The sequence below is a fragment of the Kribbella alba genome, assembly GCF_039529635.1.
Taxonomy (GTDB): Bacteria; Actinomycetota; Actinomycetes; order Propionibacteriales; family Kribbellaceae; genus Kribbella; species Kribbella alba.
Map to the genome: position 1 here is coordinate 113,640 of NZ_BAAANE010000007.1, position 56,683 is coordinate 170,322.

The 56,683-nt window shown below is 68.4% G+C and carries 52 protein-coding genes (2 of these 52 only partly in view); 37 read left to right on the plus strand and 15 right to left on the minus strand.

What is annotated here, in order from left to right:
* A protein-coding gene (locus ABD210_RS18575) for a hypothetical protein (protein WP_344112911.1) crosses the window boundary here: on the minus strand, positions 1–302 show its 5' portion. It extends 271 nt beyond the left edge of the window; the window shows 302 of its 573 coding nt (coding positions 1–302); the start codon lies at positions 300–302; its stop codon lies off the left edge, out of view.
* Between the two features lie 197 nt (positions 303–499).
* On the opposite strand from ABD210_RS18575, the gene ABD210_RS18580 reads away from it, so the two are divergent.
* Positions 500–859 (plus strand): MmcQ/YjbR family DNA-binding protein, encoded by a 360-nt coding sequence (locus tag ABD210_RS18580; protein ID WP_344112912.1) that lies wholly within the window; start codon positions 500–502, stop codon positions 857–859.
* A gap of 23 nt (positions 860–882) precedes the next feature.
* Here ABD210_RS18580 and ABD210_RS18585 read toward each other — a convergent pair whose 3' ends face one another.
* Complete coding sequence (locus ABD210_RS18585; RefSeq protein WP_344112913.1) at positions 883–1,896, minus strand: hypothetical protein; 1,014 nt, start codon at positions 1,894–1,896, stop codon at positions 883–885.
* Between the two features lie 145 nt (positions 1,897–2,041).
* On the opposite strand from ABD210_RS18585, the gene ABD210_RS18590 reads away from it, so the two are divergent.
* Positions 2,042–3,526, plus strand: coding sequence for a fused MFS/spermidine synthase (locus ABD210_RS18590; RefSeq protein ID WP_344112914.1), 1,485 nt, complete (start codon positions 2,042–2,044; stop codon positions 3,524–3,526).
* Positions 3,527–3,589: 63 nt separating this feature from the next.
* A complete protein-coding gene (gene pgm, locus ABD210_RS18595) occupies positions 3,590–5,215 on the plus strand; it encodes a phosphoglucomutase (alpha-D-glucose-1,6-bisphosphate-dependent) (RefSeq protein WP_344112915.1) in 1,626 nt (541 codons plus the stop codon).
* On the opposite strand, the gene ABD210_RS18600 is transcribed toward pgm, so the two are convergent.
* Together ABD210_RS18600 and ABD210_RS18605 are read right to left on the minus strand one after the other, a co-directional pair.
* The gene (locus ABD210_RS18600; protein ID WP_344112916.1) at positions 5,212–5,592 is read right to left on the minus strand and encodes a DUF3037 domain-containing protein; all 381 of its coding nucleotides are present in this window, start codon (positions 5,590–5,592) and stop codon (positions 5,212–5,214) included. The two genes, pgm and ABD210_RS18600, sit on opposite strands and share 4 nt — an antisense overlap.
* Complete coding sequence (locus tag ABD210_RS18605; protein WP_344112918.1) at positions 5,589–6,326, minus strand: HipA family kinase; 738 nt, start codon at positions 6,324–6,326, stop codon at positions 5,589–5,591. The genes ABD210_RS18600 and ABD210_RS18605 overlap by 4 nt, the downstream gene beginning before the upstream one ends.
* Positions 6,327–6,415: 89 nt before the next feature.
* On the opposite strand from ABD210_RS18605, the gene ABD210_RS18610 reads away from it, so the two are divergent.
* Positions 6,416–7,468 (plus strand): carboxylate-amine ligase, encoded by a 1,053-nt coding sequence (locus ABD210_RS18610; protein WP_344112920.1) that lies wholly within the window; start codon positions 6,416–6,418, stop codon positions 7,466–7,468.
* Between the two features lie 61 nt (positions 7,469–7,529).
* On the opposite strand, the gene ABD210_RS18615 is transcribed toward ABD210_RS18610, so the two are convergent.
* The 3 genes from ABD210_RS18615 to ABD210_RS18625 all read right to left on the minus strand — a co-directional run bounded on the left by ABD210_RS18615 (position 7,530) and on the right by ABD210_RS18625 (position 12,123).
* Positions 7,530–10,310, minus strand: coding sequence for an ABC transporter permease (locus tag ABD210_RS18615; RefSeq protein WP_344112922.1), 2,781 nt, complete (start codon positions 10,308–10,310; stop codon positions 7,530–7,532).
* The gene (locus ABD210_RS18620; RefSeq protein WP_344112923.1) at positions 10,307–11,086 is read right to left on the minus strand and encodes an ABC transporter ATP-binding protein; all 780 of its coding nucleotides are present in this window, start codon (positions 11,084–11,086) and stop codon (positions 10,307–10,309) included. The genes ABD210_RS18615 and ABD210_RS18620 overlap by 4 nt, the downstream gene beginning before the upstream one ends.
* Before the next feature lie 431 nt (positions 11,087–11,517).
* Complete coding sequence (locus tag ABD210_RS18625; protein WP_344112924.1) at positions 11,518–12,123, minus strand: hypothetical protein; 606 nt, start codon at positions 12,121–12,123, stop codon at positions 11,518–11,520.
* 67 nt (positions 12,124–12,190) lie between these two features.
* Here ABD210_RS18625 and ABD210_RS18630 point away from each other — a divergent pair, with 67 nt between their 5' ends.
* From ABD210_RS18630 to ABD210_RS18640, 3 genes are all read left to right on the plus strand, one after another.
* Complete coding sequence (locus ABD210_RS18630) at positions 12,191–12,583, plus strand: hypothetical protein (protein ID WP_344112925.1); 393 nt, start codon at positions 12,191–12,193, stop codon at positions 12,581–12,583.
* Positions 12,584–12,665: 82 nt separating this feature from the next.
* Positions 12,666–13,784, plus strand: a complete 1,119-nt coding sequence (locus ABD210_RS18635) for a GNAT family N-acetyltransferase (protein ID WP_344112927.1) — start codon at positions 12,666–12,668, stop codon at positions 13,782–13,784.
* Positions 13,756–14,706 (plus strand): potassium channel family protein, encoded by a 951-nt coding sequence (locus ABD210_RS18640; RefSeq protein WP_344114120.1) that lies wholly within the window; start codon positions 13,756–13,758, stop codon positions 14,704–14,706. Before ABD210_RS18635 ends, ABD210_RS18640 begins: the two co-directional genes overlap by 29 nt.
* Positions 14,707–14,714: 8 nt before the next feature.
* Here ABD210_RS18640 and ABD210_RS18645 read toward each other — a convergent pair whose 3' ends face one another.
* Positions 14,715–15,854 carry an LLM class flavin-dependent oxidoreductase gene (locus ABD210_RS18645; protein ID WP_344112928.1) on the minus strand — a complete coding sequence of 380 codons (1,140 nt, stop codon included), beginning with the start codon at positions 15,852–15,854 and terminating at the stop codon, positions 14,715–14,717.
* Positions 15,855–16,040: 186 nt separating this feature from the next.
* On the opposite strand from ABD210_RS18645, the gene ABD210_RS18650 reads away from it, so the two are divergent.
* From ABD210_RS18650 to ABD210_RS18705, 12 genes are read left to right on the plus strand one after another with little or no spacing between them, the layout of a single operon-like run.
* Positions 16,041–17,030 carry a LacI family DNA-binding transcriptional regulator gene (locus tag ABD210_RS18650; RefSeq protein ID WP_344112930.1) on the plus strand — a complete coding sequence of 330 codons (990 nt, stop codon included), beginning with the start codon at positions 16,041–16,043 and terminating at the stop codon, positions 17,028–17,030.
* A complete protein-coding gene (locus ABD210_RS18655) occupies positions 17,027–17,941 on the plus strand; it encodes a carbohydrate ABC transporter permease (RefSeq protein ID WP_344112931.1) in 915 nt (304 codons plus the stop codon). Before ABD210_RS18650 ends, ABD210_RS18655 begins: the two co-directional genes overlap by 4 nt.
* Positions 17,938–18,771 (plus strand): carbohydrate ABC transporter permease, encoded by an 834-nt coding sequence (locus ABD210_RS18660; RefSeq protein ID WP_344112933.1) that lies wholly within the window; start codon positions 17,938–17,940, stop codon positions 18,769–18,771. The genes ABD210_RS18655 and ABD210_RS18660 overlap by 4 nt, the downstream gene beginning before the upstream one ends.
* A 25-nt stretch (positions 18,772–18,796) precedes the next feature.
* On the plus strand, positions 18,797–20,080 hold the full coding sequence (locus tag ABD210_RS18665; protein ID WP_344112935.1) for an ABC transporter substrate-binding protein: 1,284 nt from the start codon (positions 18,797–18,799) through the stop codon (positions 20,078–20,080).
* Positions 20,080–21,228: an ADP-ribosylglycohydrolase family protein gene (locus ABD210_RS18670; RefSeq protein WP_344112937.1), complete on the plus strand. Its 1,149-nt coding sequence runs from the start codon at positions 20,080–20,082 to the stop codon at positions 21,226–21,228. The genes ABD210_RS18665 and ABD210_RS18670 overlap by 1 nt, the downstream gene beginning before the upstream one ends.
* Positions 21,225–22,541, plus strand: coding sequence for an ADP-ribosylglycohydrolase family protein (locus ABD210_RS18675; RefSeq protein WP_344112939.1), 1,317 nt, complete (start codon positions 21,225–21,227; stop codon positions 22,539–22,541). The genes ABD210_RS18670 and ABD210_RS18675 overlap by 4 nt, the downstream gene beginning before the upstream one ends.
* Positions 22,534–23,406 carry a ribokinase gene (locus ABD210_RS18680; protein WP_344112941.1) on the plus strand — a complete coding sequence of 291 codons (873 nt, stop codon included), beginning with the start codon at positions 22,534–22,536 and terminating at the stop codon, positions 23,404–23,406. Before ABD210_RS18675 ends, ABD210_RS18680 begins: the two co-directional genes overlap by 8 nt.
* Entirely contained in the window at positions 23,403–25,391 is a 1,989-nt protein-coding gene (locus ABD210_RS18685; protein ID WP_344112944.1) for an SUMF1/EgtB/PvdO family nonheme iron enzyme, read from the plus strand. Before ABD210_RS18680 ends, ABD210_RS18685 begins: the two co-directional genes overlap by 4 nt.
* Complete coding sequence (locus ABD210_RS18690; RefSeq protein ID WP_344112945.1) at positions 25,388–26,581, plus strand: CaiB/BaiF CoA transferase family protein; 1,194 nt, start codon at positions 25,388–25,390, stop codon at positions 26,579–26,581. Before ABD210_RS18685 ends, ABD210_RS18690 begins: the two co-directional genes overlap by 4 nt.
* Positions 26,582–26,622: 41 nt before the next feature.
* The gene (locus ABD210_RS18695) at positions 26,623–27,450 is read left to right on the plus strand and encodes an HpcH/HpaI aldolase/citrate lyase family protein (protein WP_344112947.1); all 828 of its coding nucleotides are present in this window, start codon (positions 26,623–26,625) and stop codon (positions 27,448–27,450) included.
* A gap of 9 nt (positions 27,451–27,459) precedes the next feature.
* Positions 27,460–29,046 (plus strand): phytoene desaturase family protein, encoded by a 1,587-nt coding sequence (locus ABD210_RS18700; RefSeq protein WP_344112948.1) that lies wholly within the window; start codon positions 27,460–27,462, stop codon positions 29,044–29,046.
* Positions 29,046–30,320 (plus strand): RNA polymerase sigma factor, encoded by a 1,275-nt coding sequence (locus ABD210_RS18705; protein WP_425552685.1) that lies wholly within the window; start codon positions 29,046–29,048, stop codon positions 30,318–30,320. The genes ABD210_RS18700 and ABD210_RS18705 overlap by 1 nt, the downstream gene beginning before the upstream one ends.
* 197 nt (positions 30,321–30,517) lie before the next feature.
* On the opposite strand, the gene ABD210_RS18710 is transcribed toward ABD210_RS18705, so the two are convergent.
* On the minus strand, positions 30,518–32,359 hold the full coding sequence (locus ABD210_RS18710; protein ID WP_344112951.1) for a hypothetical protein: 1,842 nt from the start codon (positions 32,357–32,359) through the stop codon (positions 30,518–30,520).
* Between the two features lie 358 nt (positions 32,360–32,717).
* Here ABD210_RS18710 and ABD210_RS18715 point away from each other — a divergent pair, with 358 nt between their 5' ends.
* Both ABD210_RS18715 and ABD210_RS18720 read left to right on the plus strand, forming a co-directional pair.
* Positions 32,718–34,031: an acyl-CoA dehydrogenase family protein gene (locus tag ABD210_RS18715; RefSeq protein ID WP_344112953.1), complete on the plus strand. Its 1,314-nt coding sequence runs from the start codon at positions 32,718–32,720 to the stop codon at positions 34,029–34,031.
* Positions 34,031–35,248 (plus strand): acyl-CoA dehydrogenase family protein, encoded by a 1,218-nt coding sequence (locus ABD210_RS18720; protein ID WP_344112954.1) that lies wholly within the window; start codon positions 34,031–34,033, stop codon positions 35,246–35,248. Before ABD210_RS18715 ends, ABD210_RS18720 begins: the two co-directional genes overlap by 1 nt.
* 42 nt (positions 35,249–35,290) lie before the next feature.
* Here the strand turns inward: ABD210_RS18720 and ABD210_RS18725 are convergent, their stop codons facing one another.
* Positions 35,291–36,091 (minus strand): PaaI family thioesterase, encoded by an 801-nt coding sequence (locus ABD210_RS18725; RefSeq protein ID WP_344112956.1) that lies wholly within the window; start codon positions 36,089–36,091, stop codon positions 35,291–35,293.
* A gap of 65 nt (positions 36,092–36,156) precedes the next feature.
* On the opposite strand from ABD210_RS18725, the gene ABD210_RS18730 reads away from it, so the two are divergent.
* The gene (locus ABD210_RS18730) at positions 36,157–37,857 is read left to right on the plus strand and encodes an AMP-binding protein (protein ID WP_344112958.1); all 1,701 of its coding nucleotides are present in this window, start codon (positions 36,157–36,159) and stop codon (positions 37,855–37,857) included.
* A gap of 32 nt (positions 37,858–37,889) precedes the next feature.
* On the opposite strand, the gene ABD210_RS18735 is transcribed toward ABD210_RS18730, so the two are convergent.
* Together ABD210_RS18735 and ABD210_RS18740 are read right to left on the minus strand one after the other, a co-directional pair.
* Positions 37,890–38,330, minus strand: coding sequence for a MaoC family dehydratase (locus tag ABD210_RS18735; RefSeq protein ID WP_344112959.1), 441 nt, complete (start codon positions 38,328–38,330; stop codon positions 37,890–37,892).
* Positions 38,327–38,746 (minus strand): FAS1-like dehydratase domain-containing protein, encoded by a 420-nt coding sequence (locus tag ABD210_RS18740; protein WP_344112960.1) that lies wholly within the window; start codon positions 38,744–38,746, stop codon positions 38,327–38,329. The genes ABD210_RS18735 and ABD210_RS18740 overlap by 4 nt, the downstream gene beginning before the upstream one ends.
* 77 nt (positions 38,747–38,823) lie before the next feature.
* On the opposite strand from ABD210_RS18740, the gene ABD210_RS18745 reads away from it, so the two are divergent.
* Positions 38,824–40,011 (plus strand): acyl-CoA dehydrogenase family protein, encoded by a 1,188-nt coding sequence (locus tag ABD210_RS18745; protein WP_344112963.1) that lies wholly within the window; start codon positions 38,824–38,826, stop codon positions 40,009–40,011.
* Positions 40,008–41,936, plus strand: a complete 1,929-nt coding sequence (locus ABD210_RS18750; RefSeq protein ID WP_344112964.1) for an AMP-binding protein — start codon at positions 40,008–40,010, stop codon at positions 41,934–41,936. Before ABD210_RS18745 ends, ABD210_RS18750 begins: the two co-directional genes overlap by 4 nt.
* A gap of 5 nt (positions 41,937–41,941) precedes the next feature.
* Here ABD210_RS18750 and ABD210_RS18755 read toward each other — a convergent pair whose 3' ends face one another.
* Positions 41,942–42,718, minus strand: a complete 777-nt coding sequence (locus ABD210_RS18755; protein WP_344112966.1) for a FadR/GntR family transcriptional regulator — start codon at positions 42,716–42,718, stop codon at positions 41,942–41,944.
* Between the two features lie 89 nt (positions 42,719–42,807).
* Here ABD210_RS18755 and ABD210_RS18760 point away from each other — a divergent pair, with 89 nt between their 5' ends.
* The 12 genes from ABD210_RS18760 (at position 42,808) to ABD210_RS18815 (ending at position 54,538) form a co-directional block, all read left to right on the plus strand.
* Positions 42,808–43,881, plus strand: coding sequence for an acyl-CoA dehydrogenase family protein (locus ABD210_RS18760; protein WP_344112967.1), 1,074 nt, complete (start codon positions 42,808–42,810; stop codon positions 43,879–43,881).
* Between the two features lie 92 nt (positions 43,882–43,973).
* Entirely contained in the window at positions 43,974–45,140 is a 1,167-nt protein-coding gene (locus ABD210_RS18765) for an acyl-CoA dehydrogenase family protein (RefSeq protein WP_344112969.1), read from the plus strand.
* A complete protein-coding gene (locus tag ABD210_RS18770) occupies positions 45,140–45,889 on the plus strand; it encodes an SDR family NAD(P)-dependent oxidoreductase (protein ID WP_344112970.1) in 750 nt (249 codons plus the stop codon). Before ABD210_RS18765 ends, ABD210_RS18770 begins: the two co-directional genes overlap by 1 nt.
* Positions 45,889–47,079: a thiolase family protein gene (locus tag ABD210_RS18775; RefSeq protein WP_344112971.1), complete on the plus strand. Its 1,191-nt coding sequence runs from the start codon at positions 45,889–45,891 to the stop codon at positions 47,077–47,079. The genes ABD210_RS18770 and ABD210_RS18775 overlap by 1 nt, the downstream gene beginning before the upstream one ends.
* Positions 47,076–48,311 carry an acetyl-CoA hydrolase/transferase family protein gene (locus tag ABD210_RS18780; protein WP_344112973.1) on the plus strand — a complete coding sequence of 412 codons (1,236 nt, stop codon included), beginning with the start codon at positions 47,076–47,078 and terminating at the stop codon, positions 48,309–48,311. Before ABD210_RS18775 ends, ABD210_RS18780 begins: the two co-directional genes overlap by 4 nt.
* On the plus strand, positions 48,308–49,288 hold the full coding sequence (locus ABD210_RS18785; protein WP_344112974.1) for a hydroxymethylglutaryl-CoA lyase: 981 nt from the start codon (positions 48,308–48,310) through the stop codon (positions 49,286–49,288). The genes ABD210_RS18780 and ABD210_RS18785 overlap by 4 nt, the downstream gene beginning before the upstream one ends.
* On the plus strand, positions 49,285–50,043 hold the full coding sequence (locus ABD210_RS18790; protein ID WP_344112975.1) for an SDR family NAD(P)-dependent oxidoreductase: 759 nt from the start codon (positions 49,285–49,287) through the stop codon (positions 50,041–50,043). Before ABD210_RS18785 ends, ABD210_RS18790 begins: the two co-directional genes overlap by 4 nt.
* A 59-nt stretch (positions 50,044–50,102) precedes the next feature.
* Positions 50,103–50,831 (plus strand): enoyl-CoA hydratase/isomerase family protein, encoded by a 729-nt coding sequence (locus ABD210_RS18795; protein WP_344112976.1) that lies wholly within the window; start codon positions 50,103–50,105, stop codon positions 50,829–50,831.
* 31 nt (positions 50,832–50,862) lie between these two features.
* Complete coding sequence (locus tag ABD210_RS18800) at positions 50,863–51,675, plus strand: enoyl-CoA hydratase/isomerase family protein (protein ID WP_344112977.1); 813 nt, start codon at positions 50,863–50,865, stop codon at positions 51,673–51,675.
* A 2-nt stretch (positions 51,676–51,677) separates the two neighbouring features.
* Complete coding sequence (locus ABD210_RS18805) at positions 51,678–52,484, plus strand: enoyl-CoA hydratase/isomerase family protein (protein ID WP_344112978.1); 807 nt, start codon at positions 51,678–51,680, stop codon at positions 52,482–52,484.
* A gap of 3 nt (positions 52,485–52,487) precedes the next feature.
* On the plus strand, positions 52,488–53,525 hold the full coding sequence (locus ABD210_RS18810; RefSeq protein WP_344112979.1) for a phosphotransferase family protein: 1,038 nt from the start codon (positions 52,488–52,490) through the stop codon (positions 53,523–53,525).
* Positions 53,525–54,538: an Rv3169 family protein gene (locus ABD210_RS18815; protein ID WP_344112980.1), complete on the plus strand. Its 1,014-nt coding sequence runs from the start codon at positions 53,525–53,527 to the stop codon at positions 54,536–54,538. The genes ABD210_RS18810 and ABD210_RS18815 overlap by 1 nt, the downstream gene beginning before the upstream one ends.
* A 6-nt stretch (positions 54,539–54,544) precedes the next feature.
* Here the strand turns inward: ABD210_RS18815 and ABD210_RS18820 are convergent, their stop codons facing one another.
* Positions 54,545–55,438, minus strand: coding sequence for an SDR family oxidoreductase (locus ABD210_RS18820; protein WP_344112981.1), 894 nt, complete (start codon positions 55,436–55,438; stop codon positions 54,545–54,547).
* 3 nt (positions 55,439–55,441) lie between these two features.
* Positions 55,442–56,236: an enoyl-CoA hydratase-related protein gene (locus ABD210_RS18825; protein WP_344112982.1), complete on the minus strand. Its 795-nt coding sequence runs from the start codon at positions 56,234–56,236 to the stop codon at positions 55,442–55,444.
* 157 nt (positions 56,237–56,393) lie between these two features.
* Between ABD210_RS18825 and ABD210_RS18830 the strand changes: the two genes are divergently transcribed.
* Positions 56,394–56,683, plus strand: partial view of an alpha/beta hydrolase gene (locus tag ABD210_RS18830; protein ID WP_344112983.1) — the beginning only. The gene runs 523 nt beyond the window's last position; the window shows 290 of its 813 coding nt (coding positions 1–290); its start codon is at positions 56,394–56,396; the stop codon falls past the right edge of the window.

Sequence of the window (56,683 nt, forward strand, 5' to 3'; positions counted from 1 at the left end):
CGGTACAGGCTCGGTGTCATCACCGGGATCAACTGCTTGGTCGACTTGCCGCCGCTGCGCATCATCACATCAAGTGCGATGCGGTAGCTGTAGTACGCGTTGACGATCGGGTCGTCAGAACTCTGCGCGCCCCCCGGCTGACCGGAGCCGCCCGCGGCCACGGCATCAGCCACATCGTGCTTGGACGCCTTCGTCGCACCAGGTGACGACGCGGCCACATCGGTCGATTCGTCACTGCCGCAACCGGCGAGCATCAGGACCGGGATCAGCGTGGCGGTCACCGCCAGGTTCCGAATGCGCATTTTGTCCGAACCTCCTTCGGGGCGCGGCACTGCCGCTCGCACCCACCGGCACTGACCGTGTAACGCTGAGACACGGACCGTGGTCACTGTGACCTAGATCACAGTCGATCCCAGACTTGGGTTGGAGGACTCAGCTGAACCGGATCCTGACCAGACTGAACTGCGGCGCAGCTGATCGAAACGGGCGGAGGTGGCCGGTGGACGGGTTGGAGCGGTTGCGAGGGATTTGTCTGAGCCTGCCGGAGACCACTGAGCGGCTGAGTCATGGCGAGCCGACGTGGTTCGTCCGGGACAAGAAGACGTTCGTGATGTTCGCGGATCAGCACCACGATGATCGGACCGGCTTTTGGTGTGCCGCGCCGGAGGGTGCCCAGGAGGCTCTGATCGCCGCCGATCCCGAGCACTTCTTCCGGCCGCCCTACGTCGGTCATCGCGGCTGGCTCGGCGTCTACCTCGACGTCGACGGGGTCGACTGGGACCAGCTCGAGGACATCGTCGAGGACGCCTACCGCCAGGTCGCGCCCAAGATCCTGATCGCCCGTCTGGACCAGGACTGACGGACAGATCGCGACTGACCTGTTCATCGCGGCTGTTCCCTGAGAGCGAGCAGGGCCGGTGGCAGCTGGTCGAGCCAGACGTCCTCGAAGTCGTCGCAATCATCGTCAAGCACGTCGGGACTGTCATCCTGAGCGGGACGGCCGCCGGGATCGCTGAGCCAGGCGGCCTGGGCGTCATGGCGGCAAGGCATGGCCGTTCGATACGTCGCGGCCGACAGGAGGAGCACCGTCAGCTCTCCGGGAGTCACGCCAAGCCGGTCCGCATCCCGCCGCAACGCCGAGACCAGCGCCCCGGGCACGTCGGCCAGCACCAGGCGCTGCCCCTCACGAACGCCCTCGACCGACTCCACCGGCCAGTTCCGCGCCCACCGCTCATCACCGAGCTGCAGCACCTCGTCCAGAGGCGGCAACGGTTCGACCAGCAGATCGGGGACCTCCGCCAGGGCACGAAGCATCACCTTGCCGAGCGTGTGATGGCTATGCCAGTGGTCCAGGTCGTCTGCAGCCATCAGATGCCGGCGAAGCACAAGGCGCAGTCGCTCGACCGCGTCGCTCGTGCGGGCAGGCTCGTCTCCCACAGTTTCGACCGACAGGCGCCCGTCCCTGAACCGGAAGGCGAGCAGCGCATCGGCGGGCACCTCGGGCAGCCAGTCCGGCGGACCGCACCAGCCGCCGAACTCCCCGAGCGACGAGGTGACAGCCCCGCCCGCGGTCAGCGCGAGCGAGCCCTCGTGCACGAGCACCTGGTCGAGCACCGCCAGCTCCGGGCCGGCGAACAGCACCTGTCTGCCCTTGGTCGCGAATCGGACGCGGTGGGTCAGGGCGACGCCGTCCAGCATCCGCCGGGCTGAGTCGAACCGGCCGTCCGGCAGTTGCACCATGATCGGCGACTGGCGCAGCGCGGTGCGGATCGTGGTCACCGGATTGATGGACTTGGTCAGGCCGGCGGCGCGGACCCGCTGACCGAGTTCTTCAGCGGGCAGCGGTCCGGACTTGTTGATGAGGTCGGAACAGAAGACGACGATTCGTTTGCTCATGCCAGGGAAAGTACGAGTCGAGGGAGCCCGAACTCCCCTTGTCCACAAGAGAGTTTCAGTTGGGCCAACGCGACCTGCGTCTGCGGCGGCTCCGAGCATCAGCAGAGCCAGGCAGCCGGGCAAACTACGCCGATAGGGTGGCGCGGTGAGCGAGAGCGAAGCGGTCCCGGCGAAAGGCATCGGCGACAGGCTCGCGATCGCCCTGTCCTTTGTCAGTTCCGCCTCCGTGCTGGTGCTGGAACTCGTCTCACTGCGCCTGGTGGCGCCGTACCTGGGCCTGACGCTGGAGACGAACACGGCGGTCATCGGCGTCGCTCTGGCTGCGATCGCCACGGGTGCCGCGTTCGGCGGACGGTTCGCGGATGCCGTGCCGCCGACCCGATCGCTGGGACCGTTGGTGCTCGTCGCCGGCGCACTGGTTCTGCTGATCCTGCCCATCGTGCGGTGGACCGGTGAAGCCGTGCGGGGCGGGGACAGCAACCTGCTGTTCTTCGCCGTGACCATCACTCTGTTCTTCCCGGCCGCCCTGCTCGCCGCGGTGACGCCGATGGTGACGAAGCTCAGGCTGTCGACGCTGGCGCAGACAGGGACGGTCGTCGGCAGACTGTCGGCGTACGCGACCGTCGGGGCGATCGTGGGCACCGTGCTGACCGGGTTCGTGTTCGTCGCGAAGGTGCCCACGAGCGTGATCGTGCTCTGGCTCGGCGGTCTCCTGGTGGTGGGCGGCGCCGCGCTGACGGTCTACTTCAGGGGCTTCAAGGCGGCCACCAGGCCGCTCATACTCGCGCTGATCGGCGCCGGCCTGACCGTGCTGGCGCCAAGGCCGTGCGAGGTCGAGACGGCGTACCACTGCGCTCGCGTCGTGGCGGACCCGGCGCGCGAGGGCGGGCGGACGTTGTACCTGGACCAGCTCAGGCACTCATATGTCGACCTCGACGACCCGACGTACCTCGAGTTCGACTACACCAAGAACCTCGCGGCGGCGATCGACGCGCGCTGGCCGGCCAAGGAGCCACTCCGGGCCCTGCACATCGGTGGCGGCGGTCTCACCATGCCGCGCTACCTGACGGCGATCCGGCCAGGCACGCAGAACAGGGTGTACGAGATCGACCCCGGCGTGATCGAGGTCGACAAGGCCGAACTGGGCGCGAAACCCGGCCCCGACCTCGACCTGCGGATCCGCGACGGGCGACTCGGCGTACGGTCCGAGCCGGACGACAGCCGCAACCTGATCATCATGGACGCCTTCGGGGGAGTCGCGGTGCCGTGGCACCTGACCACTCGCGAGATCGTGGCGGACCTTCACCGGGTGCTCACCCCCGACGGTCTCTACACGGCCAACATCATCGACTGGGGCCGGCAGGCGTTCCTCAAGGCGGAGATCCGCACGGTCGCGGCCGAGTTCGCGCACGTGGCGGTGATCTCCAAGGCGGACGACCACAGCGGCGGCAATTTCGTCCTGGTCGCATCCGACCAGCCGATTGACGCGGCAGCCATTCGGGGCCTCACCGGGGCGCGGGCCAGTGTGCTCGCGGACGCCGCTGAGGTGCGGAGTTTCGTCGGCGACGCGCCGCTGCTGACCGATGACTACGCGCCGGTAGATCAGCTCCTGACGCCCTACCGGCAGTGAGCCGACCTGAGACGCGCCACCCCGGGAGTTGTGGTCGAGCCCGAAGGCTTGTTGCATGTGCACATGCACCCACGCGCAGGCCAGCCCGCTCAGCCCGAGGATCTCGTCGACGTCGACGCGCTGCTCGCGGCGTACGAGGGGATCACGCCGGACGTCGAGAACCCCGCCCAGAAGGTCGTCTTCGGTACGTCGGGCCACCGCGGCTCGAGCCTCGACGGCGCCTTCAACGAGGCGCACATCCTGGCGATCACCCAGGCGATCTGCGAGTACAGGGCAGGTGAGGGGACGACCGGCCCGCTGCTGGTCGGCCGGGACAGCCACGGCCTGTCCGAGCCCGCCTGGCGGACCGTGCTGGAGGTTCTCGCGGGCAACGAGGTGCAGACGCTGGTGGACAGCGCCGACCGGCTGACCCCGACGCCGGCCGTGTCGCACGCGATCCTGCGCCTGAACCGTGGTGCGGGCGCCGGTGCCGACGGCATCGTCATCACCCCGTCGCACAACCCGCCGCGTGACGGCGGCATCAAGTACAACCCGCCACACGGTGGCCCCGCGGATTCCGACGCCACCGGCTGGATCGCCTCCCGGTCGAACCAGCTGATCGCCGACGGGCTGCGCGAAGTGCGGCGCAAGCCGTTCGAGGCGGCCCGCGCGCAAGCGGGGGACTACGACTTCGTCGGGCACTACGTGGACGATCTGCCGTCGGTGCTCAACCTCGACGTGATCCGTTCGGCCGGGGTCAGGATCGGTGCCGACCCGCTCGGCGGCGCCAGCGTCGATTACTGGGCGGCGATCGGTGAGCGGCACGGGCTCGACCTGACCGTGGTGAACCCGCGACTCGACCCGACCTGGTCGTTCATGACGCTCGACCACGACGGCAAGATCCGGATGGACTGCTCCTCGCCGTACGCGATGGCCTCGCTGGTCGCCCAGAAGGACCGGTACGACGTGGCCACCGGCAACGACGCGGACGCGGACCGGCACGGCATCGTCACGCCCGACGCGGGGCTGATGAACCCGAACCACTACCTCGCGGTCGCGATCTCCTACCTGTTCGGGAACCGTCAGTGGGGTCCGGACGTCGCGGTCGGCAAGACGCTGGTGTCTTCCTCGCTGATCGACCGGGTGGTCGCCGATCTCGGTCGCAGGCTCTGGGAGGTGCCGGTCGGGTTCAAGTGGTTCGTGCCGGGCCTGATCGACGGCAGTGTCGGCTTCGGCGGCGAGGAGTCCGCCGGTGCGAGCTTCCTGCGGTTCGACGGCAGCGTCTGGACCACGGACAAGGACGGCATCCTGCTCGCGCTCCTGGCCAGCGAGATCACCGCGGTGACGGGGGAGACCCCCTCGCGGGCCCATGCGAAGTTGGTGGAGAAGTTCGGCGCCTCGGCGTACTCGCGGGTGGACGCGCCGGCGACCCGCGACCAGAAGGCGAAGCTGTCGGCACTTTCCGCGGACGCGGTGACAGCGACCGAGCTGGCCGGGGAGCCGATCCTCGACCGGCTCACCAGTGCCCCGGGTAACGGCGCGCCAATCGGCGGACTGAAGGTCACCACTGAGTCGGCGTGGTTCGCCGCGCGGCCGTCAGGCACAGAGGACCTGTACAAAATCTACGGCGAGTCCTTCAAGGGCAGCGACCACCTGGAGCAGGTCTTCGTGCAGGCTCGCGAAGTGGTCTCCGGCGCCCTCGAGAACTAGCGCACGAAGGCGTCGACGAGGCGGTCGAGGTCGGCGGTGGGGTCGCTGGTGAGGCCGCTGTGGATAGGGCTGGGATGGACGACTGTACTGCGGGGCGCCGCGAGCCAGCGGAATCGTTCACCGATGCGGGTGGCTGCCGCCGGGCCGCCGTCGGGGTCACCCGCACAGATCTGGCGGATGTGCTCCAGCGAGGCGCACACCACGTCCACGTCGACGGCCGGGTCCAGCGCCTTCAACCGGTCCGGGTCGACGTCCCAGGCGGCGCCTAGAAAGTCCAGCGAGCGGCAGTAGAGCACAGCGCCGACGTTGACGAACTCGCCCCGCTGGATCCGCGGAGCCGCGCGCAGGATGACGTAGTCGAAGGGCACCAGGTTCACCGTGCACCACCCGGCAGCCAGGCGGAGCGGTCGGCCAGCCGGGCCGTGAGATGGCCCAGATACCGATCTCGGTCGCCCTCGGCGATCCACTCGTCGGGGACCAGACCGATCGCGTCGACGAGCAACTGCGGGGTGATCGCCGCGGCTAGCTCTGCATCGATACCGGGGACGGCTGGGGCCACGTCCGCGAACACGTGGTCGGCCGCGTCGTACGGGAGTGTGGTGAACCTCTCCGCGGACATCCAGGAGTGGTGGAAGTACAACGCGGCTCCGTGGTCGATCAGCCAGAGGTCCTTGTGCCACACGAGCAGGTTGGTGTTGCGCCAGGAGCGGTCCACGTTCGCCACGTAGGCGTCCAGCCAGAGGATGCGGGCCATGGTGGTGTCGTCGGGCTTGCCGCTGGAGCCGTCGTACCCGAACGAGCCCGGCAGGAAGTCCACGGCGAGGTTGAGTCCGGCGCTGCGGATCAGCAGTTCCTGGATCTCGTGGTCCGGCTCGGACTTGCCGATCGCCGGGTCGAGCTCCATCAGTTTGAGCTCGGGCACCCGCAGTCCGAGCCGGCGGAACAACTCGCCGACGATGATTTCCGCGACCAGCGCCTTCGGTCCCTGACCGGCGCCGTGGAACTTCAGCACGTAGGTGCCGAGATCGTTGCCCTCGACAACTCCGGGCAGTGATCCACCTTCGCGCAACGGCAGCACGTACCGGGTGGCAGTGACGATCGGCAGACTCACGCCGCAACCCTAAGGGTGCGGTTTCCCCGCCGCTGCGCCCGGGTACCGGCGGGACCTCAAGGAGAGGACCTGAGTTGACCCTGCCGTCCATGGGTGTTGAAGAAGAACTGCTCCTGATCTCGGCCAGCGGCATGCCCATGCCGCAGAGCAAGGCCGTCGCCGCGGATGCTGTGGACATCGACGTGGATATCGACGTGGAGCTGGAGCTGACCAGGGCGCAGGTCGAGATCAACACGCCTGTCTGCACCACCTCTGCCGAGTTGCTCGGGCACCTGCAGCGGCTGCGCTCGACGCTGGCAGCGGCGGCCGCCGAGGAAGGCGGCCGGCTGTGCGCCATCGCCGCGCCTCCGACTGGTGCGGCCGAACAACTGGTGACCAACAAACCGCGCTATCGGGAGATGGCGGCCCGCTATGGTCTGCTGGCCCGCGAGCAGGCGGTCTGTGGTTGCCACGTGCACATCGACGTTCCGGACAAGGAGGCCGCCATCCGGGTCAGCAACCACCTACGGCCTTGGATGCCGACACTGCTCGCTCTGACGGCCAACTCTGCGGTCTACCTGCGGGCCGATACCGGCTTCTCCAGTTGGCGGTCGATCATGTGGAGGCGCTGGCCGTGCTCGGGCCCACCGCCGTACTTCGAGTCCGCTGAACACTACGACGCCCTGGTCGCGATGCTGCTCGAGTCGGACAGCATCATGGACGAGCGGATGGTCTATTGGGACATCCGGCCCTCGACGCACCTCCCGACGGTAGAGATACGTGTCAGCGACGTTCCGCTGACCATCGAGGAGACCACGCTGCTCGCCACGCTGATCCGTGCGCTGGTGATGACAGCCCTTGCCGACGGAGGCTTGGGGCCCAAGCTGGAGCCGGAGGTACTACGAGCCGCCTACTGGCTCGCCGCTCGCGACGGGCTGGAGGCCGACGGGTTCGATGTTCTGCACGCTCGGCCGATCCCCATGACGCAGGCAGTGGACTCGTTGGTGGATCATGTCGGGCCCGCGCTCGAATCGCTCGGGGAGACCGAGAGAGTGGACGAGACCGTGCGACGCATCATCAGTGAAGGCAACGGAGCAGCCAAGCAGCGCAGAGCCTTCCGTGAGGGCGCGGACATCATCGCCCTCACGGAAGTGAAGCCCTAGCCCCGAAAAGAGGCCGACTGGTGAGCGCCCGGTGTCGCCGGGCGCTCACTCAGGGTGCCGACTACTCGTACTGCAGCGCCTCGAGGGGGTTGAGGCGAGCCGCGCGGCGGGCGGGCCAGATGGCGGCGAAGATGCCGACGACCACCGCGACCACGGCGAACAGGATCAGTTGGGTGGTCGGTACGGCGAAGCTGACCTCGTCCAGACGCGCTGCCAGCAACAGGGCCAGCCCGAGCCCGAGCACGATGCCGATCACGGCTCCGATCAGCGCGGTGATCACGCTCTCGTGCCGGATCATCCGTTTCACCTGCCGCCGGGTCAGACCGATCGCGCGCAGCATGCCGAGCTCTCGGGTGCGCTCGAAGACCGTCAGCACCAGCGTGTTCACGATGCCGAACAGGCTCACGATGACGGACAGCGCCAGCAGCACGTAGAGGACGTTCAGCAGTCCCTTGATGCCGTCGGACTGGGCCTTCTTGAACTCCTCACGGGTTTGCGGCTTCGCGTTGGGGAAGTCGGTCAACGCGGCGCTGAGCGCTGCTGTGTTCGCCGGCGTCACTCCGCCCTGGACACTGAGGAAGGAGTAGATGTTCTGCGGTTGCGGGTTGGTGGCGTCGAAGGCGCTTGTCGAAATGGTGATGTTGCCGAACGGGGAACCACCGGCCGGGGGCTTGAAGATCCCGCGCACCTTGAGGTCGAGGGTCTTGCCGACGACCGTCTGGAGCGGAACGCTCGAGCCCAGTTGCAGGCCGTGCTTGTCCGCGTAGTCGGCATCGACGATCGCGCCATCAGCACCCAGTTCGCCGAGGGCGGCCTGGGAACCGCTCTTCCAGTCGAACGCGAGGACCGCGGGCGCCTGAGCGTCGACCGCCGTGATCGGGATCGTCTCGTCGAAGGCCCGGCCTTGTCCGCCGCGAACACTGGAGATCGACGACACCCCGGGAACGGTCGCGACCGCCGCGGCCACGGTCGGCGGCAACGGGCTGAAGTTGTTCTGCGCCGTGATCGCGTAGTCCCCGCTGAAGATCCGGTCGACCGCGTCCTCGAACGGCCTGATGATGCCTGCGCCGAGGGTGGCGACCAGTGTGACCAGCGCGAGCCCGATCATCAGCGCCGCCGCGGTCGAGGCGGTCCGGCTGGGATCACGCTTGCTGTTCTGGCCGCCGATCTGAACGGCAGACCCCTCCGCGAAGACACTCGGGAAGTCGGCCGGCCACTCAGGCTGCCACGAGCTGACGCGATGACGAAGAGCCATCAGGACGACGATCACGAGCAGCACCGGGTTGAGCACCGCGCCCAGCACGAACCCAGCGGCGCGACTACCCGCCGATCCCGGTCCCCAGAAACCGCGACGAAGCAACCAATACGGCAGCGAGAAGAACGGCCACACGAGCACGGTGAGAACGAACACGGACCAGCGCGCGACCGGATCAGAGGCAGCCGCCAAGGGACGAACGAGCCGAGCCGCGAACAGGGCGATGCCGACGAAGATCAGCAGGACACCGACGGCGAGAGACGCGAGCACCGTCGATGTGCTGAGCCCGTTGACGAACAACCCCACGACCACCAACGCGACCCCGGCAATGGCGAGCAACGCCGCCCCCAGCGGCCGGAACCGGTGGAACCGCCCCGGCGCGAGGGTGGCGCCTTCGCGAACCGCCGCGATCGGTGGCACCCGCGTGGCTCGCCAGGCCGGGCGCAGGCTGGCCAGCAGGGTCACCAGTACGCCGACCAGCAGGGCGACAACCACGGTGCGGGTGCGGAACACGAGTCCGTTGTTGGGCAGGGTGAGCCCGAAGGTGTCGAAGAGCTTGAACAACCCGGTGGCGATACCGAGCCCGAGGAACAGGCCGACGATCGCGGACACCACACCGGTCACCAGTGCCTCGAGTACGACGGAACCGAGCACCTGGCGGCGGGATGCCCCGAGTGTTCGCAGGGTGGCGAACTCGCGGGTCCGCTGCGCGATCGTGATGGACAGCGAGTTCGCGATCACGAATGAGCCGACGAACAAGGCGATCCCGCCGAACACCAGCAGGAACGTCCGGAAGAAGTTGAGGAAGCCGGTGGTGCCCTCAGCGTCCTTGCTCGCCTGGTCGTCCGCAGAGCGCACCTGCGTTCCGGGCGGCAGGATCTTCTGCACCGCGGCGATGGCCTGCTCGGGGGAACTGCCGCTCTTCGCGGCGATCAGGATCTGGTCCAACTTGCCTGGCTTGTCGAACAACCGTTGGGCGGTCGGCAGTTCGAAGCCGGCCAGGGTCGCCCCGCCGATCGACGAGACCGCGCCGAAGTCGACCAGGCCGGAGATGCGCATCCGCTGCGCCGCGTCGCGCGCCTGGACACCGATGGTGTCGCCGACCGCGAACCCCTTCTCCTTGGCGGACTTGGTGTCGATCACCACCTCGTCGGCGGCCGGCCAAGCGCCGTCCACCAGCGCGAGGGAGTTGAACTGCGGAAACTTGGGATTGACGCTGAAGCCGAGGTTCGGCGCGCCACCGAAGACGATCGCCTTGCCGTCCTTGCCGATCAGTTGCGCCTCGCCGGAGACGGCGCCGTCGGCGGCACCCACCTCGGGGAGCGTCCTGACGGAAGCGAGCAGGGACTCGTTGAACGCAGGCGCCCGACCGGTGCCGTCGTCCGACAGGTCGAACGCGGGCTTGCCGGTGATCGCCGCGTCGGTGTTCTTGTAGTTCTCGCTGAAGATCGAGTCGAAGGCCGACGTGATGGAATCGGTGAGCACATACGTGCCCGAGACCAGCGCAACTCCGAGGACGACGCCGATCGCCGTCAGCGCAGTACGGAGTTTGCGGCCGAGCAGGCCACGGAGTGCGAACCGGATCATTGCAGGTCCAGCGTGTCGATGATCTGCAGGATCTCGCGCTGGTTGGTCCGGCCGGTCTCCTTGACGATCTCGCCGTCGGCGAGGAACAGCACCCGGTCGGCCATCGCGGCGGCGCGGGCGTCGTGGGTGACCATGACGGTGGTCTGGCCGTACTCGTCGACGGAACCGCGCATCAGGTCGAGGATCTCGCCGCTGGTCCTGGAGTCCAGGTTGCCGGTCGGCTCGTCGGCGAAGATCACCGTCGGCCGCGACACCAGCGCCCGGGCGATCGCGACTCGTTGCTGTTGGCCACCGGACAACTCGGCCGGCCGGTGCGACAACCGGTCGTCAAGGCCGACGCGGGCGATCAGCTCGTCGAAGTAGGCGTCGTCGGGCTTCTCCCCGGCGATCGTCATCGGCAGCAGCACATTGTCGCGAGCCGTCAGCATCGGTAGCAGGTTGAAGAACTGGAAGATGAAGCCGATGTGCTTGCGCCGCAACCTGGTCAGGTCGTTGTCGCCGAGCGTGGTGATCTCGGTGCCGGCGATCCGCACCGAGCCCGACGTCGGCTTGTCCAGGCCCGCGAGGATGTGCATCAGCGTCGATTTGCCCGACCCCGACGGTCCCATCACCGCGGTCAGCCGGCCAGGCGCGATCTCCACGCTGACACCGCGCAGCGCATTGACGGCCGTGTCCCCTTCGCCGTAGACGCGGACGACGTCGATCGCTTCCACGACAGATTCCTGTACTGCGGTCGCTCCCACGACAGAAGCGTGGTCGTTCGAATACCCCTCCATGCCCGATCGCCCCCTCCGGCGGATCAGCGGCCTCCCCAGGCGGCCCGGTCAACGCCTCCGAGTGTGCTCGCGTCCGGCCGATACCGATAGGGGGTTTTCCCCGGTTCGACCCTGGCGCGCAGGCCGCAACGGCCACCGGTCCTGTTACTGCTGGGGCGGACGGGGCATGAGGTAATTCACAAAACCGCTGGGTCAGCCGGCGGGAAGGTTCACCGCGGCCGGTCGGCGGGAGAGGAAGATTTGTGGCGTCGGACCGGGAAGCGCCTCACGGCGCGTGGCCGCTCGTAGCGGCTTAATTTGGGACCCGGGGCTACCGCGGCCCGACACCTCGATCAGTATAGCCGGTGCGCAAACGCCTTGTCCTGTTGGGTTTCCGCGCCATATCACCCGGACTCGCCGGACGCAAGACAGCTCGCGGACCTGGCAGCCGACTACCAGAGTTGGCCGGCGCGTTCGGTCCGCGCGGCGGTCTGCAACTGGTCGGCCATCTCCACCAGCTTGGAGGCCGAACGGACCTGGTCGTGGGCGTCGTCCGCGAGATGCGCCCGGCCGGTCGCGACGATCCGCGCGAACGCCGCGGCACGATCCAGCGTGGTGGCGAAGTCGCCCGTCGCCACGCCCCGCAGTACGGCGTCGACCATGTCCTTCACCTCGGTCGGCCCCGGTGGATCGGCGACGCCCGCGACCACCGCGTGGACCTCGGCGTACTCGCGGCCGGTGGAGTATTCGCGGGACACCTCCTCGGCGTGCGAGTGCACCCACGAACGGAGCAGGTAGAGCCGCCACAACGTGCCCGGCAGCGAGTCGGAAGGAGCGTCGGACCACAGATCCGCGAGCTCGTCGAGACCGTAGTCGTCGGCGAGCTTGACCACCCGCGCGATCACGTCGGCGTCCTCGGTGGACCGCGCGCCGCGCACGAGCAACTCCGCCGTACGGTGCGCGACCTCGGCCACGGCCGCCGGGTCATGGGCACCGGGCAGCGACTCGAACAGCTTGTTACCCGGCAGGATCGGCCGGCGCGGAGTGGGAACGGTCACCCGCCCATCGTGCCTGACGCCCAAACCCCCCGCAGCCCGACCCGGCCCCGTCGCTACAGTCGGGGGTATGGCAGGTGGGCGTAGTCGGCTGGCGAAGAACATCGTGAAGTATGGCGTGCGGTACGGGCCTATGGCGTTCGAGGCGGTGAAGCATGGGCGGGAGCCGGCACAGCAGGCTGTCCAGGCGGCGCTGGCCAAGCGGTCTGCCCGGAAGAAGGCGATCGAGCACGCGCTGACCGTGCGGGACGGGTCGCTGCTCAAGGTGATCAAGGACGGTCAGGCCGTCTTCTTCGTGTTCAGCGGCGACGCGATCGTGACCACCTACCCGCCGGTTCCGCAGTCGACGTACCCGGAATTGCTGCGGCACGCGGACCTCGATCGCCGGGAGAGCGCGGTCGTGCTGGCCGCCCGGAAATCGAAGCTAGCCGAGCGGCTGCCGAGGCTCGGACGCAAGGGTTGACGCGGCCGTAACATCCAGGACCCGGCTTGGCAACACCTCCCGCGCACTCTGGAAGGACGTTTCCACGAGGGAGGGCGTCAGCATGCTCTGGAAGATCAGGACTGAACTCGCCGACCGGCCCGGTGCGCTGGCCGAACTCGCTGCACGGTGTGGTGCCGACGAGATCAACATTCTGAGCCTCGAGGTCTTCACCGCCGAGTCCGGCGCTGTCGACGAGCTGGTGGTGTCCACCGGGGTGAACTGGACCGCCGAAGACCTGGTCGCACTGGCCGCGGAAGCCGGCTGCGTCCGTACTACGGTGCGCCCGTGCCAGGCTGATGTGCTCAGCGACGCGCCGACCCGGTACCTGCGGGCCGTGCTGCGGCTGATCGACGACCCCGTCTCCGTGGACGACGAGCTGGAGATCCTGCAGGGCTTCGACGAGTACACGCCCGCCGAGTGGGCCCGGGCCGACGTACTGGTGGAGATCGCAGGCAAGCTGGCCGAGCAGCAGCAGGGCTACTTCCAGGAGGGCCCGCGGCCGGGCAGCGGCGTACCGGAGCTACGGAAGGCCAATGTCGAGGATGCCGAGGCCGTAGTGGCCATGCATGAGCGGTGCTCGTACGAGAGCCGCACCCGCCGCTACCACGTGCCCATGCCCAAGCTGACGACCCGTACTGCGAGGCACCTGTCCGCACCCGCGGGTGGCGTCTCCATCGTGGCGTCCGTGGGTGACGCGGTCATCGGGATGGCCACGGCGGCTCCCTGGGAGGAGCTGGGCAGCACGGCGATGGAGGTCGCCGTACTGGTGGAGGACGGCTGGCAGGGGCAGGGCCTCGGCTCGCAGCTACTCCGCCGGGTGATCGTCGAGGCCAGGCTGCTCGGCGCGGACCGTGCAGTGTGCATGGTGCAGCCTGAGAACGTCGCCATGCTCCGCACGGTCGAGGGACTCCGGATGCGGACCAGGGTGGTGCAGGACAGCGGCCACCTGATGATGACCGTCGCCCTGTCCGACCAGAGCCTGTCGCATTCTGTGGATCGGCCGTCGGTGCCCTATCGTCAGACGCGTGCCATCCCTGCCCACCACCGGTCGCAATCCGCACGGTCTACTGGTCAACCTGCCCACGAGCACACGCTCACCGGTGCTGGAGTTGTTCCGTCGGTTCCTGATCGCACTGGGCCTGCTGGGCCTGATGGTGCTGATCGTGGCGGTCGACCGTAGCGGCTACAAGGACACCTACGACGGCCGCGTCGACCTGATCGACAGCATCTACTACGCCACCGTCACGCTGACGACCACGGGGTACGGCGACATCACGCCGGTCACCCCGACAGCGCGCCTGGTGAATGCCTTCCTGGTGACCCCGCTGCGGATCGCCTTCCTGGTAGTGCTGGTTGGCACCACACTGGAAGTCCTGGCGAACGAAGGTCGCCGCATCATGCGCGACACGCGATGGAGGAAGCGCATGAAGGATCATGTCGTCGTCGTCGGCTACGGCACCAAGGGCCGCTCGGCCGTGCAGACGCTGCTCAGCAACGGCGTCAAGCGAGAGAGCGTCGTGATCATCGACCCGCGCGCGCAGGCGGTAGGGGACGCGGGCAACGATCAGATCGCGGCCTTCCACGGCGACGCGACGAATCGGACCGTACTGCGTCGCGCGGAGGTGATGACGGCCCGCGAGGTGATCGTGACGACGGATCGCGACGACTCCGCCGTGCTCGTCACGCTGGCCGTTCGGCAGCTCAATCCGAACGCGCACATCGTGGTGGCGGTCCGCGAGGAGGACAACGTCCCACTGCTCCGCCAGAGCGGCGCCGACGCGGTGGTCACCTCGTCCGAGGCGGTCGGCCGGCTGCTCGGCCTCTCCGCCGTCAGCCCGAACCTTGGCGAGGTGATGGAGGACCTGCTGACGTACGGCGAGGGTCTGGAGGTCGCGGAGCGCCCGGTGCTCGGCCGGGAGGTCGGTAAGGCGCCCTCGTCAGTGCCGGACCGGGTCGTCTCGGTCGTGCGCGACGGGAAGGTCCACCGGTACTACGACTCCTCCGTCTCGGTGCTGGCGGCCGGCGACAAGCTGATCGTGGTCCGCCCCGCCAAAGAAACCCCCTGGGCCGAACGCCCCGGCGCCGACGACCAGGACGACTAAGCCGGGGTTCAGACGGCGAACGGTACTGCGCTGTCGGCCGGTACGGACGCTCCGGCCGGGTGGTGCCAGAGGTCGGCGCGTTCCAGGCGGGGGAGGACCGACTCGCCGAACCAGTAGGCCTCCTCAAGGTGGGGGTAGCCGGACAGAATGAATTCCTCGATGCCGAGGTCGGCGTACTCCTTGATGCGGTCGGCAACTTCTTCGTGGCTGCCGACCAGGGCGGTTCCGGCGCCACCGCGAGCCAGGCCGACGCCGGCCCAGAGGTTCGGGTAGATCTCCAGGTCCTCGGCGCGGCCCTGGTGCAGCGCGAGCATGCGCTTCTGACCCTCGGACTCGCTGCGGTGCAGGCCTTCCTGAACCTTCGCGATCGTCTCGGGCGGGAGGGCTGCGAGCAGGCGCCGAGCCTCGCGCCAGGCGTCCTCGGAGGTGTCCCTGGTGATCACGTGCAAGCGGATGCCGAAGCGGATGGTGCGACCCGCATCGGCGGCCAGCTTGCGGATCCAGGCGATCTTCTCGGCCACCGCCGCGGGTGGTTCGCCCCAGGTGAGATAGACGTCGCTGCGAGCCGCCGCCACTGGTCCAGCCGCTGCCGACGACCCGCCGAAGTAGATCTGCGGGACGGGGTCCGGTACGGCGACCAACCGGGCCTGCTCCACCTTCAGGTGTTCGCCCTCGAAGTCGAAGGGGTCGCCGTGCTCCCAGAGCTTGCGGACGATCGCGAGGAACTCATCGGTGCGCTGATACCGCTCGTCCTTGCTGAGGAAGTCGCCGAACGCCTTCTGCTCGGTGGGTTCACCACCGGTGACGACGTTGAGGAGCAACCGGCCGCCGGACTGGTTCTGGAAGGTGGTGGCCATCTGGGCGGCCAGGGTCGGCACGATCAAGCCGGGCCGGAACGCGACCAGGAACTTCAACCGGTCCGTCGAGTCGAGTAGCGAGGCCGTCGAGAGCCAGGCGTCGTCGCACCACAACCCGGTCGGCGTCAGCGCCCCCTCGAACCCGAGGTCCTCCGCCGCCGAGGCGATCTGGCGAAGGTAGCGGGTGGTCACCTTCCGGTCGCGATGCACCACCTCCGCGCCGTGCCCACCGCCGGTGATGTTCCGCGAGTCCCCGGAGGTCGGCAGGAACCAGTGAAAGGTCAACGTCATCTGAAAGCTCCCGAGTGGCAGGCGAGGAACCAACTTTGGTCATTAAGTCAATGACAATAGTTGACTATCCAACGTCATCCTCCGCCGTCCCGGAATCCGGTCACGTGGTCCGGTGTTGACGGGGCTTGGCAGGGTGCTTAGAGTCTGCGCTGTAAACGATTACAAGAACGATTGCAGGAGCTGGCTGTGAGTCGTCCGACTATTGCCGGGGTGGCCAGCGCTGCCGGGGTGTCGGTGGCGTCGGTCTCGCGGGTGCTGAACGGTCTGCCGGCCACCGCGGAGATGGTCGAGCGCGTGCAGCGGGCGGTCGAGGATCTCGGCTACGTGCCGGACTCGCGGGCCCGGTCGCTCAAGGTCGGCCGCACCTTCCAGCTGACCCTGGCCGTCGCCGACGTCGGTAACCCCGTCTACGTCACGATGATGCGTGCGGTTGAGGAAGTGGTCTCGGCGGCCGGCTATCGCCTGGTCGTCACCACCACCGGCCCCGAGGTGGTTGACGAGGTCGCCCTGGTCCGCGGCATGGCAAGGGGGTACGCCGACGGACTGGTGATCAGCCCGCTGCGCGTCGACGACGACCTGATCAAGTCCATCCGCGAGTGCGACGTGCCCGTGGTCGTTGCCGGTAACGTCCCGGCCAAGGCGGGCGTCGACACAGTTCGCGCCAACTCGCCCAAGGGAGTGGCGCTGGCGGTCGAACACCTGCTGGCCAAGGGCCGGGACCGGATCGCCTTCGTGAACGGCCCGGTCGACACCGTCCCGGGTGCCGCCCGTGCGAAGGGTTTCGCGGACGCCACCAAGCACTACAACCTCAAGGCGGCCGGTGCCATCGAGGCAGCCGACTTCACCTTCGCCGCCGGTCGCGCCGCCGGCAAACAGCTCTTCAAGAAGAGCCGCCCGAGCGCCGTGATCTGCGCCAACGACCTGCTCGCCGTCGGGGTGATGCATGAGCTCGCGGCCTACGGACTCCAGGTGCCCGCGGAGGTCGCCGTGATCGGGATGGACGACAGCGAACTCGCCGAGCAGTCCTTCCCGCCCCTGACCAGCGTGAACCTGGGTTCGGCGGAACGGGGCCGGCGGGCCGCGGAGTTGCTGCTGGCGAGGATCGAGGACGACACCCGGACGCCGCGGCGGATCGTCGTACAGCCGACTCTGAGTGTGCGGAGATCGACCCCGTGAGCGCCGCGACCGTCACCGCCGCGCCGAATCGCACGAACAGTCCGAGGCAGAACACGGAGGCCATCTTCCTGTTCCTGCCCGCGTTGCTGCCGGTGCTCCTGCTCAGCGTGTACCCACTGGTCCGCGGCATCGCCCTCGGCTTCAGCGACGCGCGGGCCGGGCTGAACGTCGAGACGCATTTCATCGGCTTCGGCAACTTCAGCAAGTTGCTGCACAACGGCTTGTTCTGGGACTCGTTCAGGATCGGCCTGATCTGGACGCTGTCCGTCACGATCCTGCAGTTCGTCGCCGCCCTCGGCCTGGCGTTGCTGCTGAACACGAACCTCCGGTTCCGCGGCGTGGCCCGAACCCTCGCGCTGATTCCCTGGGCGATGCCGCCGGTGGTGGTCGCGATCATGTGGCGCCTGCTGCTGCACCCGACCAACGGACCGGTCAACGAGATCCTGCAGAACCTGCACCTGACCGACCACCCGATCAACTTCCTCGGCGATTTCAGTACTGCGCTGCCGGCCGTGATCGTGGTCGGTATCTGGGTCGGGATGCCGATGACCACCGTCACGCTGCTCGCCGGACTCCAGGGCATCGACCGCTCGCTCTACGAGGCAGCCGCAGTCGACGGTGCCGGGGCGTGGCACCAGTTCTGGTCGATCACGCTGCCGCAGCTGCGCACCGTCATCGTCGCGATCACCAGCCTCGACCTGATCTGGAACTTCAACTCGTTCGGCCTGGTCTACGTGCTCACCGCGGGTGGTCCGGGCGGCAAGACGATGCTGCCGATGCTGTTCGCCTACAACGAGGCGTTCCGGTACGGGAACTTCGGCATGGCCGCGGCGATGGGCGACGTGATGGTCGTGATCATCATCGTGTTCCTCGCCTTCTACCTGCGGAACCGGCTGAGGAGCGAGGCATGAGGACCCGGCCGGCCGCGCGGGCCCTGCAGTACGTCGCTGTCAGCTGCTACCTGGTGTTCCTGGGGTTCCCGCTTCTCTGGTTGATCTCCAGTTCGTTGAAGTCACCGCAGGAGTTCGCCAGCATCACCCCGTCGATCCTGCCCAAGCATGTCGACTTCTCGAACTTCACGGACGCGTTGACGGAGCAGGGTCTGGTCCGGTCGATGCTGAACTCGCTGCAGGTCTCGGTGGCGTCCACGGTCCTGGTGCTGATCGTCTCGCTGCCGGTGGCGTATGCGCTGGCGAGATTCCGCAGCCGGCTGCGGCCGATCACCAACGGGTGGATCCTGGTCAGCCAGGTGTTCCCGGTGATCCTGATCGTGATCCCGCTGTTCATGATCCTGCGGCCGTTGCACCTGACGAACACGATCCCCGGTGTGGTGATCGTCTACACGGTCTGGTCGATGCCGTTCGCCCTGTGGATGTTGCAGGGCTATGTCGCCGCAGTACCGCGTGAGCTCGAGGAGGCGGCGTCGGTCGACGGCGCGAGCCGGGTTCGCACCATCGTGGCGATCGTGATGCCGCTGCTGCGGCCGGGGCTGATCGCGACCGCCATGTTCACCTTCATCTCGGCGTGGAACGAGTTCTTCTTCGCCCTGGTACTGCTGCAGGACCCGCAGCTGAAGACGCTGCCGCTGGTGCTCGCCCGCTTCGTCGGGGCCGAGGGCCAGGTCCAGTTCGGACCACTTGCGGCCGCGTCCGTCCTGGCCACCGTGCCGAGCCTGGTGTTCTTCGCCTTCCTGCAACGCCGACTGACCTCCGGTCTGCTCAGCGGCGCGGTCAAGGGCTAAGTGTCATCCCCTGAGGAGAGAAAGAATGTTCAGAAAACCACTCATCGCCTTGATGGCGGCAAGCGCCCTGGTGACGCTTGCGGCCTGTGGCGGTAGCGACAACAACAGCTCGGGCGACCCCGCGCCGGGGGAGAAGGTGACGCTGAAGTTCCAGAGCCTCGCTTTCCAGAAGACCACCGTCGCCGCGACCAAGAAGATCGTCGCGGACTGGAACGCGGCCAACCCGAACATCCAGGTCGAGTACGTACAGGGCAGCTGGGACTCGGTGCACGACCAGCTCGTCACCCAGTTCCAGGGCGGCACGGCGGCTGACATCATCCACGACGAGTCCGCCGACATCACCGGCTTCGCGAACCAGGGCTACCTCGCCGACCTGTCGCAGTACCTGAGCCAGGAGACGAAGGACGCCGTACCGCAGGGTGTCTGGGACACGGTCTCCAGTGGCGGCAAGGTGTTCGCCGCACCGACCCTGCTGCAGTCGTACGTCGTGTTCGGGAACTCCGCGCTCCTGAAGCAGGCGGGGATCTCGACCAGGGGTGATTCGCTCAGCTGGAACGACTTGCAGGCGGACGCCAAGAAGCTGACGGCCGGCGGCAAGTACGGGCTCGGCTGGGGGCTGAAGAGCCCGACCGCGACCGTACTGAACCTGGGGATGAACTTCGACGGGGCGTTCTTCGACGGCACCGGCCGGGACGCCAAGGCGAAGGTCGGCGACGCCGAACTCGAGGTGCCCAAGCGGATCAACGCGATGGCCTACACCGACAAGTCGATCGACCCGACCTCGCTGACCCAGAGCGGCTCCGACGTGCTGCCCGGCTTCTACGCCGGCAAGTACGCGATGATTGTCGGCGGCAACTATGCCGCGCAGCAGATCACCGAGGAGGCGCCGAAGGGCTTCCAGTGGGAGGTGCTGCCGCCGCTGAAGGGGACGTCGACCAAGCAGGCCGCGAACCCGCAGACGCTGTCGGTGCCGGCTGAGGGCAAGCACATCAAGCAGGCCGCGCAGTTCATCGACTACTTCATGAAGGCCGACAACCTGGCCGCGGTCGGTCAGGGCGACTGGCTGATCCCGACCACGCAGGCGGCGCGCGACGCGATCGCCAAGACGACCGGCGGCAAGAACGGCTGGACCCAGACGCTGGCCAGCGGTGCAGAGCTCACCAAGGCGCCGTTCCAGAGCGTGGAGAACTACCCGAAGTGGAAGGACCAGATCGCCACCCCGGCGCTGCAGGAGTTCCTCGCCAACAAGATCGACCTGGCCACGCTGGGCAAGAAGCTCTCCGACGGTTGGGGCCAGGTCAACAGCTGATGCCAGCACAAACCAGCGCCCTCGAAGACAAATCGGTCGGTGCCCTCGTCGGCTCCGCGGTCGGTGACGCGATCGGCGGTGCGGTCGAGGGCTGGACGCCCGAGGCGATCCGGGAGCGGCACGGGGGCTGGGTGACCGGCATCGTCGGGCCCTGGTACGACGACTGGCGCAACGCCCGGCCGATCGCGCCGTACCACAAGGGCGACGGGCACATCACCGACGACACGTTGATGACCCATGCGCTGGTCGAGGTGTACGACGAACGCCGCGAGCATCTGGATGCCTACGCGATCGCCGAGTCGCTGGTGCCGAAGTTGCTGACCGAGAAGCGCTGGATCCCTGAACTGGAAGCGGATGCGCTGTTGCTGCAGCGGGTCTTCCTGGCCGAGAAGTGGCTGGTGACCCGCCTCCACTACGGGCACAACGATCCGCGCGAGGCAGGGGTCGGCAACATCGTGAACTGTGGTGCCGCGATGTACGTCGCGCCGGTCGGGATCGCCAACGCTGGTGATCCCACCGGCGCCTACGCCGAGGCGATCGACCTGGCCGGCGCGCATCAGTCGAGCTATGGGCGGGAGGCGGCCGGGGTGTTCGCGGCCGCGGTCGCCGCCGCAATGGTGCCTGAGGCAACAGCTGCGTCAGCGGTGGCCGAGGCGCTTGCGTTGGCAAAGGACGGAACGCGTGCTGCCGTCGAAGCCGTCGCGGAAGCAGCTGGGGGTCTGGATGACTGGCAGGAGGCGATTCCCGTACTGCGTAAGGCGATCGAGCCGTTCGACACGGTCGGGCCGGACTACCGCGACCAGTCGCTGGACGCGCGTCGGCCGAGTCGCACCAAGGCGATCGAGGAGCTGCCGGTCGCGCTGGGGTTCGTGCTCGTGTCGGGTGGCGATGTGCGGCAGGCTGTGCTCGGTGGTACGAACTACGGCCGCGACGCCGACTCGATCGCGTCGATGGCCGGGGCGATCACCGGCGCGCTGAGCGGGCACACCGGCGTACCGGCGGACTGGGCGGCGACCATCGCCGAGGCGAGCAAGACCGATCTGGAGCAGCCCGGGCGGGTGATGGCTTCGGTGGCGACCGATTTGCACGAGGCCGACGCGCGCCGCTGGATGCGTCGAAGTAGCACGTTGGAGAGACTGGCTCGATGAGACTGACCTGGGTGCAGCCCGAAGATCTGCTGCCGCACCAACTGGTCCAATCCCGCACCGAAGGCGTCGACGTCGCCGACGTCGAGGCCCGCTGGCGAGACGCGGGCGGTACTACGGACGCCCCGGTGTCGGGTGCCTCGGACAAGCCGGCCGGCGGAGAACTGCGGGCGCTGGCGCGCGAGCTCCTCGACGAGCTCGACGCGCGGTCCCCGCAGTGGGTCGAGCCGGCGATTCCGTCGCTGCCGCTGCTTGGTGGTGCGTCGGCGGATCTAGAGCGACGGGTGCTGAATGCCTGGCTCGGACGGGCGGCGGGCAACCTGCTGGGTAAGCCGGTGGAGAAGATTCCGCGCGAAGGGATCCGGGAGATCCTCCAGACCTCGGGGCAATGGCCGCTGACGCGGTACATCACCGCGGTCGGCGTGCCTGCGGAGGTGTTGGCGAGGTGGCCGTGGAACCGGCGGTCGGAGCCGACCAGCTTGCGTGAGGTCATCGACGGGATGCCGGAGGACGACGATCTCAACTTCGCGATTCTGGCGCTGCAGCTGTTCGAGAAGCATGGCGATGCGCTCAGCACAGAGCACGTGGCACTGGCGTGGCTCAATGACCTGCCGGCCGGCCGGGTGTTCACTGCGGAGCGGGTGGTCTATCGCAATTTGCTCGACGGGGTGGATCCGCTGCAGGCTGCCCGGGCGAGGAACCCGTTCCGCGAGTGGATCGGCGCGGAGATCCGGACGGATGTCTACGGCTGGGTCCACCCGGGCGATCGGACCGCGGCTGCGCGGCTCGCTCTGACGGACGCGCGGCTCAGCCACACCGGCGCCGGAGTGGATGGTGCCGTCTGGGTGGCCGCGATGTCGGCTGCCGCGCTGGTGCTCGACGACCCGACAGAGGTGGCCCGCGCCGGCCTTGAGGCGGTGCCGGCTGATGGTGAGATCGCCCGGGCTGTCCGCTTCGGGTTGGAGCTTGCCGATGTTGAGCTGGACGAGGCGCTCGACCGGTTGCATTCGCAGTACGGGCATCTGCACTGGGTGCACTCGGTCAACAACAGCGCCCTCACGGCGTACGCGCTGACGGCGCCCGATTTCGCCACCGGTATCGGTCGCGCGGTGATGGGCGGCTGGGATACTGACTCCGCCGGCGCGACGGTCGGCGCCGTCCTTGGCGCCGTACTCGGGGTTCCGGCAGAGTGGACGGGGCCACTCGACAACCGGCTGGCCACGAGTCTGCCGGGGATGAACCAGGTCGCGATCGACGAGCTCGCGGCTCGGACGGTGGCTGTGCAGAGTCTTGAGGGGGCGGCGGGGCGTGGTTGAGGTCGTAGTCGTGGGGAGCGCGAACGTGGACCTGGTGTTGCCGGTCCAGCGGATCCCACGGCCCGGCGAAACGGTTCTGGCCACGGGGCTGACGCGTGGTCCGGGTGGGAAGGGTGCCAACCAGGCGGTTGCCGCGGCCCGGGCGGGAGCGGCGACGGCCTTCGTCGCCTCGCTGGGTGCCGATGAGTCCGGAGAGTTGCTGCGGGCGGCCCTCGGCGACGCTGGCGTCGACCTCTCGCTGGTGTCGACGACGGACACTCCGACCGGTACGGCGATCATCACGGTCGCGGCCGACGGGGAGAACGCGATCACTGTCGCGCCTTCGGCCAATGCCGAGTTGAAGCTGTCCGGCGAGGCCCTCGAGGCGCTGCGGGAGGCGAAGGTTGTCCTTGCCCAGTTGGAGATTCCGTTCGAGACGGTGCAGGCTGCGGCCGAAGCGAGTTCTTACTTCATCCTGAACGCGGCGCCGGCTGCCGAGCTCCCCGACGAACTGCTCGCCCAGGTCAACCTGCTGGTCGTGAACGAGACCGAGGCCGAGGCGATCGGTGGTTCGCTGCTCGACCGGGTGCCTGCTGCGGTAGTGACACTGGGTGGTGAGGGCGCGTTGATTCTGTCCCGGGATGGCGCGGAAATTCGTATCCCGGGCGTGTCGGTCGAGGTGGTCGACACGACGGCTGCGGGCGACACCTTCTGCGGGGTGCTCGCGGCGACGTTGGCTGCGACGTCAACTACAGGGCGCGACCTGACGAATGCGGTCCGACGCGCTAACGTTGCTGCTTCATTGAGCGTTCAAGCCGCGGGGGCGATCCCTTCGGTGCCTCACGGGGAAGTCATCGACGCGCGTTATGCGGAGGTATACCTGTGAACCCCCTCGTGCCCAGGCCGATCGATCTCCCCGCAAAGGTTGATCTCGGCCTGCGCGCCGATCTGGCCTTTCTCGACGACGCCAAGATCATCGGGGCCCCCGAGGATCCGGCCGACCTGCCCCGCTGGCGCGGCAAGGTGGCCGAGTGGTTGATCGGCGCCTACGACCGGACCCCGTACGACGGGTCGCACTACGAGGTGCCCGGTCGCGAGTGGACCCAGACGGCGTACTCGGTGGCGCTGGTCTGGTTGTGGGACGACCAGCTCTACGACGTGGAGACCGGGAAGTTCACGCCGGAGAAGTTCGTCCAGCATGGCGTCGAGGACTTCGGCGGGTACGACGCGGTGGTGCTGTGGCACGCGTATCCCGTGATCGGGATCGACTCGCGGAACCAGTTCGACTTCTACCGCGAGGTCCCCGGCCTCAAGCAACTGGTTGACGACCTGCACCGGCTCGGGCTGAAGGTGTTCTTCGACTACAACCCGTGGGATGTCGGGACCAGGCGGGCGGCCCGGTCCGACGCGGACGAGTTCGCCGCACTGGTGGCCGAGCTCGGTGTCGACGGCGTGTTCCTCGACACCCTGAAGGAGGGCGATCCGGCGTTCACCAAGGCGTTGCAGAGGGCGAACCCGGCGATCGCCTTCGAGGGCGAGTCACGGTTGCCGATGGCAAGGATCGGCGACCACGCGCTGTCGTGGGCGCAGTGGTTCGCCGACACCCGGGCCCCCGGCGTACTGCGTGCGCACCTGTTCGAGCGCCGGCACATGATGCACCACACCCGTCGGTGGAACCGCGACCACAGCGACGAACTGCAGTCGGCCTGGGTGAACGGCGTCGGCATGCTCGTCTGGGAGTCGGTGTTCTCCGCCTGGGTCGGCTGGAACGCGCGGGACCGGGCCACGCTGCGCCGGATGGTCGCGGCCCAGAGAGCGTTCTCCGAGATTCTCATCAACGGCGACTGGATCCCGTTGACCCCGGAAGTGCCGGACAAGGCCCGCGAGCACGGCGTCTTCGGATCCCGGTTCGAGTTGGCCGACGTCACCTTCTGGACGCTGATCAACCGCGACGACGAGGACTTCGAAGGCGTGGTGCTGCGCTCGGAGGATCAGGTCGGCGACTGGTACGACGTGACCTCCGGCGTGCCGATCACCGCTGACGACGACGGCGTGCAGCTGGTCGTGCCGGGACGCGGAGTTGCCGGTGTGGTCCGTGTCGGCGCGACCGCCGGCCAGACCTGCCGGGCGACCGCTCGCCGGCTCGGCACGATGTCGCGGCCCCATCTTCGCGACGCCGCCTTCCCGGTTGCTCCCGTGGTGCGGGTTCCCGTTCCTGAGGTCGACGGTGCCGCTGCGATCGGGCCGGTCGTGCAGGTGCCGGCGGGGGAGCGCTCTCTGACGGTTCGGCACCGGCGCCGCGAGACAGGCCTGTACGACCAGGCGCCGTACGTGGAGGAGTGGAAGCCTCTCCCGCCACGCCTGCACGACACTCAGACCGGGAAACGGGAGGTCGCGCTCTCTGAGATCTCGGTCGCGATCCGGGAAGTGACGAACGCGGACTACGCCGAGTTTCTGTCCGCGACCGGTTACCGGCCGCTGGTGGCGAACCGGTTCCTCGCGCACTGGGTCGACGGGGCTCCCGCGGCCGGGACAGAGGAGCAGCCGGTCACGTATGTCGATCTGCCGGATGCGCGCGCCTACGCGGCCTGGCGCGGCGGACGGTTGCCGACCGAGGACGAGTGGCAGGTGGCGGCCGGGCTGGAGGGGTTCACCCGCGCCGAGCCGCTGGTCTGGAACCTGACCGAGAGCGAACACCGCGACGGCCGCAGCAGGTTCTGCATCCTCAAGGGCGGCTCGTGGTTCGTCGCCGAGGGCTCTGACTGGTATGCCGACGGCGGACCGAAGGCCCCGGAAGTCAGCTTCAAGCTGGTCCTCACCGGCGGCGGCCTCGACCGTTCGGAGTCCATCGGCTTCCGGTGCGCCGGATGAGCAACAGACCCGCGCCGTTGGAAGGCGTCAAGGTCCTGGAAGCGGCGACGCTCTTTGCGGGACCGCTGGCGGCGACCTTCCTGGGCGACTTCGGCGCGGACGTGACGAAGATCGAGCACCCGGCGCGACCGGACGCTGCCCGCGGGCACGGGACCAGCAAGAACGGCGTCGGCCTGTGGTTCAAGACCCTCGGCCGGAACAAGCGGCTGGCCACGCTCGACCTGTCGCAGGGACGCGAGGTGTTCCTCGGCCTGGTTCGTGCGAATGACGTGCTGGTGGAGAACTTCAGGCCAGGCACGCTCGAGCGCTGGGGCCTCGGCCCCGACGTCCTGCTCTCGGTGAACCCCCGCCTGGTGATCGCCCGCGTGACCGCCTTCGGCCAGGTCGGTCCCTGGTCGAACCGCCCCGGCTTCGGTTCCCTGGCCGAGGCGATGAGCGGATTCGCCGCGGTGACCGGCGAACCCGACGGCCCGCCGACCCTGCCGCCGTTCGGTCTGGCCGACGGGATCACCGCCCTCGCCACCGCGTACGCCGTACTGGTGGCCTTGCGGGAGCGGGATCAGTCGGGCCGGGGGCAGGTGATCGACCTGGCGATCATCGAGCCGATCCTGATGATGCTCGGCGGCGGGATCACCGCGTACCAGCAGACGGGCTATGTCCAGCCGCGACTGGGCAACCGCTCGTCGAACAACGCCCCGCGGAACGTCTACCGGACCGTCGACGGGCGCTGGGTCGCGGTCTCCACGAGTTCGCAGAGCATCGCCGAGCGGGTGGTCACGCTGGTCGGCCGGCCCGATCTCGTCGCGCAGCCCTGGTTCGGGACGGGCCGCGAGCGGGCCGAACACGCCGCTGAGCTGGACGAGGCCGTCGGATCCTGGATCGGGGAGCGCTCTCTGGACGAGGTCATGCTCGCCTTCGAGAAGGCGGAGGCGGCGGTCGGCCCGGTGCACGACATCCGCGGCATCATGACGGACCCGCAATACGCGGCTTTGAACACGATCGTCGAGGTGGACGACGAGGAACTCGGGGGACCGGTCCAGATGCAGAACGTGCTCTTCAGGCTCTCCGAATCACCCGGCTCGATCCGTTGGGCGGGTCGCCCGCACGGGGCGGACACGGACGCAGTACTGGCCGAGATCGGTGTCACGCCTGAGCAACTCGCAGCGTTGCGAGAACGCGGCGTGGTCTAGTGTTCCGCCAGCGTCATGCCACCTCGCCGAAGGGACACTAGATGCTCACCGCGCTCTACGTCCCTGCGAACAGGCCCGACCGGTTCGCCAAGGCTGTTGCCGCAGGCCCGGATCTCGTCGTGTTCGATCTGGAGGACGCCGTACCGGTCGGCGACAAGGATGACGCGCGGGGCTGGGCCATCGCCTGGATCGCCGCGCGTGCCGGGGGATCGCTCGAGGTGCGGGTGAACGCGCCAGGTTCTCCTTGGATCGCCGACGACCTGGCCGCGCTGGCCGCAGTACCGGAGGTTCGGGTGCGGGTGCCGAAGGTGGAGACCGCGGACGACGTTCGGTGGGTGCTCGACCAGGTGCCGACGGCAAAGATCACCGCGCTGATCGAGTCGCCGTTGGGACTGGAGAAGGCGTTCGAGATCGCGACGGCCGATCCGCGGGTGGTCGCGGTCGCGCTCGGCGAGGCGGACCTGGCGAGTTCGCTCGGTGCCGAAGGTTCCGTCGGACTGGCTTGGGCGCGAGGGCGACTGGTGTCGGCGTCGCGTGCGGCCGGGCTCGGGGCGCCGATGCTGTCTGTCTATCCGCACGTGAACGACGAGGAGGGCTTGCGTCGGACGTCGCTCGAAGGTCGTGCGCTTGGCTTCGTCGGACGGGCGGCGATCCATCCCCGGCAGCTCGCGGCCATCGTCGAAAGCTTCACTCCGCCGGCGTCCCAGGTCGCCGAGGCCGCGGAGTTGCTGGCCGCCGTCGAGAAGGCCGGCGTTGCTGAAGGCGGCGTGATCGTGCTGCCCGACGGCCGGATGGTCGACTCCGCCATGCTCGGCCGCGCCCGCGAACTCACCACCCTGATGCAGGAGATCGAGTCCCGGCAGAGTTAGGTTGGTTGCATGCTGCCGCGCGTGGTTGATGCCGTGGTGATCGGCTCGGGCCCGAACGGGCTGGTGAGTGCGATCACGCTGGCCGACCTGGGCTGGGACGTGCTGGTGCTGGAGGCCGCCGGCCAGTTCGGCGGTGCTGTGCGCTCGGAGGAGAGCGACGGTTGGATCAGCGACCGGTTCAGCTCCAGCTATCCACTCGGAGTGGCGTCTCCTGTACTGCGGGCGCTGGACTTGGAGCAGTTCGGTCTGCGCTGGGCGCATGCACCGCTGCCGTTGGCACACCTGGTGGAGCCATCGGTGGCAGCGGCCATCTACCCCGATCCGGCCGCGACTGCGGCGTCCATCGGGGTGGACCACGCTGCCGATGGTGATGCGTGGCTGCGGCTCTACGAACAGTATGTGAAGATCCGCGAACCGTTCCTGCAGTCGTTGCTCACGACTTGGCCGCCGGTCGGTCCAGGGCTCCGGCTGACGCGCAGGCTCGGCTCGGCGGGAGAGTTGGCCCGGTTCGCCAGGTTCATGGCGATGCCGATGCACCGGATGGCTCAGGAGTTGTTCCAGGGAACGCGAGGTCGCGCGCTCCTGGCCGGGAACGCGTTTCACGCGGACGCGCCCCTGACGGGCAGTGTGAGCGGCACGATGGGCTGGCTGCTCGCGATGCTCGCCCAGGACGTCGGCTTCCCGGTTGCCGCCGGCGGTTCCGGCTCCCTGTCCACGGCCCTGGTCCGCCGCGCCGAGAAGGCCGGTGCGATGCTCGTCTCCGGTACGCCGGTCGTCGGGATCGACGTGTCCTCCGCGAAGGTGACGGGCGTCCGCACGGCCTCCGGCGAACGGGTCTCGGTCCGCCGCGCGGTGATCGCCGACACCTCCGCGTCGACGCTGTACGAGGAGTTGTTGCCCCCGGCAAATGTCCCGGCCGGGCTGCGCCGGGATCTCGAACACTTCGAGTGGGACTACCCGACCGTCAAGGTGAACTACCGCCTGAGTGAGCCGATCCCGTGGCAGGCGCGTGAAGCCTGGGAGGCTGGGGTCGTCCACCTTGGCGGCACCGCGGACGAGCTCGTCCACACCTCGGCCGATCTCGACACCGGGCGGTTGCCGACGGCACCTTTCTTGCTGATCGGCCAGACCAGCAAGGCGGATCCGTCCCGCTCGCCGGCGGGCACCGAGGCCGTCTGGGCGTACTCGCATCTCCCGCGCGGCATCGCCGACGACCCGTCGGCCGAGAAGCTCGCCATCCGGATGGACCGCGCCATCGAACGCCACGCGCCGGGCTTCCTGTCCCTGATCCTGGACCGGGATCTCCAGCGACCGAGCGACTTCGTGGCAGCGAACGCGTCGCTCAGCATGGGGGCACTCGGCGGCGGAACCTCCCAGCTCCACCAGCAGCTCATCTTCCGCCCGACCATCGGCCTGGGAAGTCCGCGTACGGTCGTCACCGGCCTGTACTTGGGCAGCTCCGCGATCCACCCGGGCCCCGGGGTCCACGGCGCTTGCGGGCACCTGGCTGCTCGCACCGCAATCCGCGACGCCTCCGTCCTCGGCCCCCTCACCCGCGTCCCGCTGACGGCGGCACTCCGCCACCTCCAGCGCTGATGCGGGCTGGCCTCGTTGAAGGGTGGACAGTGGCGACGGTCGAGGAGTTGCTCAGGGAGCTCGCGCCGCAGGTGCTGGGCTTTCTGGCGCGGCGGCATGGGCAGTTCGACCTGTGCGAGGACGCCGTCCAGGAGGCCCTGCTCGCGGCTGCAACCCAGTGGCCGACCGACGGTATCCCGGCGAATCCGCGCGGCTGGTTGATCACCGTCGCCGGCAGGAAGCTGACCGACCAGTTCCGGAGCGAGAACGCGCGCCGCCGCCGAGAGGACGCCGTCGCCTCGATGGCCGGGCCCGACGAGCTCGTCACCCCCGGCGCCGACCACGACCGGCCGCCGGAGTCCGACGACACCCTCACCCTGCTCTTCCTCTGCTGCCACCCAGCGGTCACTCCCGCGTCACAGGTCGCGCTCACGCTGCGAGCGGTCGGTGGTCTGACCACGGCCGAGATCGCGAAGGCGTTCATGGTGCCGGAGGCGACGATGGCGCCCCGGATCAGCCGGGCCAAGAAGAGCATCAAGGCGGCCGGCAGCCGTTTTGTCCTGCCGCCGGAGGAGGAGCGCGCCGATCGCCTGCGGGTGGTGCTGCAGGTTCTCTACCTGATCTTCAACGAGGGCTACACGGCCAGCTCGGGACCCGAGCTGCAGCGGGTCGAACTCACCGCGGAGGCGATCCGCCTCACCCGGCTGCTCTATCAACTGCTCCCGAACGACGGCGAGGTCGCCGGCCTGCTGGCGTTGATGCTGCTCACCGACGCCCGTCGCGCGGCTCGCAGCCGGCCCGACGGCAGCCTGGTCCCGATCGACGAGCAGGACCGCAGCCTCTGGCTCCGCGAACCGATCGACGAAGGCGCCGCCCTGATCCTCAGGACCCTCGCGCGCGGAGAGGTCGGCTCGTACCAGCTCCAGGCGGCCATCGCCGCGATCCACGCGGAGGCGCAGAGTCCCGAGGACACCGACTGGCCGCAGATCCTCGCGCTCTACCAGCTGCTCGAGAAGGTCGCCCCGAACCCGATGGTCACCCTCAACCGCGCGATAGCCCTCGCCCAGGTCGAGGGCCCACAAGCCGGCCTCGACCTCCTGGCCACCCTTGACGACGACAACCGCATGACCGACAACCACCGCCTGGACGCCGTCCGAGCCCACCTCCTCGAACGCCTCGGCAAGCTCCCCGAAGCCCGCACCCACTACCTCGCCGCAGCCCGCCGCACCACCAGCCTCCCCGAACAGCGCTACCTAACCGCCAAAGCCGCGGCTATCTCCACAGCTACCACCTGACCGCCGGGGGCCACCTGGGCTGTTCACCTTCAGGGTCGCGGCGAGGTGGGGAACGATGGTCCGGGGGCAACGAAGGCGAGGAGCCCGCCGCGCTGTGGTCGTATCCGCTGCTGGACGCCTTTGTCAGGCGTGGCTGTGGATAGCGGGTCAGTCGCGGTCGTCGTCAGCGTGCACGCGATAGTTGCCTGAGGCACCACTCAGGGCTGGTCGTCGTTGGTGATGGGGTGGGTGCCGGTGTGGTCGACGCGGAACTTGAAGCCGTGTTTGGTGGTCCATTCCAGGGCGTGGTCGTCGAGGGCGCGGACTGTCCAGTCGGCGTGGGTCTTGACCCGGTGGCTGAAGCGTCGCAGCGGCCGGAGGTTGCTGGTGCTGGTTTGTCCCGGTGGCCCGGTCGGGTCGAACGGGACGACGTGGTCGAGGTCGGTGCTGGTGGTGGTCTCCCCGGTCCCGTAGGGGAACTGCTCGACCGGGTAGGTCAGCTTGACGCGTTCCCGGATCCGGTGCGGGATCTCGTAGGCGTTGACGCTGACGTGGTCGTTCAGGTCGATCACCGGCTGGACGGTGATGCGGTCGTGGCCGAGCAGTTCGGCCAGTTTGGCCGCGAACACGGGCCCGAAGGCTTCGACGCGCGCGGTTCCTGCACCGGCGAGCAGCGTCTCGTCGGTGATATGGACATACAGCTTGATCCGCCCGGGTCTACGCCCACCGGACCCACCACCACCACTGCCGTTGGTGTTGGTGTCGGCGGCGTGTTTGATCGCGGCGAGTTTCGCGGCCAGGTCGTGGCGTGCGGCGGCGTCCATGCCCCACACGATCTGCTCGGCCCTGCCGCGGCCGGTGCGGGGTCCGTAGCGGCTGGCCGCGTCCAGCGGCTGGTCCGGGTGGCCGGGGTGCGGCGCGTCCCGGTCAGCCTCGGTATCGGCGCCGGGTTCGTCGGCGAGGAACAAGTCACTAGCCGGTTGCCCGTCCCGGGTCACCTCGACAAACTGCGCGTCGCCGGCCCGCTCGGCGTCAATTGTCGTCGGAGGGTTACCCGCCGGCGCGGCGCCGCTGCGCGGCCCGAAGTCCTCGGTGGCCGGGGCCTGGTCTGCCGGGGTGAGTTCCGCGTCGGTGGCCGACGCGGAGCCCTCACAAGTCGCTGCGCCCGGTGCTGCCTCGGCCTGCGCCGGGTCGCCTGCCCGGGCCGGGTCGGCCGCGGCGGTCGGGGCGTCGGTTGCAGCCGGCGCATCGGTGCCGTCGTCACCGGTGGTGGGGTGGTGGCGGGTGGCGAGGTATTGGGCGACCTGGAGGAGTTCGTGGGCGAAGGCCGGGTCGGCCAGGATCCCGAGCGCCTTGGCGCGGCGCTGGTCCAGGCTGTCGGGGTCACCCAACGCGGCCAGCGCGTCGGCGATCTGGCCCAGGGTCGCGTCGAACCGGATCACGTCACCACTGGCGGCCTTCACGAACAGCGTGGTGGTGCCGTGCTGGTCGGACTGGCCCGGCCAGGCGCCCCGCTCGCGGGCCTTCTGCTCGGCCGCGGCCCGGGCCGCGGCCGGGTCGGCGTCCCAGACCGCGGCCTTGACGATCGTCTTCACCTGATGCGCGCTCAACGAGTCCACCACCCCCGCGACCCGCGCATCGACCAGCGCGGCCGCCTCGACCGACAGACCCAGACACGCGGTCGCGATCAGCCGCGCCTTCCAACCCGTCGCCTGACCCGCCTCGACCCGGGCCCAGGTCAACGGCAGCCGATGCCGCAACGCGAGCGCCTGACCGATGAAGTTGCCGCCCGTTTCGGAGGTCACCCCCAGCACCGCGGCGAACTCCGCGACCGCGAACTCCGCCACCGCCGGACACCCCGCGCCCCCATAGACAACGCCACGCTCGCCGCCCGGCAGCCGCTGGTCGTCGGGCACCCTCGCCGGGCTCGGATGCAGGTCGGCGTAGCGCAGCGCCAGCTGGAGGACCCTGATCTCGGACTCGCCCTGCAGGGCGTACCAGTCGCGGGTCGCGGCGAGCGTCTCGGCCGCACCCAACTCGGTCACATCCCCTGCGAACATGTGTTCGACCCTACGCCCGCCCGGGGACCGTCAGCAAACCCGCAACCGTCCCGTTTTCCCTTATCCACAAGGAGAAAACATCACATCCGCCGGACAGCATTAGACGTGTAGGCGGCTTGTCAGTCGCCCAAGGTGACCGGGTGCGGCGAACGGTCCGCACCGAGACCCGCTGCGCGGTCAGCGTCGGTATGCCCACCATCCCAACCCACGGACCGCCGACACCGGCTCGCGACACAAGCCTGTCCGTCACCTCGATCCGACGACAGCAGCGGGCCGGCGATCAGCAAACAGCGCTGCCGAGCCTGCCGTGAGATGGGTCACGTTACTTGGGTTGTAACTTCGGTTTACAGTTGGCGGTATGAGCTTGCAGGAGAGAAGCCGGCGGGACGCCATCGGGATGGGGGTCGCGCTGCTGAACCGGTTGGCGAGGTCTCGTGCGATCGACAGGCTCGGGTGGCGCAAGCAGACCGAGCGGGTTGTGTTCGAGGCGACGAAGACCGGCTTCCGCACCGCCGGCGCGCTGACCAGGAGTTTCACCGCGGCGAGCAAACTGGCGAAGCCGTCGCGGTTGCCCGCAGCCAAGGGCGCCGGGCGGTTCGACCTGACGCCGACCGACGACCAGCAGATGGTGGTCGGCGTGGTCACGGAGTTCGCCGCGGAGGTGCTGCGGCCGGGCGCCCCCGACGCTGATACAGCCAGTACTACGGACGCGAAGGTGCTGGCGCAATCCGCCGAGCTCGGGCTGAGCCTGATCGAAGTACCGGAGGAGCTCGGCGGGATCGTCACCGAGCGCTCGGCGATGACCGGCGTACTGGTCGCTGAGGCGATGGCGCATGGCGACATGGGCCAGGCGGTGGCGTGCCTTGCGCCGGCGGCGGTGAGCACGGCGATCTCGCTGTGGGGTGACGAGACTCAGCAGGCGACGTATCTCCCGGCGTTCACGGGGGAGTCCGTCCCGGCCGCGGCGCTCGCGATCGTCGAACCGCGGCCGCTGTTCGACCCGTTCGCTCTCACGACGCGCGCGACGCGGCAGCGGACTGGGCACCTGCTGAACGGCGTGAAGTCCCTCGTACCACGGGGCGCCGAGGCCGAGGTGTTCGTCATCGCGGCCCAGCTCGAGGACCAGGGGCCGGCGTTGTTCCTGGTCGAGTCGGATCACCCGGGCGTGACTATCGAGGCGGAACCCTCCATGGGGCTTCGCGCGGCCAGCCTCAGCCGGGTGCTGCTGGAGGATGTCCCGGCCGTGCAGCTGGGAACTTCGGAGGACTACACGGAATGCGTCCGCCTGTCGCGACTCGGGTGGTGTGCGCTTTCCCTTGGTACTGCGAAGGCGGTGCTCGACTACGTGACGCCGTACGTGAACGAGCGGACGGCGTTCGGTGAGCCGATCAGCCACCGGCAGTCCGTCGCGTTCATGGTCGCGAACATCGGCATCGAGCTGGAGGGCATGCGACTCGTCACCTACCGGGCCGGATCGCGTGCTGAGCAAGGGCTTCCGTTCGCTCGTGAGGTGGCGTTGGCGCGTCGGTTGTGCTCGGAGAAGGGCATGCAGATCGGTACGGACGGGGTGCAGCTGCTCGGCGGCCATGGCTTCGTGAAGGAACACCCGGTCGAACGTTGGTACCGCGATCTGCGGGCCGTCGGCGTGATGGAAGGTGCGGTGCTGGTCTGATGATCAACCTCGAGACCCCGCGGAAGTTCCGGGCGTTCGTCCACCAGGCACACCAGGTGGCGGCGGAGATGCTGCGGCCGAACTCCCGGCAGTACGACCTGGCCGAGCACGAGTATCCGAAAGAGCTCGACATGCTCGCGGCGATGGTGGACGGCCTGGGCGCTTCGGGAACCGGCTCGGGTGCCGGAGCCAGCGGCGTACGGCGTACCGAGGGCGACGGGGACGACGGTGGCAAGGTCAAGAACGGGTCGAATCTCTCGTCGGTGCTGTCCATCATGGAGATGTGCTGGGGTGACGTCGGGCTGCTGCTGTCGATGCCGCGGCAGGGCCTGGGGAACTCCGCGATCGCCTCGGTGGCATCCGACGAGCAGCTGAAGCGGTTCGAGGGGGTGTGGGCCGGGATGGCGATCACCGAGCCGGGCTGCGGATCCGACTCGGCGAACATCCAGACGACCGCGCGGCTGGACGGGGATCACTACGTCATCAACGGCGAGAAGATCTTCGTCACCGCGGGCGGTCGCTGTGATGCCGTGGTGGTCTGGGCGACGCTGGACAAATCGCTCGGGCGGGCCGCGATCAAGTCGTTCGTGGTGTTCAAGGACACCCCGGGCATGACGGTCGAGCGGCTGGAGCACAAGCTCGGGATCCGCTCGTCGGACACCGCGACGATCCGCTTCGACAACTGCCGGGTGCCTGCGGCGAACCTCCTCGGCTCTGCTGAGGTGGATGCGGAGAAGGGTTTCGCGGGGGTCATGCAGACCTTCGACAACACGCGCCCGCTGGTGGCCGCGATGGCCGTCGGGTGTGCCCGCGCTTCGCTGGAGCTGACACGTTCGCTGTTGTCCGAGGCTGGTGTGGAGGTCGACTACGACCGGCCGGTCCACCTGCAGCCGGCGGCCGCGGCGTCGTACCTGCAAATGGAAGCGGACTGGGAGGCGGCCTATCTGCTGACGCTCCAGGCCGCCTGGATGGCCGACAACGGCAAGCCGAACTCCCTGCAGGCCTCGATGGCGAAGGCGAAGGCGGGGCGCGTCGGCAACGACATCACCCTGCGCTGCGTGGAGCTCGCCGGCAGCATCGGCTACAGCGAGCACGAACTCCTGGAGAAGTGGGCCCGAGACTCCAAGATCCTCGACATCTTCGAAGGTACCCAGCAGATCCAGCAGTTGATCGTCGCGCGGCGCCTGCTCGGGAAGACCTCGGCCGAGCTGAAATAGCAGGTCACGGGTCCTTCGGCTTGGTCGGTGCTGGGCTTCTCATCAGCTGGGGTTGTGGGCTGTGATGGTTGCGATGGTGCAGGGTTTGCCGGTCTCGTTGGTGCTCACTACCTGGGCGAGGGCGAAGGTTCGGCCGCGGTGGAGGACTGATGGGCTGAAGACTAGGTGAGTGCCCACTGGGACGGGCCGAACGTAGGCGACGTGGATCGACGCGGTCACCAGGGCCTGGTTCGATGATCTGAGGGCAGCGATGCCCGCCAGTTCAGAGGCACACAGCGAGACCCCTCCGTGCAGATTGCCGAGGGGATTGCCGAGTTCGGCTGTCACTTCCAGAGGCAGATCCGGCATCGCGCACGCCGGTATGCCGATGACCGTCGCGGTGTCGGCTGCCAGCAGACGATGCTTGCTCGTCGCAGCGGATACGCCCGGCGACTGGGTGACGAATCGGCCGCGCTGGCGGCTGTGCGCGATGACACGGCCGGTCGAGTCGATGACCTGTCCGGACGCCATGCCGCCGATGGCGTCGAGCTGCAGCACGCGCCCCTCGGCGTACAGGGGTGACCCGTCAGTGGGGAAGTCGGCCAGGAAGTCGATCGAGATCTCGGTGCTGACCGACCAGCTGTGCTCCGGCCGCCGGGTCTGGATGGCGTAGCCGAGGACGTTGTCGACCAGGACGCCGAGTGAGCCCGCGCAGGGCCGTCCGTCCGGTCCCGCCGACCAGGGGCCAGTCGTCATGGATCCGGTGACTGACGTCCGGCCCGGCGCGACGGAGTCGATCCGGAACAGACGTTCGGGCCCGCCGGCGACGATCATTCCAGCTGCTTCGGTCAGAGGTTGGGGCACTTGTCAGCTCTCCTCGCTGCCGGGCGGCACTCGGTGTCTTGAATAAACGGTCATACCATTCTAATGTGCGACCAAGGACCTTGCGTCACGAGGGAGAGCACGTGATGGCCACCACGCCGATGAAGACCGTCCATGACAGGTACAGCGACGAGCAGATCTCGGGGTACTACGCCTCCGGGTTCTGGCAACCGACAAGCTTCACCGGACTGGTGAACGAGCAGGCCGGCGCGCGGCCCGACCAGACCTTCGTGTTCGACAGCAGCACCTCCCTGAGCTACGCGCGGTTCCGCGACCTGGCGTTGCGCCTGGCCGTCGGGTTACGTCGTGCCGGCCTGAGGGCGGGAGACCGGCTCGCGGTTCAACTGCCCAACTGGACCGAGTTTCCGATGGTGGCCGCGGCTGCCTCGCGGATCGGGGTGATCGTCGTACCGATCATGCCGATCTACCGAGGCGACGAGGTGGCCTATGTTCTACAGCACTCGGGAGCGGTCGCCGCGGTCACCTGCGAGGAGTTCCGTGGCTTCGGTCACCTCGCGATGTTCGCCGGACTTCGCGGCGCGTGTCCGGAGCTCCGCTCGCTGTTCGTCGCGCGTGCCTCAGACGACCTCGATCCGTCCATCGCGATCTCGCTGACGGAGCTCCTCGCCGAGGGGGAGTTGGCGGAACTCGACTCCGATGCAGGCCCGGACAGCTCTCCTGACGACGGGTTCCTGATCGTCTACACATCGGGTACGACGTCGCGGCCGAAAGGTTGCTTCCACACCTTCAACACCGTGCGGGCCAGTGCCGCGGCCATCGCCAAAAGCCTGCACTACAACCAGGACGACGTGCAGTTCGGTCCGTCACCGGTCACCCACAGCACGGGGCTGGTGACGAGCGTGGTGCTGCCGCTTCTCGCCGGCGCGAAGTCCTACCTGATGGAGACGTTCGATCCCGCGGACGGCTTGCGCCGGATCCAGGAGTACGGCTGCACTGCCGCAGTGACCGCGACGCCGTTCCTGCAGATGTTGATGAGCGCTTACGACCCGGACAAGCACGACGCGAGCAGCCTGCGGCTGTGGGTGTGTGCGGGTTCACCCATCCCGGGTTCAATCGTGGAGCGATCCCGTGAGCTCTTCGCCGGCTGCCGCACCCTGAGTCTCTACGGACGCTCGGAGAACTTCCTCACCACCATGTGCACGGTGGACGACCCTCCAGACCGATCGGTCACCTCGGACGGGTCGGCCCTGGAGGGTGCCCTCGTGCAGATCGTCGGCGCCGACGGCCTCGAGGTACCTCGAGGCGATGAGGGGGATATCGCGTACCGGGGCCCAAGCCACATGATCGAGTACTTCCGTGACGAGACGCAGACCGCCGCACTGTTCACCGCAGGAGGCTTCTCGGTCTCCGGCGATCTGGGGCGGATGGACACCGACGGCTTCGTCCGGGTGACGGGTCGGCTCAAGGACATCGTGATCCGCGGTGGGATGAACATCAGTGCCCGGGAGGTCGAAGATCACCTCCTGCGTCATCCCGGCATCGCCAATGTCGCGATCGTCGGCATGCCGGACGAGCGCCTCGGCGAGAGGGTCTGCGCGTACGTCGTGCCGGCTGCCCAGGGCGAAAGCCTGACCCTGGAGGCGATCACGGGCTATCTACGCGAGCTGAACGTCGCGGTTCAGAAGCTTCCCGAGCGGCTGGAGATCGTGCCCGCGTTGCCGATGACGGCCACGGGCAAGGTGCAGAAGCACATCCTCCGCGCCGACATCTCGAAGAAGCTGGCCTGAGCGCTGTCGAACAGCGCCAGCTCCGTACTGCGCTATGTCCGCAAAGGTCTGAGGGATTCCACCGTTCGGCGAGCGGTGACAAAGGTTGCCCGGCCAGTGAGCAGCTTCCGCCCGGCGGCCTCGGCGTTGAGCTCCACCACTGCGAGACCGTAGTCATCCTCCAGAGGCTCGACGGAGACGACCACGCCCGACAGCTCGACCGTGTCGCCGATCATGAAGGGGGCGGTGAACCGCACCTCGTACCTCCGCAGGTTCTCCACCCCGCACCAGTCGGTGAGCCAGGCGGCCACGAGTCCAGCGGTCAGTTGGCCCATCGCGATCGGCCGCTCGAAACCGGCTGCCGACGCGACGGCTGGATCGTGGTGCAGCGGATTGAAGTCGCCACCAGCGCCGGCGAACCTCACGATGTCGGTCTGGGTGAGAGGGCCGAAGCTACGGCTGGCCGGCCGCTCGCCCAAGGTGGCCTCGATCATCCTCGTCCCCTCTCGATCAGGACCTCGCGCTGGCGTACGGCGACCGCGCCAGCGGCATCGACGTACACCGTCTCCAGGGTGATCAGGCGCATCGTCCCGCCATGCTTGCCCTCGCGGTTCTCGTCGGCGATCACCGTCCGGGTGCCCACGACCGAGTCGCCGGCGCGCAGCGGCCGCTCGTACTCCCAACTGACCGAACCCACCAGGATCCGGCTCAGCTCCAGACCGAGCTTCTCGACGAAGGCGGCCTGGTCGCGTTGATGGCCCGAGACCACGACGTGAGTGGCAGTGGCCAGAGCGCACGGGGTGCGGTGGGACGGGTCCTCGGCGTGGGTCGCCCTGGCGAACTCGGCGATCTTGCCGCGCTCGATGTCAAAGGCGACGACATCGACGATGGTCCCGACGAGATCGCTCACCAGCACCCTCCAGCCAGCTAAGGTCTTTTGGTCTGACCTATAGTACAGTTCGAAGTGAGAGCGACAAGGTGGTGACGATGGACCTCGCAGACACCCCGGACGAGGCGCGGTTCCGGACCGACGTACGCGGCTGGCTCGAGAAGGCCCTGCCCGAGTTGCCGTGGCCGGAGCCGGTCGACCTGGTTGAGCGACTCGGGTTCTGGCGGCAGTGGCAGCGGATGCTGTTCGAAGCCGGGTACGCCGGGCTCACCTGGCCGACGGAGTACGGCGGCCAGGGTCTCGACGAGCGTCTGCGCGCGATCTTCGGCGAGGAGTGCGACCGGGCCGGGGCGCCGGAGCGGCTCAACCTGATCGGCGAGGACTTCTGCGGTCCCACCATTGCGCATTTCGGAACCGAGGAGCAGAAGGTTCGCTATCTGCGCCCGATCCTGACCGGCGACGAGATCTGGTGCCAGCTGTTCTCCGAGCCTGACTCCGGCTCCGACCTGGCGTCCCTGCGGACGAAGGCCGTCAAGGTGGACGGCGGCTGGCGCATCCAGGGACAGAAGATCTGGACGAGCCGCGCTCAGATCGCGGCGCATGCGATCCTGCTGGCTCGGACAGGTGGACCACGCCACAAAGGCATCACCTTCTTCCTGCTCCCGATGGACAGCGACGGCGTGACCGTCCGTCCACTCCGTCACCTGCTCGGCGAGGCGGAGTTCAACGAGGTGTTCCTCGATGACGTGTTCCTGCCGGACAGTGCGGTGGTCGGAGAGGTGGACGGCGGCTGGTCGGTGGCGATGGGCACACTCGCCTTCGAGCGCGTCGCGATCGCGACCGGGCGGGTCAACACCAGCAAGGCGATCGACGACATCATCGACGATGTCCGGCACCGGATGGATGCCGCCGGCCGTCCGCTTGGTGCCGACCCGCACGTTCGTCAGGCGATCGCGGACTTGTGGGCGCGGGCCCTTGTGCACCGGACCATCAGCCAACGCGTGATCACCGGGGCGGTATCGGATGGACCGCCCGGTCCGGTGACGTCGATCGGCAAGCTCTACTTCTGCCCGCTGGTGGAGGATCTCGCGGACTTCCGGCTCTCCCTCGAACCGCTCGGGGACCAGTTCGGTCTCGACGACGAAGGCAGTGCCGCGCCGCGATGGCTCCGGCTGGCCAACCAGGCCCGCGGTACTGCGATCGCAGGCGGCTCGACCTTCATCCAGCGCAACATCGTCGCCGAGCGGATCCTCGGCATGCCCCGGAATCCACAGGCGAACTCATGACCTACACCTGGCACCCGACACCGGACTACCTCGAGAACTCCAACGTGGCCCGGCTGATGCGCACGCTCGGGGTGACTACAGCCGACGAGCTCCGGGCGCGTTCGGTCGCGGACATCGGCGCCTTCTGGGATGTCGTGGTGAGGGATCTCGGGATCACCTTCCGCGAGCCGTACTCCGAGGTGGTCGACGTCAGCCGCGGTATCGCCGACCCCGAGTGGTTCGTCGGCGGCAGCCTGAACGTATTCGACGTCTGCTTGGCACGCTGGGCTGACGAGACACCGGACGCCGCCGCAGTCGTGCATGAGTCTGAGGGTGGTGACGTCCGCGTCCTCACGTTCGCCGAGCTGGCGGATCAGGTCGCCCGGGCCGGAGCCGGCCTGCGTGCCCGCGGGATCGTGAAAGGCGACGCGGTCGCCATCTACCTGCCGATGACTCCGGAGGCGGTCGTGGCGACGTATGCCATCGCCAGCATCGGCGCGATGGTGGTGCCGTTGTTCTCCGGCTTCGCGCCGACCGCGATCGCCTCCCGGCTCCGGGATGCCGGCGCGAAGGCTGTGATCACCGCCGACGGCACGATCCGCCGAGGCAAGGCCGTGGCGATGCAGCCACAGCTCGAGGAGGCTCTGATCTCCTGTCCTGGTGTGGATGTGGTGGTCGTCGTGGACAACCTCGGAGACGGGAAGGTCGGCGAAGCGGAGGTCGCGTGGTCGGAATTGCTGGCCACTGAGCCCGACCTGGAGGCCGAGCCGACCTCGGCCTCGGATGTCCTCCTGCTGGCCTACACCTCCGGGACGACAGGCCGCCCCAAGGGCGCGGTGCACACTCATGCCGGCTTCCTGACCAAGGTGGCGAGCGAGGTGGCCTATGGCTTCGACCTGCGGCCGGGACGGACTTTCTGCTGGATCACCGACATGGGCTGGATCATGGGCCCGCTGTCGATCATCGGCACGCACGCGTGCGGGGGCACTTTGCTGCTCTACGAGGGCTCCCCGGACGTCCCCGACGTCGATCGGCTGTGGCGGCTCGTCGAGCGGCACTCGGTCTCCATGCTCGGTGTTTCACCGACCCTGATCCGCACCCTGCGTGCTGTCGGCAACGAACTGCCTGCCGCGGACCTGTCGTCGATCCGGATCCTGGGTTCGACCGGTGAGCCGTGGGATCCGGAGTCCTACGAGTGGCTGGCCCGTGAGGTGTTCGACGGCCGGGTGCCGATCATCAACTTCTCCGGCGGCACCGAGGTCGGCGGATCCTTCCTGTGTCCCTACCCGGTGGAGGAAATCCGCAGCTGTTCTCTGGGTGGTCCAGCGCTCGGGATGGACGTGGATGTGGTCGATGACGAGGCGCATCCGCTCCGGGGGAGCGTCGGCGAGCTCGTCTGCCGGCAGCCCTGGCCGGCGATGACCCGCGGAGTCTGGAGAGACGATGCCCGCTACCGGGAGGCGTACTGGTCGACGTTCCCCGGGCTGTGGCGGCACGGCGACTACGCCTTGGTGGACGAGCAGGGAGGCTGGTTCATCCTCGGGCGCTCCGACGACGTCATGAACGTCGCGGGCAAGCGGGTCGCCCCGGCCGAGATCGAGTCCGTCCTGGCAGTGGATCCGGCGGTGGCCGAGTCCGCGGTGATCGGCGTACCGGATCCTGCGAAAGGCGAAGCCCTGTGGGCGTTCTGGGTCGGTCGGCCCGACCGTGAGGATGACGACACGGTCGGACAGCGGCTGCGCTCTCTGGTCGCCACGGAGATCGGCAAGCCCTTCGCGCCGTCCCACGTCGTGCGGGTCGAGCAACTGCCCAAGACCCGGTCCGCCAAGATCCTGCGGCGGGCGGTGCGTGCTGCGGTGCTCGGCACGGATCCGGGTGACCTGTCGGGTGCGGAGAACCCTGGAGCGGTCGAGGAGATCCGCGCGCAGGTCAGGGGATTGCGGTGAGACCGTCAGCTTCGGGGGACCTCGATCGACGTACGGTCCTCGACCTCCATCACCGCTTCCGCGTAGGCGTGCACGTGCCGCTTCATCCGCCGCACTGCGGCCCCGGCGTCCTGGGCGCGGATGGCCTTGGTGATGTTGCGGTGCGCCAGCACGGTAGTACGTCGTACCTCGGCGTCGACGAATCCCTTGTTGTCCGTGGAGGCGTAGATGCTCCGCGAGAGCGCCAGCATGAACCCGGTCAGCAGTTCGTTGTGGCTCGCGATGGCGACCGCGATGTGCCAGTCGACGTTGGCCTGCAGGAAGTCGGCCAGCGAGCCCGTCTCCGACGAGATCGCCTCGTTGGCCTCCTCCAGCCGGGTGAGGTCCGCATCTGTGCGGTACTGCGCTGCCAGTTGGGCGCACGCGGGCTCGATGGCCTCGCGGGTCTCGAGCAAGGCGGCCAACCGGATCTGCTTGCCCCGGATGAGGAGATTGACGGAGCTCGCGATCGACTCCTCGCCCGGGCTCTGGACGAAAGCGCCGCCCGCCCGCCCGGTCTTGATCCGGACCAGCCCCTGCACCTCGAGGATGCGCAGCGCCTCGCGAACCGTTGTACGGCTCATCCGGGTCTGGGTGACGAGTTCGCGTTCCGGCGGAAGCGCGGTGCCTTCGGGGAAGTCGCCGTGCAGGATCCGCTCGCGCAGCTCATTGGCCAGCACGTCCGATGCCTTCGGAACCTGCATCGGGTTGAGCTGTACGGCGTGCCGGGTCGTGCCGGTCTCCGAGATCACTGGATCAGCCATGTCGTATCGCATTCCCGCCTATTTGGTCCTACCTAAACTATCATTCGCCGGCCCAGCGCATTGAGCGGCAGGCCGAGGAAGGAATCCTCGTGGAGTGGAAGCTCTCCGATGAACAGGACGCCTACAGCAGGACGCTGCGCGAATGGCTCGCCGACGTGGCGCCGGCAGGCGCTGTGCGGCTCTGGCTCGACGAGGCCGATGCCGGCACGTTCGAGAAACGGATCGCCGCGGACGGCTGGTCGGGAGTCGGGATTCCCGAAGAAGCAGGAGGCCAGGGCGGCGGGCTCGTCGAGCTGGCGCTGACCTCCGAAGAGCTGGCCCGCGCGGCGGCGCCGTCGGCCGCATGGCTCGCCACGGTGCTCGCAATCCCTGCTCTGGCGGGGCGGGCCGAGTTGGTTGAGCGTGCGCTCGCGCAGGAACCGATCGCGCTGCTGACTGCTGCAGATCTGGTGCCCGGCGAGATGCCAGGTCTCGTGCTGGACGCCGACGGCTCAGTGAACGGGACGGTGGACCGCGTCCTCGCAGGCGACCGTGCGCATTCGTTCGTCGTCGTGGTTCAGCAGGACGGTGGAAGGTCGCTACGGTTGGTGGATCGGCAAGCCGTAGGGGTGACGATCACGCCTCGGCGGCTGCTCGACCGGTCCAGATCGGTGGCGGACGTGCGGTTGGAATCCGTGGCGTCCGAACCGCTTGAGGTGGATGCCGACGCCTACCTGGCCGGCTGTGCCGCGCGAGCCGCTGTGCTCACCGCCGCTGACTCTCTCGGCGCCACGGAGCGCATGCTCGACCTGGCGGTGGAATACAGCAAGCAGCGCCACCAGTTCGGCGTACCGATCGGCTCGTTCCAGGCGGTCAAACATGCCGCGGCGACGATCCTGGTGGGCGTCGAGGCGGCGCGGTCTGTGGTCTATTTCGCCGCCGCCTCGGTCGACAGTGATGCCCCGGATGCCGCGCTGCACGCCGCGGCGGCCAAGGCACAGGTCACCGCGGAGGGTGCGCGGGCCGCCGATGGCGCACTCACCATCCACGGTGCGATCGGCTACACGTGGGAGTACGACCTGCAGATCTTCTACAAGCGCGCCAAGCTCGACGAGCATCTGTACGGCGATCCGCAGGTCTGGAACGAACGGATCGCGGACGGCCTGGTCCTAACGGGACCCTAGTCTGAAGCCGATCTAGGATTTGGTCAGTCCATTTGTTAGAGTCATGCCAATCACTCCAGACGTCGAGAGAACTGGCGATCGAAGGGGACATCGTGGACTTCGAACTCTCCGAGGATCAGACGACCATCCGCAAAGCTGTTGCGGAGCTGGCCGCCAAGTTCGACGACCAGTACTGGATGGACAAGGACGCGGCCCACGAGTTCCCGATGGAGTTCTACCGGGCGTTCGCGGACGGCGGCTGGCTCGGGATGACGACACCGGAGGAGTACGGCGGGCACGGGTTCGGCATCACCGAGGCCGCGCTCCTGCTCGAGGAGGTGTCCGCGTCGGGTGGCGGCATGAACGCCGCAAGCTCGATCCACCTCTCGATCTTCGGCATGCACCCGGTGATCGTGCACGGCTCGGACGAGCTGAAGCGGGAGAACCTGCCGCGGATCGTCAACGGCGACCTGCACGTCTGCTTCGGCGTCACCGAGCCGGGCGCGGGCCTGGACACCACGAAGATCACCACGTTCGCCAAACGCGACGGCTCGGACTACATCGTCAACGGACGCAAGGTGTGGATCTCCAAGGCGATGGAGTCCGAGAAGATCCTGCTGCTCACCCGGACCACCAAGTTCGAGGACGTGGACCGAAAGACCGACGGCCTCACGTTGTTCCTCACCGATCTCGACCGGGCCCAGGTGGACATCAGGCCGATCAAGAAGATGGGCCGCAACGCCGTCTCGTCCAACGAGCTGTTCATCGACTCGCTCCGGATCCCCGAGGCGCACCGCGTCGGCGAGGAGGGCCAGGGCTTCAAGTACATCCTGGACGGCCTCAACCCCGAGCGGATGCTGGTGGCCGCCGAGGCGTTGGGGCTCGGCCGGGTGGCTCTCAAACGGGCCGTGCGGTACGGCAACGAGCGCGAGGTCTTCGGCCGCCCGATCGGGACGAACCAGGGCCTGCAGTTCCCGCTGGCCGATTCGCTCGCCCGACTGGACGCCGCCGAGTTGGTGTTGCGCAAGGCAACTTGGCTCTACGACAACGGCAAGCCGTGCGCTCGTGAAGCCAACACCGCGAAATACCTCTGTGCGGAGGCTGGCTTCGAGGCGGCCGACCGGGCGCTTCAGACCCACGGCGGGATGGGGTACTCCGAGGAGTACCACGTCGCCAGGTACTTCCGGGAAGCGCGGCTGCTGAAGATCGCTCCGCTGAGCCAGGAGATGGTGCTGAACTATCTCGGCTCGCACGTCCTCGGACTGCCGAGGAGCTACTGATGTTCGACCTCGCCGGGCGCTCGGCGCTCGTGACCGGAGCGGGCAATGGCATCGGAGCAGCGGTGGCCAAGGCCCTGGCGACCGCAGGTGCCGCCGTTCTCGTGACCGATGTCGACAAGGATTCCGCGGCGGCGGTGGCGGACGCCATCGTGAAAGGCGGCGGCCACGCTGAGTCCGCAGTACTGGATGTCCGTGACGCCGAGCAGGCGGCGGAGGCGGCGAGGCAGGCGGCCGAGTTGGCCGGCGGCACGCTGCACATCCTGGTCAACAACGCCGGGGCCATCGCACCCGCGATGTTCGCGAAGATGACGGCGGAGAACTTCGACCTGGTGCTCGGGATCCATGTCGGTGGCACCTTCACGGTGAGCCAGGCGGCGTTGCCGTTCCTGCCCGACGACGGAACCGGCCGGATCATCAATGTGACCTCGGCGGCGGGCTTGGTCGGCACCATCGGCCAGGTCAACTACAGCGCGGCGAAGGCGGCGATCGTCGGGATCACCAAGTCCCTGGCGAAGGAACTGGCCCGCCGGCAGATCACGGTCAACGCGATAGCGCCGCTGGCGGCGACCGCCATGACCGAGAACATCCGCGGCAACGAGAAGCTGGCGGAGCTGACGCTGGCCCGGATCCCCCTGGGCCGCTGGGCCGAACCCGAAGAGATCGCGGCGACGTTCGTGTTCTTCGCCTCCGACGCCGCGTCGTACATCACCGGGCAGGTTCTGCCCGTCGACGGAGGGACGGTCATCTGATGGCATCCACCAGCCCGATGGCCCGGGCCGGACGCGAGGCCCTGATCATCGAGGCCCTGCGGACCCCGATGGGCAAGTCCCACCCCGATCGGGGCTGGTTCCGCGACGTCCATCCCAACGAGATGCTCGGTGCGGTCTACACCGCGCTGCTGGCGAGCACGGGACTGGCACCAGAACAGGTCGAGGACCTCGTGATCGGTTGCACCGCGCCGTTCGGGGAGCAGTCCCGCAACATCGCCCGAAACGCCTGGCTGCAGGCCGGCTACCCACCCGAGGTCCCTGCGACCGTCCTGGACCGGCGTTGCGGCTCCGCCCAGACCGCGGTGGAGATGGCCGCGGCATTGGTTGCCTCCGGCACCCATGACGTGGTGGTGGCCGGCGGTGTCGAGCACATGGGGCACGTGCCGATGAATTCGCCTGCGGCGATCACCGAGCTGTACGGCGACCCGTGGCCGGCCGAGCTCCGGGCGTTGTACGACTTCGTTCCGCAAGGCGAGAGCGCCGAGTTGATCGCGGATCGGTGGGAGATCTCGCGCGCCATGATGGACGAGTTCGCCGAGCGCTCCCACCGGCTGGCGAGCGCGGCGGTGGAGGCCGGTCGCTTCGAGCGGGAGATGATCCCGCTCGAGCTCGACGGGGAACTCCGGACCAGCGACCAGGCCATTCGCCCGGACACGACGATGAAGACCCTGGCCGGGCTCAAGCCCGTCTTCCGCCCAGAGGGCCGGATCACCGCGGGGAGCTCCTCGCCGATCAGCGACGGTGCGGCCGGAGTACTGCTGGCATCGCGAGAGGCCGCCGAGCGGCACGGTCTGCGGCCACGGGCGCGGATCCTCGACCAGACCACCGTCGGGGTCGACCCGATCATCATGCTGACCGGCCCGATCCCGGCCACCCGACGGCTGCTCGAGCGCAACGGGATGACGATGGACGACATCGGCCTGGTCGAGATCAACGAGGCGTTCAGCTCGGTGGTGCTGGCGTGGGAGCGCGAGCTCAAGCCGGACATGGACAGGGTCAACGTCAACGGGGGCGCGATCGCCCTCGGACATCCGGTCGGTGCCACCGGTTCGCGCCTGTTCGGCACGCTGCTTGCCGAGATGGAACGCCGGGATGCCGAGATCGGGCTGGTCACCATGTGCTGCGGCGGCGGACTCGGCACCGCGACCCTCGTCCAGCGGGTCTCATGATCAACCTCAGCGCACACATCCGCGCCGGCGACGGGGTCTGGTGGGGACAGGGCAGCGCCGAGCCGGAGCCTCTGGTCAATGCCTTGCTCGACCAGGTCGACGGTATCGGGGCAGTCCGCGCCTTCTGCGGTCTGACCTGGAACGAGCGACTCTCCGGCGACCTGCCGGACTCGCTCACCGTGCTGTCGTACGGCGGCCTCGGTGAGTTGCGCAGGCTGAGTCGGCACGGCCTGCTCGAGGTCGTCCCGTGCCACTACTCGGCGATCCCGCGGATGTTCGAGCAGGGGCGGTTGCCTCGGGATGTCGGCCTGGTCCAAGTCTCGCCACCCGACCAGGACGGCCTCGTTTCGTTGGGGATCGGGGTCGAGTACGCAGCCGACGCGCTGCTGCACACCCGGACCCTGCTGGCCGAGATCAACCACCGGATGCCGCGCACGATCGGCAGCGCCTGGCTCCCGCTGAGCGCCTTCGCCGCAACCATCGAGACGGATCGTCCGCTGCGCGAGGCGCAGGTGCGTGGTTCCGACGACGTCGAGCGGGCGATCGCGGACAATGTGGCCGGCCTGGTCGAGGACGGGGACACGGTCCAAATCGGCGTCGGTTCCCTGCCCAACGCGGTACTGGAGTCGCTGGCCGGTCATGTCGACCTCGGCTTCCACAGCGGCATGATCACCGACGGGGTGATGGCCCTGGTGGAGAAGGGCGTCATCACCGGTGCCCGCAAGGAGATCGACCAGGGAGTCGTCGTGACAGGTGCGGCGCTGGGCACGGCCGCCATGTACGACGGCCTGCACGAGTTCCCGGTCGAGTTCCGGCCCGCGAGCTACACCCACGCACCCGCCGTACTCTCCCAGCTGCGATCGCTCGTCTCGATCAACTCCGCGATCGAGGTGGACCTGCTGGGTCAGGTCGGCGCCGAACTGCGCCGCGGAGTACATATCGGAGCTGTCGGCGGGCAGGTCGACTTCAGTCGTGCGGCATCGCTCACCGGCGCCCGCTCGATCATCGCCCTCCGGTCGGAGTCGGCCGGACAGTCGACGATCGTGACCGCGCTGCACGGTGGCGTCGTGACCACGGCGCGCGTCGACGTCGACGCGGTGGTGACCGAGCACGGGGTGGCGATGCTGACGGGCTGCACGGTCACCGAGCGTGCTCTCCGCCTGATCGGGGTCGCGGCGCCGCATCATCGAGACAGGCTCGAAAAGAGCCTCGCGGACCAGGAGACACCATGAGCCTGAACCCCATCAGCCAGGACAACAGGACCGAGAGTGAGCTCCGGCGGGTGCGGATCCGGGAGGTCGGTCCGCGGGACGGCTTCCAGAACGAGCCCGAGACGATTCCGACGCCGGACAAGATCAGGCTGATCAACTCGCTCGGCCGGGCCGGCTTCCAGCGCATCGAGGTGGCCAGCTTCGTGCGGCCCGACGTGATCCCGCAACTGTCCGACGGCGTCGAGGTGCTGCGCGGCATCGACCTGCCGGACGAGGTGGCCCGGATGGTGCTGATCCCCAACAGCCGTGGCCTGGACAACGCACTCGCCGTCCGCGAGCTGTTCGACGAAGCTGCCGTGTTCGTCAGCGCCTCCCAGACGCACAACCAGCGCAACATCAACCGGACGGTCGAGGAGACGATGGCCGACGTCAAGGTGATGGGCAAGCGCATCCTGGCCGAGGACCTGACGTTCTGCGCGGTGATCGCGACCTCCTTCGGCTGTCCGTACGAGGGCAAGGTCCCGCTGGATCGGGTCCTCGGCCTGGCCGAGGACTTCGCCGCGGCCGGGGCCACCGAGATCGGCTTCGGCGACACCACCGGCATGGCCAACCCGGCGTACGCCGCGCGCTTCTTCGCCGCCGCGATCCAACGGCTGCCAGGTGTCGAGATCACCGCGCACTTCCACAACACCCGGGGTCAGGGCCTGGCGAACGCGTACGCCGCGCTCGAGGCCGGGTGCACCAGCTTCGAGTCGAGCTTCGGCGAGCTGGGTGGCTGCCCGGTGCCGGCCGGGTCGACCGGGAACATCGCCACCGAGGACTTGGTGAGCATGTTCCAGGAGATGGGCGTCGGGACCGGGCTCGACCTGGAGCAGGTGATCGCTGCCGCGCGCGAAGCTCAGGCCGTCCTCGGCCGCAAGCTCACCAGCCATTCGATCGTCGCGGGTCCCGTGCTGTGGACCACCCCTGACCAACCCCGAGGGAGATTGACCAGATGAGCAACCGCGTCGCCATCGTCACCGGAGGTGCCCAGGGAATCGGCAAGGGAATCGCGAACACCCTTGGCGAGCAGGGCTTCCGGGTGGCCGTCGCCGACCTGAACCTCGCGACCGCCGAGCAGACCGCGAAGGAGATCACCGCCGCGGGCGGCGTCGCGATCGCCGTCCCGATCGACGTGACCGACACCGCGTCCGTGGCTGCCGCTGTCACCGCGGTCGAGGCCGAGCTGGGTCCGATCGAGGTGGTCGTGAACAACGCCGGCTGGGACGACTTCATGCCGTTCGTCGCCACCACCGAGGAGTTCTGGGACAAGATCCTCGACATCAACTTCAAGGGCGCGCTGCGGGTCGTGCAGGCCGTGGTACCGGGGATGATCGAGCGAGGATTCGGCCGGATCGTCAACATCGGTTCGGACGCCGGCCGGGTCGGCTCGTCACTCGAAGCCGTGTACTCCGGGTCCAAGGGCGGCATCATCGCTTTCACGAAGACGCTCGCCCGGGAGGTCGCCACCAAGGGCATCACCGCCAACACGGTGTGCCCGGGTCCCACCGACACCCCGGCGCTGCGCAAGTTCGCCGAAGGGTCTGGAGACGAGGCGGAGAAGGTGATCGCCGGCATGACCCGGGCGGTGCCGATGAAACGTCTGGGGACGCCGGCGGACATCGGACCGGCGGTCGCCTTCTTCGCTTCCGACGCGGCCGGGTTCGTGACCGGGCAGACGCTGTCGGTCAGCGGCGGACTGACGATGGCCTGAGGAGGCGGGAACTCATGAGCTCTGAGGTTGTCAGCTGGCGGACCGAGGCGCCGGGCGTCATGGTCGTCCTGCTCGAGCGCCCGCCCGCCAACGCGCTCGGACCGCCGATCCTCGACGGGCTGCACGCGGCCGTCGATGCCGCCGAGCAGGCCGGCGATGTGAAGGTCGTGATCGTGGCGTCGGCGCTCGACGGATTCTTCGCGGCGGGTGCCGACATCAAGCACCTGTCGTCCGTCGACGCGGCATCCTTCCTGGCGTACGGCGACCAGATGCGCGCTGTCAACGACAGGATCGCCGCGGCACCGTGGATCTCGATCGCGGCGGTGGACGGCCTTGCCCTCGGCGGCGGCCTGGAACTCGCGATGGCCTGCACTCTGCGTGTCGGCGGACGCGGCGCGAAGTACGGTCTGCCAGAGGTGAGGCTTGGTCTCATCCCCGGTGCCGGCGGCACTCAAAGGCTGCCGCTGTTGGTCGGTCGCGGCCGGGCGCTCGACATCATCCTGACCGCGCGTCAGGTCGGCGCCGAAGAGGCACTGCGCATCGGCCTTGTCGATCGCCAGACGGATGGCGATGTCGTCAAAGAGGCGCTCGCGCTCGCGGCAGAGCTCGTCACCTCGTCCCTTCCTGCGCAACTCGCCGCCGTTCGCAGCGTCGACGCGGCCTTCGACCTGCCGCTCGCCGACGGGCTCGCCTTCGAGGCGCGCCAGGAACAAGCCCTGTTCTCCGACGGCGAGGCTGCCGAAGGGATCCGCGCCTTCCTTGACAAACGCCCGCCGGACTTCAGGTGAGCCCGGGACCGCAGTGCCGAGGAGGCAGGAGATGAAGAGCCTGGACGCGGCGTACAAGACGTTGTTGCTCGAGGAACGGACCCCCGGTGTCGTGGTCGTCACGCTGAACCGTCCCGACCGGTACAACGCGATGACCGACACCATGTTCGGAGAGCTCGAGCAGGTGGCGCTGGCTCTCGACGGCGAGGACGACTGCCGGGTGGTGATCCTCACCGGCCAGGGCAAGGCGTTCTGCTCCGGCTACGACCTCGCAGACGCGGACAGGCTGGTGGATCTCGGGGCGATGCGCATGCTCGCGCTGCAGGAACGCGGTGCCCGGGCGCTGCTCGCCGTACGGTCGATGCGGGTACCGGTCATCGCGGTGGTCAATGGTCCTGCCGCGGGCGGCGGCATGTCGCTGGCTCTGGCCGCCGACATCCGGCTCGCCTCGACTGCCGCGAAGTTCAGCGCCGCCTTCGTCCGGATCGGTCTGTCGGCGGGGGACCTCGGCTCTTCCTGGCTGTTGACCCGCCTGATCGGTCCCGCCGCGACCAGCGAGATCTGTTTCACCGGCCGGGCCGTCGCCGCCGACGAGGCGCAGCGGCTCGGCCTGGTCAACTCTGTCAGCGAACCTGACCGGTTGCTCGACGATGCTTTCGTGCTCGCCGACTCGATCGTGGCGAACTCGCCCGGTGGCGTGCAGCTGTCGAAGCGCGCCTTGCAGGCCAATCTCGAGATCTCGTCGTACGCCGCCGCGCTGGAGCTGGAGAACCGCGGACAGGCTCTGCTGACCCGTGGGTCGGACATGCCAGAAGCGCTCGCCGCGTTCAAGGACGGTCGCCCGCCAGTCTTCACGGGACGGTGACGATGGACTTCCCGGAGCTGGAGACGCTGACGTTCGAGCTGCTCGCCGGCGACATCGGCGTACTGCGGATCAACCGTCCGGAGCGGATGAACTCCCAGACCGTGCGGATGTTCCACGAGTACGGGGAGGCCGCGTTCGCGCTGCGGGACAGCGCCTTGCGAACCTTGATCCTTACAGCTACAGGGGAACGGGCCTTCTGCGCCGGGTTCGACCTCGACGAGCTCGACGTGATCACCCGGATGGGAGTGCGCGAGTTCCTCAGGTTCCAGGAGACCGCGACGGGTGGGATCCAGGCGATCCGGCACCTGCCGTTCCCGGTGATCGCGGCCATTCACGGCCCGGCCACGGGCGGTGGGATGGCCCTCGCCCTGTCCGCCGACATCCGGCTGGTCTCCCCGACGGTGAAGTTCAGCGCGGCGTTCGTCAAGGTCGGCCTGTCGATGGGCGAGCTCGGTACGTCGTACAACCTGACCCGGCTGGTGGGTCCGGGCCGGGCGGCCGAGATCGGTTACACCGGCCGGATCGTCGGCGCCGAGGAGGCGGTCGCGATCGGCCTGGCCAACCGGGTGATTCCGACCGGGGAACTCTTCGATGAGGCGGTCGCGATGGCGCGGCTGATCGCCACGAACTCGCCCGGCGGGGTGCGGATGTCCAAGCGGGCGATCCAGCGCAACCAGGAGATCACTTCGTACGCCGCGGCGCTGGAACTGGAGAACCGTGGACAGGCTCTGCTGACCCGGACCGAAGACATGCCGGAGGCCCTCGCCGCCTTCAAGGACAAGCGCGAGCCCCACTTCAGTGGCCGGTGAGACGTGACCTGGGACTGGACGCCTGACAACCTGGCCGCGCTGGAGCGATTCCTCCAAGATCGGGGCCTCACCGACGGCCCTTTGACTACCAAGCGGATCGGTGACGGCCACTCCAACCTGACCTTCCTCGTCGATGACGGGACACGGCAACTAGTGGTACGCCGTCCGCCACCTCCGCCGACGCCGCCCGGCGCACACGACATGCTCCGTGAGGCGCGCCTGATCGACAGCCTGGCCGACACCGCCGTACCGGTTGCCAGGCTGCTCGCGACGGCCGGGGCCGACGAGGTCATCGACGTGCCGTTCTACGTGATGACGTTTGCCGAAGGGCCTGTGGTCACCACGACGACACCGCCGCCGCTGGACACTCCGGCCGTACGGCGACAAGTCGGCGAGGCGCTCGTCGACACCCTGGCCGACCTGCACGCGGTCGACTGGCGCGCCGCCGGGCTGTCCGATCTCGGCCGGCCAGAGGGATTCAACGAGCGCCACCTTCGGCGGATGGGCCGCTTGGTCGCTGATGCGGACGGCAACCCGCCGCCACAGTTCGCGGCGATCGACGACTGGCTCGCGATGCATGTACCGCCGGAGTCCGGGGACTCGATCGTGCACAACGACTACCGCCTGGGCAATGTCGTAGTCGCGCCGGACGCGCCGGGCTGGATCGCCGCAGTACTCGACTGGGAGCTCGCGACGATCGGCGATCCGCTGTTCGACCTCGGCTACTTCCTTTCCTCGGTGCCGGAGAGGGGCGCCCCGATGACACCCACCGAACAACTCGGCACCGCGATGCTCGAGGAGGGCTGGCCGACCCGTGCGGAGCTCGCCAACCGGTACGCCGCCCGCACCGGACGCGACCTGGCCAACCTCGACTGGTACGCCGGGCTGGCTCTGTGGAAGCTGGCCGTGCTCTACGAGTACGGCCGCCGGCGGGCCGCTCGCGGGGTGGGAGACCCGTACTACGCCGATCCGGCGCTGGTGCGGTCCTTCCTCGAAGCGGCGCACCGCGCGGTCGGACTCGAATCCACTGAGGAGACCTGATGGAGAACCAGTTCCGTGATGAGCTGGTGCCGGCTGAAACCCCCGGCCTGCCGGAGCGATTCTTCGACCGGTTCGTCTTCAACCTGCACCGCACCGACGCGGTGGTTCCGTCGGTGCTGGTCGGGCTCGGGATCTACCCGCCGAAGGACACGGTGGACGGGTTCGCGATCCTCTGCACCGAGACCGAACAGCGCAACATCCGGTTCGGGTCGTTGCTCAGCGCAACGGACGGCCGCAGTGCCGGACCCTTGCGCTGGTCCGTGCTCGAGCCGATGAAGACCTGGCACCTCGCGCTCGGCCCCAATCCCACCGGCCTCGAGTTCGACGTCACCTGGCGAGCCCGTACTCCGGCCTGGTTCGGCGAGGTGGCGGTGACCAACCAGGACGGCACCTCATCGTCCTTCGAGCACCTCTTCCAGTCTGGTTTGTACGACGGCACGCTCAGCATCGACGGTGTCCCGCAAGTGGTGGCGGGTTGGTACGGACAGCGCGATCGCTCGCGGGGAGTTCGCACGATGAGCGGCGGCCAGGGGCTGCACATCTGGTACCAGGCGCAGTTCGCGGACCGCTCGATCGGCTTCCTGCTGGTCGAGAACCGCGAAGGCGGCCGCCTCCTGCTCGAAGGCGCCGTCATGCACACCGACGGCGAGCTCGACACCATCGTCGACGTCCGGCACGACTTGTCCTTCGACGACTCCCTGGACCTGCGGTCGGGAACTGTCGAGGTGACCACCAAGGCAGGCCCGGTTTACCTCATCAGTTGTGACGCGTCAGCGGGTGGTGCGTTAATGGCGGGCGGCGGGTACGGCGGCCACCACGGTCGTGCCGTCGAACGCGACCATCTGGAGTACGACGTCTATCGGCTGGACGGCTCGGTGTCCCCGCGAACCCTGGACTCCTCCCTCACCGACAAACTCGCCGCCTTCAGCTGGAACGGCACGCCCGGCATCGGCATCTTCGAGTTCGCCCTGACCCGCAGCCCGTCGTACACCTACCGGCCAACGCTGGCCTGACGGTCGTCAGACCGAGCGTTGCGCCTTGCTCGCGGCGCTGGCGGATCGGCTGCGCTCCTTGATCTCGGCCCAGTCCGCGTCGGAGAGCGAGGTCAGGCCGGCGAATGTGCCCGGCCCTGCGAGCATCTGGCCGCCGTCCATGGCGATCGTCTGACCGGTCAGGTAGTCGCAAGCATCCGACAGCAGGAACATGGTCAGGTTGGCCAGTTCCGTGATGGTGCCGGCCCGCCCTGCTGGGATCTGCTCGACCTGCGTCGCGCCGACGGAACTCTTGTCGGTGGGGTTGAGCATCTCCCACGCGTAGTCCGTCGGGATCGGCCCTGGCGCCAGGGCATTGAGCCGGATCCCGTACTGCGCCCACTCGACGGCCAGTGACATCGTCATCGCGTGCACGGCGGCCTTGGCCATAGCGGACGGGACGACGAAGGCCGAGCCGGTCCACACCCAGGTGGTCAACGTGGAGACGACGCTTCCGGGCAGTCCGTCCGCGATCCAGCGCTTGCCCGCGGCCAGGGTGGTGTGGAACGAACCGTTCATCACAGTGCCCGAGATTGCCTCGAACGCCCGGGGAGTGAGGCCCTTGGTCTGGGCGATGAAGTTCGCCGCGGCGTTGTTGACGACACCCGTGAGCGGCCCCTGCTCCTTCCAGATCGCCTCCATGCCGTCGTCGACCTGCTCGAAGTCGCGTACGTCGACGGTGCGCACGTGGACGCTGCCCGGACGAGAGGCGGATGCTTCCTCGGCCGCCTCTTTGAGGACATGCTCGCGCCGTCCCCACAAATGGACCTCCGCCCCGTGTTCTACGAGGTGGCGGGCGACGCCCCGACCGAGGCCGGTCCCCCCGCCGGTGATCAGGATTCGCTTGCCCTGCAGGAGATCGGCGGCGTAGGGCGAAGTCATGAGTCAGTTCCCGCGGTAGGGAGAGAAGTCCGGAGCCCGCTTCTCGTTGAAGGCGGTGATGCCCTCGTTGGCCTCGTCGGTCTCGCCGAACATCTTCAGGCTGGAGTAGGCCAGCTGGCCGATCCCCGCGAAGTGCTCGGTGTCGGCGTTGAAGGACTGCTTGATCACCTTGAGCGCGGTCGGCGAGAGCTTGAGAATCTCGTCCGCCCAGGACCGGACCTCCTTGTGGAGCTGGTCCGCGGGAACGACCTTGTTGACCAGGCCCCAGTCGAGCGCCTGCTCGGCGGAGTACTGACGGCAGAGGAACCAGATCTCGCGGGCGCGCTTCTCGCCGATCGCCCGGGCCATCAGGCCGGTGCCGAAGCCGGCGTCGAACGAGCCCACCCGCGGGCCGTTCTGGCCGAACTTCGCGGTGTCGACCGCGATGGTCAGGTCGCAGAGCAGGTGCAGCACATGGCCGCCGCCGATCGCGAAGCCGTTGACCGCCGCGATGGTCGGTTTGGGGACGTCGCGGATGACCCGGTGCAGCGAGTCGATCTCGAAGAGGCCGCTCTGGGACGGTCCGTAGTCGCCGGTCTCCTTCCGCTGCTTCTGGTCGCCACCGGTGCAGAAGGCCTTGTCGCCGGCGCCGGTGAGGGCGATGGCGCCGACCTCGTCGCTGCCCCACGCCCGCTTGAAGCTCAGCACCAGCTCGTCGACGGTCCTGGCGCGGAAGGAGTTGTAGCGCTCTGGCCGATTGATGGTGATCCATGCCAGACCGTTGTCGACCTCGTAGCTGACGTCGGTGAAGTCCTCCATCGGCCTGGTGTCCTTCCTCTGAGGGCGGGTCGGCCCGAAACGGCCTGACCATTTGCACATTAGCAACGTGGCAGGCGGTTATCAATCTCCGGGGACCGATCGAACGGCTTTGGTCCAACCATTGTCATATTCCTCTCAGTGGACCATGATCGGCCTCATGACCACCGAGACGAACTTCACCCTCGAGGGGACGACTGGAGCGCTCAACGTCCGCACCTGGAGTGGCGCGGCACCGGCGTACGCCGTGTTGCTTGCCCATGGCATCGCCGAGCACGGCGGTCGCTATGACCACGTGGCGCAGCGATTGGTCGAGGACGGAGCCGTGGTCTACGCGGGCGACCACCTTGGGCACGGCGAGTCCGCGGGGGAGCGGATGGAGATCAAGGATGTCGACCTGATGGTCCACGATCTGCACGTGGTCGCGAATCGCGTGCGCGCCGACCATCC

Excerpts from the sequence above, each read along its gene's own strand:
- ABD210_RS18710 (WP_344112951.1), bottom strand. The coding sequence starts at position 32,359 with ATGTTCGCAGGGGATGTGACCGAGTTGGGTGCGGCCGAGACGCTCGCC.
- ABD210_RS18800 (WP_344112977.1), top strand. The coding sequence starts at position 50,863 with ATGAAGAGCCTGGACGCGGCGTACAAGACGTTGTTGCTCGAGGAACGG.
- ABD210_RS18750 (WP_344112964.1), top strand. The coding sequence starts at position 40,008 with ATGACCTACACCTGGCACCCGACACCGGACTACCTCGAGAACTCCAAC.
- ABD210_RS18640 (WP_344114120.1), top strand. The coding sequence starts at position 13,756 with ATGGTGCTGATCGTGGCGGTCGACCGTAGCGGCTACAAGGACACCTAC.
- ABD210_RS18660 (WP_344112933.1), top strand. The coding sequence starts at position 17,938 with ATGAGGACCCGGCCGGCCGCGCGGGCCCTGCAGTACGTCGCTGTCAGC.
- ABD210_RS18825 (WP_344112982.1), bottom strand. The coding sequence starts at position 56,236 with ATGGAGGACTTCACCGACGTCAGCTACGAGGTCGACAACGGTCTGGCA.
- ABD210_RS18615 (WP_344112922.1), bottom strand. The coding sequence starts at position 10,310 with ATGATCCGGTTCGCACTCCGTGGCCTGCTCGGCCGCAAACTCCGTACT.
- ABD210_RS18795 (WP_344112976.1), top strand. The coding sequence starts at position 50,103 with ATGGTCGTCCTGCTCGAGCGCCCGCCCGCCAACGCGCTCGGACCGCCG.
- ABD210_RS18585 (WP_344112913.1), bottom strand. The coding sequence starts at position 1,896 with ATGAGCAAACGAATCGTCGTCTTCTGTTCCGACCTCATCAACAAGTCC.
- ABD210_RS18700 (WP_344112948.1), top strand. The coding sequence starts at position 27,460 with ATGCTGCCGCGCGTGGTTGATGCCGTGGTGATCGGCTCGGGCCCGAAC.
- ABD210_RS18755 (WP_344112966.1), bottom strand. The coding sequence starts at position 42,718 with ATGGCTGATCCAGTGATCTCGGAGACCGGCACGACCCGGCACGCCGTA.
- ABD210_RS18820 (WP_344112981.1), bottom strand. The coding sequence starts at position 55,438 with ATGACTTCGCCCTACGCCGCCGATCTCCTGCAGGGCAAGCGAATCCTG.
- ABD210_RS18805 (WP_344112978.1), top strand. The coding sequence starts at position 51,678 with ATGGACTTCCCGGAGCTGGAGACGCTGACGTTCGAGCTGCTCGCCGGC.
- ABD210_RS18635 (WP_344112927.1), top strand. The coding sequence starts at position 12,666 with ATGCTCTGGAAGATCAGGACTGAACTCGCCGACCGGCCCGGTGCGCTG.
- ABD210_RS18705 (WP_425552685.1), top strand. The coding sequence starts at position 29,046 with ATGCGGGCTGGCCTCGTTGAAGGGTGGACAGTGGCGACGGTCGAGGAG.
- ABD210_RS18770 (WP_344112970.1), top strand. The coding sequence starts at position 45,140 with ATGTTCGACCTCGCCGGGCGCTCGGCGCTCGTGACCGGAGCGGGCAAT.
- ABD210_RS18695 (WP_344112947.1), top strand. The coding sequence starts at position 26,623 with ATGCTCACCGCGCTCTACGTCCCTGCGAACAGGCCCGACCGGTTCGCC.
- ABD210_RS18690 (WP_344112945.1), top strand. The coding sequence starts at position 25,388 with ATGAGCAACAGACCCGCGCCGTTGGAAGGCGTCAAGGTCCTGGAAGCG.
- ABD210_RS18785 (WP_344112974.1), top strand. The coding sequence starts at position 48,308 with ATGAGCCTGAACCCCATCAGCCAGGACAACAGGACCGAGAGTGAGCTC.
- ABD210_RS18715 (WP_344112953.1), top strand. The coding sequence starts at position 32,718 with ATGAGCTTGCAGGAGAGAAGCCGGCGGGACGCCATCGGGATGGGGGTC.
- ABD210_RS18620 (WP_344112923.1), bottom strand. The coding sequence starts at position 11,086 with ATGGAGGGGTATTCGAACGACCACGCTTCTGTCGTGGGAGCGACCGCA.
- ABD210_RS18630 (WP_344112925.1), top strand. The coding sequence starts at position 12,191 with ATGGCAGGTGGGCGTAGTCGGCTGGCGAAGAACATCGTGAAGTATGGC.
- ABD210_RS18670 (WP_344112937.1), top strand. The coding sequence starts at position 20,080 with ATGCCAGCACAAACCAGCGCCCTCGAAGACAAATCGGTCGGTGCCCTC.
- ABD210_RS18780 (WP_344112973.1), top strand. The coding sequence starts at position 47,076 with ATGATCAACCTCAGCGCACACATCCGCGCCGGCGACGGGGTCTGGTGG.
- ABD210_RS18735 (WP_344112959.1), bottom strand. The coding sequence starts at position 38,330 with ATGATCGAGGCCACCTTGGGCGAGCGGCCGGCCAGCCGTAGCTTCGGC.
- ABD210_RS18665 (WP_344112935.1), top strand. The coding sequence starts at position 18,797 with ATGTTCAGAAAACCACTCATCGCCTTGATGGCGGCAAGCGCCCTGGTG.
- ABD210_RS18720 (WP_344112954.1), top strand. The coding sequence starts at position 34,031 with ATGATCAACCTCGAGACCCCGCGGAAGTTCCGGGCGTTCGTCCACCAG.
- ABD210_RS18790 (WP_344112975.1), top strand. The coding sequence starts at position 49,285 with ATGAGCAACCGCGTCGCCATCGTCACCGGAGGTGCCCAGGGAATCGGC.
- ABD210_RS18745 (WP_344112963.1), top strand. The coding sequence starts at position 38,824 with ATGGACCTCGCAGACACCCCGGACGAGGCGCGGTTCCGGACCGACGTA.
- ABD210_RS18610 (WP_344112920.1), top strand. The coding sequence starts at position 6,416 with ATGGGTGTTGAAGAAGAACTGCTCCTGATCTCGGCCAGCGGCATGCCC.
- ABD210_RS18775 (WP_344112971.1), top strand. The coding sequence starts at position 45,889 with ATGGCATCCACCAGCCCGATGGCCCGGGCCGGACGCGAGGCCCTGATC.
- ABD210_RS18815 (WP_344112980.1), top strand. The coding sequence starts at position 53,525 with ATGGAGAACCAGTTCCGTGATGAGCTGGTGCCGGCTGAAACCCCCGGC.
- ABD210_RS18645 (WP_344112928.1), bottom strand. The coding sequence starts at position 15,854 with ATGACGTTGACCTTTCACTGGTTCCTGCCGACCTCCGGGGACTCGCGG.
- ABD210_RS18675 (WP_344112939.1), top strand. The coding sequence starts at position 21,225 with ATGAGACTGACCTGGGTGCAGCCCGAAGATCTGCTGCCGCACCAACTG.
- pgm (WP_344112915.1), top strand. The coding sequence starts at position 3,590 with ATGCACCCACGCGCAGGCCAGCCCGCTCAGCCCGAGGATCTCGTCGAC.